We start from the raw sequence: 54,481 nt of genomic DNA, 5'->3' as shown, positions 1-54,481 counted from the left end.
CAAAGGTGGAAACGGCGACGATTCCCTGCTGGGCCAGGGCGGACAGGACACGCTGTTTGGTGGCTATGGCAACGACACCCTGTTGGGCGGCGCAGACCATGACCGGCTAGTCGGCTGGGAGGGAGAGGACTCCCTGTCCGGCGAGGCTGGCAATGATACGCTCGAAGGCGAAGGGGGCGATGATACCCTGATCGGCGGCGAAGGTGCGGATCGGGCCGAGGGTGGCGACGGCAGCGACCTTCTCAAAGGTGGAAACGGCGACGATTCCCTGCTGGGCCAGGGCGGACAGGACACGCTGTTTGGTGGCTATGGCAACGACACCCTGTTGGGCGGCGCAGACCATGACCGGCTAGTCGGCTGGGAGGGCGAGGACTCCCTGTCCGGCGAGGCCGGCAATGATACGCTCTGGGGTGAGGGGGGCGATGATACCCTGTCTGGCGGTGAGGGCAACGACATCCTACGAGGTGGCCAGGGCCATGACGAGATCAGTGGCTATATTGGCACGGACCTGCTTGAGGGCGGGAACGGGCGCGACAGGCTCTATGGCGGCAACGGTAGCGACACGCTGGAGGGCGGCGACGGCGATGACTATCTGAGCGGCGGCAACGGTAGCGACACGCTGGAAGGCGGCGACGGCGATGACTCTCTGAGCGGCGGCAGCGGTAGCGACACACTGGAAGGCGGCGAGGGCAATGACTATCTGAAGGGCGGCGCGGACGACGACCTGATGCAGGGCGGTGCCGGAGAGGATTCCCTGCGGGGCGAGGTCGGCAATGATACGCTCGAGGGTGGCGCGGGCGAAGACGAGCTCAAAGGCAATGTCGGCGACGACGCGCTGAGCGGCGGCAGCGGCAATGACAGGCTCTTCGGCGGCAACGGTACGGACACGCTGCGCGGTGGCGACGATGCGGACGCGCTCTGGGGCGATGCGGATGATGACACCATCTTCGGTGGCAACGGTGAGGATACGCTGGCCGGTGGCGACGGCGCAGACGCGCTCTGGGCCGGGGCGGGCAATGACACCATCTTCGGCGGTGATGGCGATGACACGCTGCGCGGCGGCGGCGAGGATGACGCTCTGTTCGGCGGCGCGGGCGCGGATGTGCTGGATGGAGGCGCGGGCAATGACACGCTGCGCGGCGGCGCGGATGCGGATGTGCTGGTCTTCTCGACCGGCACCGACCAGGTGATCGGTTTCGAGTCGGGCGACCGGATCGACCTGAGCGGCGTGGATGCGATCAGTGATTTCGCAGACCTGCAGACCAACCACCTGTCGGGCGGCGCCGAGGCGGTGATCGACGATGGGCTGGGCAACACGATGACACTCGTGGGTGTGGCCGAGGGTGCGCTTGATGAGGGTGATTTCATCTTCTGAGCCCCCACAGCACCGGCAAACGCCGCCCGCGCGATCTGGTCGCGGGCGGCGTTTCTATATGATCGGCTGCACTTGCACGTAGAAATTCGTCCGCATCGGGATCGGCAGCTTGTCCGGGTTGATGGCCTTCAACGCCGCAACCCCCGGTGATCCGAGATATTTGCGCACCTTCTCGGTGAAATATTCGTTGACCACCGGAATGTCATAAAACCGGATCGAGAAATCATTGTCCCGCATGCGGCGCTTGAGCTGACCATAGCTGTGCAGCGCGCAATGCTGCGGAGGCTTCAGGAAATCGAACATCCGCCGCACCCCATAGCTGGTTGACCAGCGCACCATCTCGAAGGGGATGTTCGTCCATTTGTTGGGGGTCTGCAAAAGGTAGTGCCCACCGGGTTTCAGCACCCGGCGCACCTCTTTCAGATGCGCGTCGGTATCGGGGATGTGCTCGACGACATCGAAACTCAGCACAAGATCGAAACTGTCATCGCCAAAAGGCAATTCGCTGCCTTCCGCCAAACGCACATCCAGCCCGTCAGGAGCGGCATCCACGACCTCCTGAAAGGCGTCGATCGCAACCACATCATGCCCGTCCGCCTTCAATTTAAGCATCAATTGGCAGCGGCCACATCCGATTTCGAGGATACGCCGGGGGCTATCCAAAAGTCCGGTTTGGTCCAGAAACTCTATATTCGAGGTCAGGTTCCCCCAATTTATTCGCTCATCCACGAAGCACACTCCTCCATAAAAAACTTGTACAAAATCACTCAAATCCGGCAAATGGCCTATCCGCATGATGGCTGATTTTGCGCAGGCTATCCACTCCCCCGACGCCACTGGGCTGCACGGCGTGGCAAAAGGCACATGATGGCGGCGCGCATTTCCTGTTCTGGGGAGAACCGCGAGGTGAGGCATGATGGGGGCATCTGTCAGGGCTGAGACCAACCGGTGTCAAAGTAATTGACGGGTCAGATTCGGTTTTGTTTAGTCAATTTGATTTCAGGCTGCTCAAAGACAGCCGAAGGCAAAAACCATTCAAGCCATATGTTTCGGCGGTCATACAAGCGCCGGAGGGTCAGATTTGTTCCAAGGGGGATCGTGATATGACAACCTATTCCGCAACCGGCTTCACGGTATTTACCAATGCTGCAACCGACACGGATGTCGGCACCCAGACCGGGGCCAGCCTTCAACTGGTACCTACCAGCGGCACCAATTCGCTGCGCTACACGGTCCTACCGCTGGAACCGGGCGGCACCGCGCCAGACGACCTGTTCGTGGATATCGATATCGACCTGAGCCAGTTGCGCCTCAACGGTCAGAACCTCGACCCGGATGCAGACGACGGACCAGACAGCCAGATCTATCAGATCAACTGGCTAGCGCCTGGCAATGTGGCGCGCAGCACCACGATCCTGATCCTCGAGGAAGAAGGCGTAAACCACCCGACACATGGCACCGTCGATGCCGCGCATTTCTTCCGCCTTGGCGGTGATCCCCTGCCGAACCTCAACAATTTGGGGGCTTGGAACAATTTCCTGGACAATGCGCTGCAGAGCTATGACATCCCTCCCCCTTCAAGCCCTATTCCCCCCAACCAGGATATCCTGCTGAGCACGCTGAGTTTCTCCTCCAGCGAAAATGATGTCATCATCGGATCGAACGGCGCCGACGATTTCGATGGCGGCGCCGGCAATGACAGCATCGTGGGGCTCGCGGGCGATGACACGCTGAGCGGTGGTAATGGCAGTGACACGCTGCGCGGCGGCAACGGGTCGGATGAGCTTTTTGGTGGGAACGGAAACGATTATCTGAACCCCGGCAACAACAGCAATTATGACTACCTGGAGCCGGGCGCGGGCAATGACACGGTGGATTTCTCGGCCATCACGAATGCAAACAGTTTTGCCGATATCAGCATGAATGACCTCAATGCCGGGGTGGTCGCAACCATCAACGGCAACACCAATAGAGGCTTCGTCAACAAGGGCGCCAACGGCACCACCACGATCCTCAACCTGAACAATCCGCTGACCGCCAGCGAGGGCGGGCTTAACCTCATTGGCTCAGAGCACAACGACACCTTCAACATCGTGGCCGGAACCACCGGATGGATCGCGCTCTCCGGGCGCGGTGGCAATGATACATACAACATCAACTCAACGGATATATCTGGCCGGCTGGATTATCGGTCGAACGCCACCACCGGTATCGTGGCCAATCTGCAAACCGGCATCGTCTCGCAGGACGGTCATGGCGGGTCGGATACAATCAACGGTTGGGAAAACCTGAACGAAATCCGCGCCACGATGATGAATGACAGCATCCTCGGCAGCGATGGCCGCGACCGGATCATCCTGATGGCGGGCAATGACACCGCCGATGGCGGTGGCGGCTTCGACGTTCTGCGCTATGACCGCAGCCAAGTCGAGGCGGTCAATGTGAATCTGCAAACCGGCACCGCAACCGGCATCTGGCGCGGCGAGGCCTTTACCCACACGATCAGCAATTTCGAGGAAATCCGCGGCTCGCGCCAAGGCAATGACACGATCATCGGACGCAATGACACCGACGAGTACTTCGAGGGCCGTGGCGGCAATGACAGGCTCAATGGCGGCGGGGGCGACGACACGCTGCGCGGCGATGAGGGCAATGACACGCTGATCGGCGCCGGCGGTGATGATGAGCTGCACGGCGATGACGGCAACGACGTGCTGTTCGGCGGTGCCGGGTCGGACCAGTTGCGCGGCGGCGCAGGCAATGACTCCCTCCACCCCGGCAGCAATAGCGAAGGCTATGATGCGCTGCTTGCCGGGGCCGGCAATGACACCATCAACCTCTCGAGCCTGACAACTGATAGCGGCGTCGGGCTGGAGCATTGGGATATGGAGGCCGGGATCACCGTCTGGATCAACGGCGCCACAAATAACGGCTTCGTCAACAAAGGGGCAAACGGCACAACCCAGATCATCGATGTCGCCAGGGCGATCAACAACTGGGGCCTGGATGTCAGTGGCAGTTTTCACAATGACGTCTTCAACATCACACCGGGGTCGAACCCCAATGCCTTCATCGCCGTCGTCGGAGAGGGCGGCAATGATCGCTTCAACATCAATGCCGGGTCTGGACATGTCAGGCTCGATTTCCGCAGACCCGATCTCGATAATGGCATCACCGTCAATCTGGCGACCGGCATTGTCAGCGATGACGGGTATGGCGGGCAGGACACGATCAACGGGGTTGCAAATCTGGGCAGCCTGCGCGCCACGATGCTGGATGACAGCGTGCGAGGCAGCGGCGGGGATGACACGCTGATCCTGATGGCCGGCAATGACACGGTCAATGGCGCTGGCGGCTTTGATCTGCTGCGTTATGACCGGACCGGGGTCGAAGCGGTGACGCTGGATCTGAACACGGGCACCGCCACCGGCACATGGCGAGGCGAGGCGTTTACCCATACGATCAGCAATATCGAACATGTGCGCGGCTCGCGCGACGGGCATGACGACCTGACCGGCAGGGACGGCCAGAACAACCGGATCGAGGGCCGGGGTGGACGGGACACCATCGACGGTGGTGCCAATGGCAACGATACGCTGGAAGGTGGCGACGGCAATGACGACATCGCCGGGCTCAGCGGCAATGATCTGATCGATGGAGGCAATGGTCAGGACCTGCTGCAGGGCGAAGGCGGTCGTGACACGCTGGAAGGCGGTGCGGGGGCTGATACGCTGCAAGGCGGTGACGGTTGGGACCGGTTGGAAGGCGGCGACGGGATGGACCGGCTGTTTGCTGGCGACGGCGCCGATCTGCTGCGGGGCGAGGACGGCAATGACACGCTGCGCGGCGGCACCGGCAACGACACGCTCTATGGCGGCGAGGGCAACGACGTCGCCTATGGCGGCACTGGCAAGGACGTGCTCGGCGGCGGCAACGGCAATGACCGGCTGTTCGCGGGCCGGGACGATGACAAGATCACCGGCGGCGCGGGCAATGACAATCTGGGTGGCAATGACGGCAATGACTCGCTGAACGGCGGGATCGGCAACGACACCATCTTCGGTGGCAACGGCGAGGATACGCTGGGCGGCGGCGATGGCAATGATGTGCTCTCGGCCGGGGCAGATAACGACACCCTGTTCGGCGGCAATGGCGACGACACGCTAAACGGCAGCACCGGCGATGACAGTTTCTTTGCCGGCGCAGGCGCGGATGTGCTGAACGGCGGCGCGGGCAACGACACGCTGCGCGGCGGCGCGGATGCGGATGTTCTGGTCTTCTCGACCGGGGACGACCAGGTGATCGGCTTCGGGGCTGGCGACCGGATCGACCTGAGCGGCGTGGCGGCAATCACCGATTTCGCCGATCTGCAGGCCAATCACCTGTCAGGCGGCGCCGAAGCGGTGATCAGCGACGGGCTGGGCAACACGATGACGCTTGTGGGCGTGGCCGAAGGCACGCTGGATGCGGGTGACTTCATCTTCTCCTGAAGCGTCCGGAAAAATTCCGACACGAAAAGCCCGGGCCATGTGTCCGGGCTTTTCAGAGGAACAGGAAATCCCCGGACGAGAGCTGATCAGGCGCGACCCCCTCCAGCAGAATGGTGCCGAGATCGCTTGTGATCTCGGTCCCGCCATCGATCTGGCGGATGGTCAGGTCCGAAAAAGCGATCCCGCCGCCGAATTCGATCCGATCCTGCCCCGGGCTGAAATCAGTGATGTTATCCCGGCCATGGTCCCGGCCAAAAACAAAGACATCAGCTCCGGCCATACCGGTCAGCTGGTCGGCGTGACTGCCGCCGATGAGCGTATCCGCCCCGTCGCCACCGTTCAGAGTATCCCGTCCGGCCCCGCCGCCGATCCTGTCTCTGCCGTCGCCACCCCGGGCAAGATCGGCCCCGTTCATGCCCCATATCGCGTCGTCGCCTTCCCCTCCGCCCAGAGTGTCATTGCCATCGCCGCCAAGGATCACATCCTGGTTGTTGCCGCCGCCGATATTGTCATGGCCACTGCCGCCATCCAGCGTATCGTTGCCATCCCCGCCCCAGACGGCATCCGCCCCATCGGAGGCTCTGAGGTCGTCCGCCCCGCCGCCGCCGCTGATCGTATCGTCGCCCGCGCCCGCCCGGATCAGATCGCCACCGCCACCGCCGTCGACCCGGTCCGCGCCGTCCCCGGCCCCGACCAAATCCCGGCCCCAGTCGCCGAGTATGGTGTCGTCACCGCTACCGCCCCAGAGCGTGTCATCCCCCCAACCGCCATCCAGATAATCACCATCGCCGCCGCCATTCAGGACGTCAGCACCATTACCGGCCAACAATCGGTCCCGGCCCGCATCGCCGTCCAGCGTATCATTGCCTTCGCCGCCCCAGACAGTATCCGCACCCTCGCCGCCCCAGACTCTGTCCCATCCACCACCGGCGCCGATCAGGTCGTTCCCCCTCCCCCCCCGGATCACATCGCTACCGCCACCGGAAAAAACCGTATCCGCGCCATCGCCCGCTCCGATCGTATCCTGCCCCCAGTCGCCAAGGATGGTGTCGGCACCGCTACCGCCCCAGAGCGTATCATCCCCCCAACCGCCATCCAGATAGTCACCATCGCCGCCGCCATTCAGGACGTCAGCCCCTTCCCCGGCATACAACCGGTCCCGGCCAGCACCGCCATCCAGCGTATCGCTGCCATGCCCCCCCCAAACGGTATCGCTGCCTGCGGACGCGTGGATTCCGTCATTGCCACCGCCGCCCCTGATTAGGTCTGCGCCGATGCCTGCCCGAACCAGATCGCTGCCGCGTCCCGCGAATATGACATTCACGCCATCTCCGGCGTCGATTGTATCCTGTCCGTCGCCGCCAATGATGGTGTCGTTGCCGGTACCGCCCCAGATACGGTCCTGACCCAGCCCGCCATCCAGATGATCCGCCCCGGCCCTGCCCCAGACCACGTCGTCACCGGCAGCGGCGCGGATCGTATCATGACCAGTCCCACCTCCGAGCCGATCAGCTGCAGCGGACCCTAGAATCTCTCTCGGATATGGGATCGCCTCGGTCAATAGCCGGTCGGGGGTGGAAAACCGCCCCGTCGGCCAGAAATCCGACAGCTTCAGCGGCCCGCCGGTCGCGCTGGTGATGACGATCCGCGAGGTCTGGAATTCGAGCAGCGCCCCGTTCGGCAACGGGGTGACTTTCAATTGCGACGGCGACCGGAGCAGCGGGAAATGCGACAGGTCCAGCCGGTCCCGTCCCGACTGGAAATCAACGATGCGCTGGGTCACATCGCTGGGTCCGAGAACAAAGAGGTCCCCCCCTGCCCCGCCCCGCAGAACGCTTGTGCCGGACCCCGCCACCAGAATGTCATCGCCACCGCCACCGGTCACCGTGACCGACCCCGGACCGTCAGCCAGCAGCACGTCATCATCAGCGGTCCCCTGCAATTGGGGCGCTGTGCCTTCGCGAGCCAGGCCAAGCGACGCCACGCTCCAGGAAAACTGAGACAGGCCGGGCAGGCTTTCGGAGGCCACGAAGATCTGCACCTCGTCGCCAACCAGCCCGGCCCCGATGGCGGTGACGTCACCCAGACCCCGCCCCGGCGCATCAGCGATGCTTTGCAGATGCACAAGCCGTCCATTGGGCAGCAGCGAGAACACCGCCAGCCCGTCATCGCCGCCGCCGGCAAAGACCAGCACATGCTCGCCAACCGGCACCACGGACAGCGCCTGCACGCCGCCAAACCGTGTCTCGCCGGTATCGAGCAGATGATCGGCCGGGGTCAGCTGGCCATCGGCACTGACCCGAAATACGCTGAGCGTGTCACTGCCGGCTGCCGCAACAATGACCCAGTTTTCCCCATGTGCAGAGACGCTTTCCAGCGCTGTTGGTGTTGAGAACCCCACCCCGTGCACAGCTCCGGAGCGGCCTGCATCAACCATATTGCCCCCGGGGCCCGACATCCGGAAACTGACCATTTCCGAGGCGTTCCCCCCCGCTGCCGCCACCACGACCGCCCCCGCGCCAGCGGGCAAGGCGGTCACCAGCGTTCCGTCAGGCGGCTGCCAATCCGCACCGCCCCGCTGTGCAGCCCGGCCCGCTCCGGCCCCGCCGGTGTCATAAGCTTTCAGAACCCCGGCATCGCGATCGAGCGCAAAAAGATACGGCATGGAACCGCCCGCATCCCAGCTGTCGACCCCCGCGCCCGGGATCGCAACCGCGCCCTGCGCGCCGAAACCGGCATCCGGCTCCAGCGTGTAATACAGAAGATCCCCGCCTCTGCCGGTTCCAAACACCAGCACGTCCTGACCCTGCATCGTCAGCATGTCGAGCCGGGTGTCCGCCACCCCTCCGGGCAGGGTCCGGAAATCGACCGTATCCACCACCTGCGCTGCCGCATCCGGTGTCAGCGCATATGTGCTGAGCCCGCCATGTCGGCCGGTGCCTGCATAAAGCACATTGCCACCAGTTCCGGTTACCAGATGCAGGCTGCGCAGATCACCATCCAGCGCCTCCTGACCCGTGGACAACCGCCCGTCGAATTGCAGGACCATCTCCCCCGCCCCCGAAAATATCACCCGAATCCGGGATGGCAGGCCGGTCAGGCCGGCCCGGGGTCAAATTCTGTCGAAATCGGGGATATTACGTAGGAAACACTTAAAATCCGCCAGACCCCTGCGTCTGGATGCAGGCCAAATCGCCTTACCCCTCACCAAGAAAGGCGGTCAGATCTTTCTGGGTCTGCGGGTCCGACTGCCAGAGATCGTAATCGATCAGATGGCACCGGTCGGGATGCGCGTCGCGATGGCTCCGGTAAAATGTGTCGATGCTGTCCAAACGGTCCGGAGTGTTTCGGGAAGGGCCCGCCACATCCGAGTGGCGACGGGTCACGAACACGATCCGGGTATTTTCGAAATGTTCCGACAGGAAGGTCACATAGCGCTGCAACACGCCTGTATCCCGGGGTGTCAGCCCGGACCTGAACCCGGCGATCCGGGAATTTGGTTCGGGCTTGAGAACCTTCTGCGTAAAAGTTGCAGCCACGGCCCGGCCATATTCCCGCGGAAACATCTTTTCGGCACCATAGAAGCGGGCCGACGCGGCGGTCTTCTTGCCCGCCCGGCGCAGCGCGGTCATCTCGGGGTTATTTGCGATGGCATTTCTCGAACGCATCAGATGCAGAGCCGCGTCGCTGTTTTCACCGCGGATGCAAAATCCGGGCTGGTCGTTCAGGTGGGTCTGGATCGAACCGCCAGCCTCGGGGCAATAGCTGAAGACGAAGACATGCCCTTCGGGGACCGCCACCGCGGATCCGGGAGATGTTCCGGAGGCCTGCCGGACCGGGCGGAACACACGGCGGTCGGCACGCAACCGCGCCATGCCTTCGGCGTTGATCGCATCCAGCTCCGCATAAAGCTTGTAATCCTCCGCGTAGAAGGCTCGGACCTCCTCTTCCAGCCCGTCCGGCAGGCTCTGGGTTTCCCGAATCCGGCTGACATTCGCCCGCGGCAGGCCCGCAGGCATTTCGAGCTCGGCGCAGATGTCGCGGAACATGTCGTCCAGGCGATCATAGGGAATGATCACATCGGCCATGAGCTGGCTATCGCCGCCCAGAAACATGTCACGCTGCAGATGCTTGCTGCCGTTCCCGCGCAGAATGTTCCAGTCCTTGAGCGCCCAGAAATCGGCAAAGCTCATACCCTCGGGCAGCGGGCTTTCGACCTCGTTGCCAAGGCGGTAGCGATACCACGAGTTGATCCAGTCGAACGGGTCGCGCATCACGCCGAACTTGAAAAAGCTGTCGGGACCGTAGCCAGGCTGGGAAAACAGGAAATCATAGGTCGGAAATATCTCGGGCAGGCCGATATGCTTGCGCTGCGCCGAGCCGCTCCGAAAAATATCGGCATGCGGTTTGAGGACCTGTTCCAGCGAGGTTGACGCGGTCTTGGTGCTGGCCACGAACACAAACCGCTTGTCAATTCCGATCAACATTCCAAATCCGCTCCGCTCGATCCGTTTTCTGCTTCATAGCTCCCCGACCCGCGACTGAACAGCCGATAAAGACCGGGCGGGGGCAAACAGGCGAAACCAGCGACGGAGGTAAACGGAAGATGACCGTACCGTGCCCCCGGTTAGGCCCGACTTCACCGCGATCACGGCAGGCTGCGCCAGTCTATTCGGACCAAGGGGACCCTTTCATGACGCAAAATTCGTCGAATCTCGAGCTGCCATTCCTGCAACCGTCACAGGCGCAAAAACATGTCACCCATAACGAGGCGCTGCGCCGCCTCGACATCGTGGTGCAGTTGCGGTTGCAGCAAACCGGCGCGAGCGTTCCGCCGGCCCAGGCGCAGGAGGGGGATATCCATGGTCTGGGAACCGGCGCCACTGGCGCCTGGGCCGGGCAGGACGGGATGCTGGCCGCCTGGCTCGACGCGGCCTGGCACTTTGTCGCACCACAGATCGGGTGGCGGGCCTGGGACGTGGCAGATGAACAGGTGGTGATCTGGGACGGCGTGGGCTGGACCGCCCTGCAACCCGCGCTCGACGATCTTGACCGGATCGGCATCGGCACCAGTGCGGACGCCACAAACCGGCTGGCGGTCCAGTCGCCGGCGACGCTGCTCAGCCATGCGGGCCAGGGTCATCAGGTGAAGGTCAACAAGGCCTCTGATGCCGACACGGCCAGCCTGCTGTTCCAGTCCGGCTGGACCGGGCATGTGGAACTGGGGCTGGCCGGGCAGAACGCGTTTTCGGTCAAGGTCTCGGATGACGGGTCCGACTGGACCGAGGCGCTGCGCCTGGACAGCGCCACCGGCCATGCCACCGGCAGCGCCGTGCAGACGGATGTGGCCGATGCCACGCCCGGGCGGCTGCTGGCGACCGGCGCGTTTGGATTGGGCGAAACCGGAGCTGCCACACAGATCCCGGATATCGACGCAACCGACACCCCCGCAGGCGCCTACCGATATACAGGCTCTACCCCAGGGGCGGAGAACTTCCCTGCGGCGCTGCAGAGCAGCTTTGGCGTCATCCGGATCGAGCGCAGCAATACCGCGCTGCTCCGGCAGACCGCCTGGCGCAACAGTTTCGATAACGGCATCTGGACCCGGACCTTTTCCGGCGGCTCCTGGGGCAGTTGGCGGCAGATCTATGACCAGACATCAATCCTGGGCGCGGTCTCGGAAAGTGGTGGCCAGCCCACCGGGGCCGTGATCGAGCGCGGCACCTCAGCCCAGGGCGACTATGTCCGCTTTGCCGACGGCACCCAGATCTGCACCCGCTTTTTCAGCGCTGCAGCCTCAAGCCATGCCTGGAGCTTTCCTGCGACATTCATCTCGGCGGCCTCTGTCAGCCTTCAGGCCCTGGCCCGGCACGCCACGGCACCGCGCCTGGTGACCGAAGGCGGCGATCTGAGCGCGACCGGCGTGACCCTCAAGGTCTGGAACGCCGCCGGTGCCGCCGCATCGGCGCCGGTGCATGCCACGGCCACCGGGCGCTGGTTCTGAACGGCAGCCTGCCTGCGGCCTGCGAGAAAAATCCTGCACCCGCAAGGCGGGTGTCCGCCCCGGATCGGGCGACGTATTGAATTCCCCGAACCGGTCTGCGAGAACCCCCGCGACATCACTTTTCAACCATCGCGGTGCTTTTCATGAATCTACTTCTCGTCGGAGCCGGCCTGTCCGGAGCCGTGATCGGACGCAACCTGGCCGAGCAGGGCCATCGCATCACCATCCTTGACGGACGCTCCCATATCGGTGGCAATTGCCACACGGAACGGGATGCGGAAACCGGTGTGATGGTGCATGTCTACGGCCCGCACATCTTTCACACCGACGATGAAGAGGTCTGGAATTACGTCAACGCCTTCACCCGTTTCCTGCCCTACAAGAACCGGGTGAAAACCACCTCGCAGGGGGCGGTCTATTCGCTGCCGATCAACCTGCATACGATCAATCAGTTCTATGGCAAGACGCTGCGGCCGGACGAGGCGCGGGCGTTTCTGGAAACCCAGGCCGACACCTCGATCACCGACCCTCAGAGTTTCGAGGAACAGGCGCTGCGCTTTGTCGGCCCCGACCTCTACGAGGCCTTCTTCAAGGGCTATACCGAAAAGCAATGGGGCTGTTCGCCCAAAGATCTGCCCGCCGCGATCCTCAAGCGCCTGCCGGTGCGGTTCAACTATGACGACAACTATTTCTTTCACCGCTTCCAGGGCATGCCGGAAAACGGTTATACGCCCATGATAGAGGCTATTCTGGACCATCCCGGCATCACCGTACACCTGGACACGATGTTCGACCCCGATACTGCCTCCGATTATGACCACGTGTTCTATTCCGGCCCGCTGGATGGCTATTTCGACTACCGGCTGGGGCGGCTGGGCTACCGGACGCTGGATTTCGAACGCTTCAGCGGTCAGGGCGATTATCAGGGCTGCGCGGTGATGAATTACGGTGACCGCGACACGCCCTGGACCCGGATCACCGAGCACAAGCATTTCAGCCCCTGGGAAAGCCATGAGGGCACCGTCTGCTACCGCGAATATGCGCGCGAATGCAGCGCGGATGACATCCCCTATTATCCGATCCGGCTGGTTGAGGAAAAAGCGCTGCTGACCGATTACGTGGCGCTCGCCGAAGCGACGCCCGGTGTCACCTTCGTGGGCCGACTGGGCACCTATCGCTATCTCGACATGGATGTGACCATCCGCGAGGCGCTGGATACCGCGCGGGCATTTCTGGACCACACGACAGAGGGCAGCGCGATGCCAGCCTTTGTCAAATCCCCGCTCTGAAAACGCAGTGGTGTCGCGTTCAACCCGGTGAGGTCACATGAATTACAAAGACTATAGCTATCTCTTCATCGTGACCTATGGCCGGTCCGGGTCGACCTTGATGCAAAGCCTGCTGAACTCGCTGAACGGCGTGCAGATCCGCGGTGAAAACTACAACGCGCTGTTTCACCTGCACCAGACCATCCGCACCGTCAGCAAGACCAAGAGATTGTCGCGCAACAGACGGATATCGAACCCGGATGAACCCTGGTACGGGGCTGGCGATTTGCAACCGCTCATGTACCGCAACACCCTTCTCAATGCTTTCGTGAGCCATGTCCTGCGCCCGGATGACGGAAAAACGGTGCTGGGGTTCAAGGAAATCCGGCACGCGCCAACCAGCATGACCGACTTCCAGTTCACCACCTACATGGATTTCCTGCTGGAAAGTTTTCCAGACGCCAAAATCGTCTTCAACACACGCAACGTCGAGGATGTGGCCAAATCGGGGTGGTTCGCCCGGCAGGACCCGAAAAAGACCAAAGCCAAAATCCGGGCCTGCGACGACCGTTTCGCGCGGTATGACGCGTCATCGGACCGGACCATCCTGATGCATTACGACGATTACGTGGCCGACCATTCCAAGATTGCCAAGTTGTTCGCCTTTCTCGGCTATGACTATGATGCAGAGGCGGTAGCCTCGATCTTTTCCAAGCCGCTGGAACACGCCAAAGGGCCGCGCGGCCCGGCAAATCCCAGCCCATCCTAGCCCGTTGCAAGCCTCTCTCCGAGGCGGTAGGGCATGTATGCAATGGCAAAGACCGGGCTTTCGGCGCGCGATCCTGCCGCAACACAGGATGATCTGAATGACCAAAAAGGCATTGATTACCGGCGTCACCGGGCAGGATGGGTCTTATCTGGCCGAGTTCCTGCTGGAAAAGGGCTATGAGGTCCATGGCATCAAACGCCGCGCCTCGTCTTTCAACACCCAGCGGGTCGATCACATCTATGAGGACCCGCAGACCGATCACGCCAGGTTCCGCCTGCATTACGGCGATCTGAGCGACAGTTCGAACCTCACCCGCATCATGCGTGAGGTAGAACCCGACGAGGTCTATAACCTGGGCGCGCAATCCCATGTGGCGGTCAGTTTCGAGGCCCCGGAATACACCGCCGATGTGGACGCGATGGGCACGCTGCGCCTGCTGGAGGCGATCCGCTTTCTGGGGCTGGAGAATAAAACCCGCTTCTATCAGGCCTCGACTTCCGAACTGTACGGGCTGGTGCAGGAAACGCCCCAGCGCGAGACCACGCCGTTCCATCCGCGCAGCCCTTACGCGGTGGCCAAGCTTTATTCCTACTGGATCGCGGTCAATTACCGCGAGGCTTACGGCATGTATGCCTGCAACGGCATCCTGTTTAACCATGAAAGCCCGCGGCGCGGCGAAACCTTCGTGACCCGCAAGATCACCCGCGGCCTGGCCAATATCGCGCAAGGCCTCGAAGAGTGTCTCTATATGGGCAATATCGACTCTCTGCGCGACTGGGGGCATGCCAAGGATTACGTGCGTATGCAGTGGATGATGCTGCAGCAGGACAGCCCCGAAGATTTCGTCATCGCCACCGGCAAGCAATATTCCGTCCGCCAGTTCATCGCCTGGTCGGCGGCGGAACTGGGGGTGACACTGGAATTCACCGGCGAGGGCACCGACGAGATCGCCACCGTTACCGCGATCGAGGGGGACGACGCCCCTGCCCTGAACGTGGGCGACGTGATCATGCGCATCGATCCGCGCTATTTCCGCCCCGCCGAGGTGGAAACACTGCTGGGCGATCCCTCCAAGGCCAAGCAGAAGCTGGGTTGGGAGCCCGAGATCACCGTGCAGGAGATGTGCGCCGAGATGGTGCGCGAGGATCTCAAGACCGCCCGCCGCCACGCGTTGCTGAAGGAACACGGCATGGACGTGCCGGTCTCGGTCGAGGGGTAGCGCCATGAAGATCTATGTGGCCGGCCATCGCGGCATGGTGGGCGGCGCCATCTTGCGCCAGCTGCAGGCGCGTCGGGATACGGGCGAGGACCTGACCCTGATCACCCGCACCCATGCCGAACTGGACCTGACCGACAGCGCGCAGGTGCGCGAATTCTTCCGCTCAGAGCGCCCCGACCAAGTGGTGCTGGCCGCCGCAAAGGTCGGCGGGATCGTGGCCAATAACAGTTATCCGGCCGAATTCATCCATGACAATCTGATGATCCAGTGCAACGTGATCCATGCCGCTCATGAGGCGGGGGTGCAGACTTTGCTGCAACTGGGATCAAGCTGCATCTACCCCAAGCTGGCGCCGCAACCGATGAGTGAGGACGCGCTGCTGACCGGCACGCTGGAGCCCACCAACGAGCCCTATGCCATCGCCAAGATCGCCGGCATCAAGCTGTGCGAAAGCTACAACCGGCAATATGGCCGCGATTACCGCTCGGTGATGCCCACCAACCTTTACGGGCCGGGCGATAATTTCCACCCCGAGAACTCTCATGTGTTGCCCGCGCTGATCCGCCGCTTCCATGAGGCCGCCCAGAATGGCGCACAAGAGGTCGGCATCTGGGGCAGCGGCACGCCCCGCCGCGAATTTCTGCATGTGGACGACATGGCCGAGGCGTCCCTGTTCGTGCTCGACCTGCCAAAAGACGTCTATGACGCCAATACAGAGCCTATGTTGAGCCATATCAACGTGGGCACCGGCAGCGATGTCAGTATTCTGGACCTTGCAGGCATGGTGGCCCAGGTGACCGGGTTTCAGGGCCGCATCGCCACCGATCCATCGAAACCGGACGGCACCCCGCGCAAGCTGATGGATGTCTCACGCCTGAGCGATATGGGCTGGCGCGCGCGGGTCACGCTAGAGCAGGGATTGGCCGAGACCTATCGCTGGTTCCTTGCAAATCAGGACACATTCCGGCGGTAATACCCGCGACGCTTTTGGGATTTTGAGCATATGACCGACGATCTGACCCCGGATATTCATCCCCTGCTGCTTTGTGGTGGGTCGGGCACGCGGCTCTGGCCGCTGTCGCGCAAGAGCTATCCCAAGCAATTCGCCCGATTGACCGGTGCCGAAAGCTTGTTCCAGGCCTCAGCACGCAGGCTGTCGGGGCCGGGTTTTGCCGCGCCGATGGCGATCACCGGGTCCGATTTCCGCTTCATCGTCACCGAACAACTGGCCGCGGTGGAAATCGCCCCCGCCGCCATCCTGATCGAGCCTGAGGGCCGCAACACCGCCCCCGCGATCTTGGCGGCGGCATTGGCGCTTGAGGCGCGCGCGCCCGGCGCGCTGATGCTGGTGGCGCCCGCCGATCACGTGATCCCCGATGCCGCGCGGTTCCGCGACGTGGTGCAGGCAGCGGCACCGGCCGCGCAGGCAGGCCGCATCGTCACCTTCGGCATTCGCCCCGACCGGGCCGAGATCGGCTATGGCTGGCTGGAACTGTCTGATGCGCCGGATGTGGAGTTCTCTCCGGTCCCGCAAGTGCTGAAGGGGTTTGTCGAGAAGCCCGACGCCGCCACCGCGCAGGCCATGCTGGAGGGCGGGCAGCACCTGTGGAATGCCGGCATCTTCCTGTTCTCGACCACCACGCTGATCGCTGCCTTTGAAACCCACGCGCCCGAGATGCTGGCGGGCACACGCGCCGCCGTTGACGGGGCCGAGCGTGATCTGGGTTTCACCCGGCTGGCCCCCGATCCTTGGGCGGCGCTCGACGATATCTCGATCGATTATGCGGTAATGGAGAAGTCCGACAATCTGACCGTGATGCCCTATGGCGGGGCCTGGTCCGATCTGGGCGGCTGGGACGCGGTCTGGCGCGACAGCGGTCCGGATGCGGCAGGTGTTGTCACCTCGGGGCCCTCCACCGCGCTTGAATGCGAAAACACCCTGCTCAGAGCCGAATCCGAGGCGCAGGAACTGGTCGGCATCGGGCTGAGCGATGTGATCGCCGTGGCCATGCCAGACGCGGTGCTGGTGGCACACAAGGATCGCGCGCAGGAGGTCAAGCAGGCGGTCGCCGCGCTGAAGGCCAAGGGCGTGCCCCAGGCCGAAACCCTGCCGCGCGATTACCGCCCCTGGGGCTGGTATGAAAGCCTGGTGGTGGGCGAGCGGTTCCAGGTCAAGCGCATCCATGTGACCCCTGGCGCGGCGCTGAGCTTGCAGAGCCACCATCACCGCTCCGAACACTGGATCGTGGTGGAAGGCACCGCCAAGGTCACCGTGGATGACGAGGTGCGGTTGGTGACCGAGAACCAGTCGGTCTATATCCCGCTGGGCGCGGTGCACCGGATGGAAAACCCCGGCAAGGTGCCGATGGTGCTGATCGAGGTGCAGACCGGCACCTATCTGGGCGAGGATGACATCATCCGCTACGAGGATGTCTATGCGCGCACCTGACCTGCCCACCCCGTTTCCGCCCCCGCAGGATCATGGCGGAAACCACAAAACCAAATCGGAGTACGGCCCCCAATGACACTCCCCAGAATACAGGCCCCCTTTGTCATCTGGACCCTGCAGCGAACCGGCGGGACAAACTTCAACCATTGCCTCAACCACCTGTCCGACTGCCCCAGACTGCAGGACGAGGCGTTCAATCCCGGCCGGGAACAGGGCCACCTGACCGAAGCCTGGAAACGCAGCAAGGACACCGACGCGCTGCGGCGGGATATCGGAGCGGTCTGTGCCCAGCCCCATAATTTCAAACATTGCGTCGAACTGGTGCCATGGCCGGTCAATGAGGTTCTGACCGAGGTCACGCTCAGCTACGGCTACAGCCATATCTTCCTCTATCGCCGCAACCCGCTGGAACGCATCCTGTCCCGGGAATATGCCCGCAGAACCTCCACCTGGGGCCCCAGGCAGGCGCAGGCGGCCGCGGGCAAGGACATCTCGGACGCCATGGAAACGCCGCTGGACGCCGACGCCGCAATCCGCCACGAGACGATGGCGAACACCCGTCTGAACCGGGTCTGGACCGCGCTGGAAGCCGCCGGTGCCGCCCCGATCCCGATCTCGTTCGAAGAGCTTTACGCCAACGATGAAATGGTGACGCGGCAGAGCCTTGAACGGGTTTTTGCCGGACTCGGACAGGTGCTGAGCGCGGATCAGACCACCGAGATCATGGACATGGTTCGAACGCGCGGCGATCAGAAAACCCGCGACAGGTACAACCAGTTCAAGGGGGTCGGCCAGGTGAAAGAGCGGCTCGTCGAGCTCCCGTCGCTCCTGTGCAGCACCTGATCCGGCGCCGGCACTGACCTTTCATGACACCGCCGCAGATCTCTGTCATCGTACCGGTCCACAATGTGCAGGACCATATCGGTGCCTGCCTGACCAGCCTGCGCGACCAGAGCTTCACCGATTTCGAGGCGATCGTCATCGATGACGGCTCGAGTGATGACAGCCCCGACCGGCTGCGCGCCGCCATCGATGGGGATACACGGTTCCAGGTGATCCGGCAGGAAAACAGGGGGCTGTCCGGGGCCCGCAATGTGGGTCTGAACAAGGCGAAAGGCGCATTTATTGCCTTTCTCGACGGCGATGACCGCTATGCGCCCGAGTTTCTGGACCACATGCACGCCGCCCTTGTCCAAAGCGGCGCCGACTGGGTCGCCTGCGGGCTGCGCAACATGTATGCTGATGGCGGCAGCGACACCCATTCCACCATCCATGACGCGCCGGTTCTGGCCCCGGATGCCGGGCCACGCCTCTGGCCGCTGGGCACCTGGGACGAGGTGATCGCGCATTTCCCCTCGGCCTGGAACAAGCTCTATCGCCGCTCGCTGATCGAGGGGCTGCGCTATGACGAGGGCACCTGGTACGAGGATCACGCCTTTTTCCTGCGCGCGGCGGCGCGGACGCAGACGCTGCTGCATCTGCCCGAGCCGCTCTATCTGCAGACCCGCGGCCGCGCCGGACAGATCACCACCAGCGATAGCGACCAAGTCTTTGACCAGATCACGGTGCTCGACACGCTGGCCGGTCTGATGGCGGGGGCGGAAAAACCCAGCGGCACACAGGCGCTGGCCCGGCTGGCGCATCGGCTGTTTTACGAACGCGGCACCATTCTGCACGACCCCGGTCGTCGCACCCGTTTCTTGACCGCTGCCCGGGACTGGCTGGCCGCCCAGGGCCTGCCGCCCCGGCCCGGCCCCGATCTGCCCCCCGGTTGGGCGCTGGAACTGACCGGCACCTGCCCGCTCAGCGTGATCATCCCCTGGGATGGACAGGACGATCCGTTACGCGTCACCGCCGCCACACTGGCGCAGCAAAGCCAGGCCGGGTTCGAGACCCTGATCGTGGCCGATGACGCGGCCACGGCAGCACGGGGGGCGGATCTTGCCTGCGAGGCAGGGCTGCACGGCGTGCGCGGGCTGTGCAGCGACAGGCCCGGACCGGGCCCTGCCCGCAACACCGGGCTGACGCAGGCGCGCGGCGAGCTGGTGGTCTTTGCCGATGCCGGTGACAGGCTGTTACCCGACGCGCTGGCCCGCTGGACCGACAGCATGTTGCGCGAAAAGGCCGATCTTGGCCTGTCGCAATTCCGTATGGGCCGGCGGGAGGACAGCCCGGTGCATCAGGGCTTTCACGACATGGCGCTGCTGGGAACCGCCGCCCCCGAGACCGGCCCCCTGCCCCTGAATGCCGACCGGGCGCTGGCGCTGCATTGCTACCCCACCGCCAAGATCTTCCGCCGCAGCTTTCTGAACGCCCATGGCCTGCGCTTTGGCTGCGGCACACGGTCGGACTGGCAGATCGGCATCGGCGCGGCGCTGAGCGCCCGCAAAACGCTCTATTTCGCCTGGCCCGGCGCGGAAGGCGCCGAAGCCGCGGAATGCCGCCAACTCTGGACCGCTCAGGTTCCCCCTGCCACCCTGGCCCGGATGTTGGACAACGCCTGGGAAAGCTGGCCGCAGGAAATTCGGGATGCCTTGCCCAAAAATTGGGCAAAACGGCTCTATACAAGGGCTTTGTGGGAAGTTTGGAGCTTTTCCGACCTCTCTGCGAAACAGCGGAGCCGGTTCCGGTTTGAAGCAATCAGAGAACTGCGCCAGCGCCGCTGGTTGTGGCAATCCGGTCCGTTCGACCCCTATCTCTCGACTGCAATCTACGACTTGGTGACACCGTCGGCACCCCGGCCCTGATCCGCGCTGGCATCGGGCCAGATCAGCGCGACAAACGCCATTGCATCTGCCCCACGCGCCGGGCAAACACGGGGGCATAATCTCCATCATTTGCCCCAGGATCCCCAGCGGAATGCTCATCTTTTCCACCAACCGGTTTTCCGCTCTGTCCTACCGCGCCGATTTCATCCGGCATCCTTATGCCAACATCTCGTTTTTCGACGCCGACCGTCAACGCATCCTGTTTCACCTGTCGTTGCGCCAAGAGGGCGGCCTTGCCGTCTGCAACCGCCGCGGTGACGGGCACGACACATGGGAAAAGGAAATCCACCAGCAGGTGACACTCAACCCCGATGGCAACAAGGTCGAGTTGCGCTTTGATCCGCCCCGCATAAGCGTGTTTCTCAACGGGCGGAAAATCTTTCGCTTCGGCGCCCGGATCGGACGGCCGCGCTTTCCGGATCTGGGGCAAATCGCACTCGTCGACTATCAGGGCGGAATCCAGGCCAGCACGATCGACATGGCGCATAAGGGCGTCGAAGGCCCTGGCCTGACCCTGACCCCGCGCCTGGACCTGCGCGGACGGCTGGATCGCCAATACCGGCCCGGAGACCTGCGGCTGGAAATCGACGGTCTCTCGCCCGCGCCGGCGCTGATCACCTCGACAGACCCCGCTGGCACGGCCCTGTGGTCGGTTCTGCCGGGCCGGGTCTGGCAGGGCTGTACGGACGAGGCCCCGTTGACGGTGCGGATCATGCAGGCGGATACGGTACGCGCGCAACAGGTCCTGCACCGGGCAGGGCTGCTCGCACAGGTGCAGGCCGCCCTGGAAACCGGCGATCTGGCGGGAGACCCGGTGCTGGCCACGCAGATCATCGAACATGCACGGTTTTCCGGCATCGCCGCGCTGCTGGAACCGCCACTGCACGACCGGCTGATGCGCCTGGCCGACCAATTGGGCCTCGACCGGTTCCTGGCCCCCGGCGACCAGCCCGACGACCCGCCCCTGCCGAGCACGCCAGCGCCCGAAGACACCACGCTGCAAGAGATGCTGGCCAGTGTTGCACAGGCTCTGAACAAGGCAGATACCCCCGACGCCCTGTCCCGGCTGCTGGAGGGGCTGACGCCGCCGCCAGAAGCCATGCGCCCGCTATTTTACGCCGCGCTGGCCGAGCCGTTCTGTCGGCGCGATGCCTTCGATCTGCTGTATGCCCACGCGCAGGCACATACCGACATGGCCGCGGTGCCACCCGGCGAGGATGCCTGGTTCAATTCCGGATTGCTGCCCTATCTGCTGCGAGATTTGCGGATCGACCAGCTCTGCCAGCTTCTGCAACAACTGGTCGATGAGACCGAGCGCTGGATCATGACACCGCCGCTGGCCTGGACCATCCGCGCCGCCCTCGCCGACCCGAAGGTAACCAACGCCGAGCGCGAGAAGATCATCAACGCCTTTATCGGCTTCCTGAACCGGCGCTCCGGGGATTATTGGCAAAGAACCCCCTGCGCCCAGTTGACCAAGGCCGCCATCTCTCTGATCGCCGATTGTCCGCGCCTCAACCCGCGTCTCCACCCCTGGATCGAAGCGACGGTTCTGCAGACTTATGGGATGTCCCGCTTGTTCTGGACCCGGATCGCAGAGCGCGATGTTGCAATCTCACCGCAGCTGACCGTGGCCCGGGACGCGTTTGCAGTGCTGACCAACCCCGGCAGCACGCCCGGGATGCAGGCCGACGCGCTGGCCCTGTTCGACCGCGTCGGGTGCCCCGACGCATCGCGGATCCGGCGTGACCTGTTCGGCCCGGCCGGGCTGCCCGGCCCCGAGGCCCCCACCGTGGCCGCCCTGCTGCGGGCCGGGCTTGATCCGACCGAGGCGGCGCTGCGTCACCTGGCGGCGCCGGATAGCCCTCCGGCGGAACCCGCACTGGAGGAAACTGTCCGCCTCAGCCGCGCGAGCCTGCCCAATCTTGTCGACAGGGCTCCACATTATGCGCTGCAATGCACCACCAGCCGCCGCGCCATGGAGCTACTGGCCGCCGCCCGTGCCGGGGATGACCCGCAGGAGGGCTGCGCCGCGCTGTTGCCAGACCTCGACCGGCTCACCGATGCCGCCGCCCATTGGATCGGCGCAGGCGCGGCCCTGGGGCTTCTGAACGGGCTGCTTGATGCCGGGGCCGACAGGTCGGCAGACTGTCTGAAAACCTGGCTGAAACAGGCTCTGCACAGGGCTGAAACAAAGAAATCCGATCCTGCTGACCCGGCCCGAACCCCGGCTCTGGCGATGCCCCTGCACGCCCTGCGCCGACGCGCAGCAGCAGGTCAGATCAACGCAACGGCCAGCCTCGCCGCATTGGGGATCTCTGCTGCCACCGCGGATGTGCCCCCTGCCCTCCCGCTCGGGCCGGTCAATCCGCTCTTTGACACATTGGTTCTTGTGATCTCATGCCGCGCCAATCTCGACCGCCGCATTCCGCAATTGCGGGCGGGCTGGCTCTCGCGGCTGGAGGCATTGGGCGTGCCCTATCTGATCGTTGCTGGTGACGGGGACGGCACCATCGAGGGTGACATCCTGCACCTGGATGCGCCGGATGATTACGAGGGGCTGCCGCAGAAAAGCCTGGCCGCCATCCGCTGGGTGCATGACAACACCACCTTTGCTCATATGCTGAAGATCGACGATGACTGCTTCCTCAACCCCGAGGAATATTTCCAGTCTCTGAGCTTCCGGAAATTCGACTATTACGGTCGCACCCTGACCCGAAGCGCGGGGCAGATGGACCGGGCCTGGCATTGCACCAAATCCACCTCGGACCGGGGACGGCTGGAATTCGACAAATCCCCCGAGCCATCCAGCTATTGCGATGGCGGATCGGGATATGCGCTCAGCCGGCACGCCATGGCAACCCTGCTGAAGACCGCCGCAAGCACGACCGGCCAGGCCCTGATCCAGGTGTCCTTCATGGAGGACAAGCTGGTGGGCGATCTGCTGGCCCTGGGCGGCATCGCACCCGCCAACGAGGATTACCATATCTCGATCCGCCGCCGTGCGCAGCCCGGCGGCATCGCGGTATCGCGCTGGCTCAACGGCTTTGACGCCAGCCGGACCGCTCCGGTCAAGCTGGTGCATCTGGATGACTCCGCCACGCAGGTAGAGGCAAACCGCCGCCTGGACCAGCCGGGCCTGTTTCCCAAAAAGATCTGGCCCAGCTATCAACGCGCCAGTCTCGGCGAACAGACCAACGCGCTGGAGATGGTGAGTGATGCCGCCCGGCTCGGCCCGGCCCGCGAGGCACCCGTGGCGGTGGTGGCGGCGATGCGCAACGAAATGTTCATGCTGCCGCATTTTCTCGCCCACTATCGCGCGTTAGGGGTCGAAAGCTTTCTGATCGCTGACAATTGCTCGACCGACGGCACGCTGGAATACCTGGCCGAGCAGCCTGATGTGGCGCTGTTCTCCGTTGATACGGACTATAATCGCTCTCATTACGGCGTGGCCTGGCAACAGGCGCTGATGGCGCATTTCCGCACCGGGAAATGGTCGCTTGTTGCCGATGCGGACGAGTTGCTGACCTGGCAGGTGCCACAACGCCAAAGCCTGCCCGATCTGCTGCGGGCGCCCGCGTTCGAACATGCAGAGGCGGCGCGCATCTTCATGCTGGACATGTATCCCCAAGGCGATCTGGACACCGCCACCTTCGCCAGCGGTGATCCCTTTGCTGAGGCCGGTTTCACCGATCGCGAGCCGTTCCTGCGCAACTCCTTTGGCCGTGGTCCCTATTCCAACGCGCCGACCTGGACATCCGCCGTGCGCCACCGGCTGATCCCGGGATCGCGCAATGAACTCTTCGTGGCCCAGAAGATCGCGCTGTTTAGATATTCACCCTTCCTACGGCTCTCGGCCGGGCTGCACTATGTGGCCGGGGCACGGCTTGCCGAACGGGAACTGCTGTTCGGACATTTTAAGTACAATTCCGATTTCCGTCGCAAGGCACAGGCCGAAGTCGCCCGCCGCCAGCATTTCAACAATGCCGAAGAATACCGGAAATATCTGGCTCTGAGCTCTGAGGGGCGCGCCCGGATCTATGATCCGGACCTGTCCGTTGCCTGGACCGACAGCGAATTCGTCAAAGCGCGGCTGCTTTGACGGCAGGCGCTTCTGCCTGCAAGCGCGGGGTATTTTCCCCTGAATAGAGCCGCTTAAGCTCGCCCAGATGCCCCGTCATGGTCTGCGGGGCATGGGCGTTCTGCCAATAGCGGTCCATATCCACCTCGCCCGCCAGAAGCGCACGGATGCGATCGGCGAAACTGTCAGTGTCACCGGCGACAAACACCATGTCAGGGCAGCCCGCCAACTCGCGCGCGCCGCCCATGTCGCTGGTCAGCAGCGGAATGTGGCGGGCATGCATCTCGATCGCGACCTGGGGCAGGTTATCCTCCCACAGAACCGGGATCAGCCCGACATCCACATCGCGCAGCAGATCGTCCAGCCCGTCATGGCTGTAACCATCCAGATGCGCCACGCCACCCAACCGCACCTTGAGCAGTTCCAGCCGTCGCATCGCCTCACCCTCGCCGCGCCGCGCCGCCACAACCAGACGCACCTGCCCGGCCAGTTCGGGCGGCAGCGCCTCCAGCGCGTCCAGCAGGAAAAAGAACCCCTTGTCCCGGCGCATATAGCCCAGGAACCCCAGCGTCAGGGCGGTCTTCGACTTGGGGAGCGACGCCGCAGGCTTGGTCTCGACAAACGCTTCGGCCTGCTTGGTGCCGATATAGCTGGTGTGCAGAATCTCGGGACGCACCCCGTAGCTCCGCGCGATCTCGCAGACCCTGTCCGAGACGCCCAGTACGAGATCGCAATGGGTGTTGATCTGATTGATAAACCCCTGGCGCCGCTCGGCGAAACCGGAGGCGCGCGCCGGTGTGAGAGCCGGCGTTTGGCGCAAGCTGCGCTGCAGACGGCCGACAAGACGGCCGGTGCGGTGCGCGACCCGGAACAATTGGTGGAACAGCAGGTCGAAACTGCGCATACCGGGGCGGATACCGGCGCGTTTCAACCGATAGGCCACTGCATTGGCCGCCCGGATCAACCGCTCGTCATGTTTGTGGATCAGGCAGCTGCCGCATTTGGCCCCCCCCTTGAAATCGCTGCAGGCGCGTTTTTCCTGATGCCACAGATTCACCTGCGGACAGACCGGGTAATAATTATGCAGCGACAGGATCACTTTCGTATCCGGAAAGCGGGCCTTGATCTCCAGCACATCCGCAGGAAGCCCTTCGAGATTGTGAAAATGGATCACGTCATAAGGGCCGGTCTTTTTGACAAAGTCGAAAAACGCATCCCGCGTCGGCGCATGCGTCAGCTGGGCCGGGTTGCCAAAGGAATGATGCGACGGTGACAGCACGCCGGAATTGACGATCTCGTAGCGGTTTTCGCTATTTTCCTTCGATCCGTGCCGCACCTGCTCCCAGCGGGGTTTTCTTGCTACAAGATCGTAAGAGATGCCCGAGGACAGAAAGACCGGCTGGACCTGCTTGCGAGACCCAAGCGCCGTCATCAGATTGCGCAGATAAACCGACACCCCGCCGCCGCGTTTTTCGTCATCAAGGTAATCGACCCAGTTGTAAAAAAGTATCTTCATTTTTTGAGATCTTGTTTCAATCTGTTTTCCAGCGCTTCTATTCGCTGTTCGACGGATATCTCCGTCTTGTTCAGACGCTGCCGCAATGCATGTATTTCCATCAGAAGAAATTTGGTCAGTTGCCGCGCCTCCTTCAGCGCCGGATCTTCGTCGAGGGTAAGCCCGTTCCAGAAACTGTCCACATCCACCGCATTCCCGGGCAAGCTGCGCAAAAGCTGCAGCCCCGCCTCGGCACGGGTCGTGATATCCTGCTGCGTCACAGGCGGGCGGATATGCAGGCTATCCTGAGTATCAAGCAGCTTTGAGACCCGTTTTTGCGTCCACTCGGCCACAGGTTTTGGCAGGTTTGCCCCCCCGATTATCTGCGCAAGCGCCATTTCTTCGGCTGACAATCTTGGATTGGGGTCTTGCTTGGGATAACGAACCCCTTTGTCAGGCAAACTGATCCCAAGAGTGGACAGAAAATCCGCATAAAGCGCCTTGGAATCCTTGCTGCCTTCCACATAGGGGCGCACGATGACGGCCTCGGGGCCGAACACATCGATCCATGGCTTCAGCGCAAGCCCGTAATCGAAATGCACCTCCTCCATGATCCCGTACACGGTTTCATCGAAATCGAGAACCGGCTCGCCCATTTTGACCAGTTGGTTATACCAGGACTGAAGATGCGCCTGCGGCTGGCGCAGATAGGCGATGATCCGGATGTCGATATCCTGCCCCAGCGCGGCGACCTCAGAGAGGATTTTCTGAGCATCCGGATAGGCCCCCACGCGCATCAACTCTTCCGTGCTGGCCAGCAACCGCGGATGTGGGCTGGCACGGACGGCATCAAAAAACGCGGACCATACATCCCTGGGACTGTCCTTGAAGGGGTACCCGTGCATCAACCGGGTCACACCGATCGCCTTATAGATCGAGAATGCAAGATAGGAATGCTTGCAAAACCACCGGCGATGCTCGACATATTCAATCCCGTGCTTGGCCAGCAAACGCGGATTTTCCTCCAGAAACACCTGCAGGGCAGAGGTTCCCGTCTTGAAATGCCCTATATGTAAGTAGAGCGTTTTTTTTTGCTTTTTCTTGCTTTTGAACACTGCCTTGCCAATCACTTGAAAACAGGAGGCTGTATGCCGTTAGATTGCCGGATAATCTCAGCGCGGTTTGACCGCTGATTGAGTCACCAACACAACTCGGGGTTCATTGCATCAATTCATGATGGAGTTCAATTGCCTCTTCCAGGTCATCAAAATAAGAAATCCGGCCATCGGCCAGCACAATCCCTGCATCACAGAACGCCCGCAGCTGTCCCATCTCGTGACTGACCAGAATCGCGCTGGAGGTGCGCATGCGTTCGGCAAACAAAGCACGGCTTTTACGGCGAAACGAAACGTCGCCCACCGCCGTCACCTCATCCACCAGATAAGTGTCGAACCGGATGCCCATTGAGGCACCGAAAGTCAGCCGCGACTTCATGCCGCTGGAATAGCTGCGCACCGGCATATGAAAATATCGCCCCAACTCGGCGAAATCATCAACAAAAGCCAGCAGGCTGTCAGTATCCACGCCGTAGATTCGGGCGATGAAGCGGACATTCTGCGCGCCGGTCAGATCGCCATGGAATGACCCGCCAAACCCCACCGGCCAGGAAATGCGGCCATCGCTGACGATGCGGCCGCTATCGGGGCGCATGGTGCCGGCCAACATCCGCAGCAGGGTGGATTTGCCCGCTCCGTTGCGCCCCAGCAGCGCCAGCGACTTGCCCGTGGGCAGGGTGGCGTTGAGATTGTCGATGACAACCCGGCGCTGCCCCTGGACCTGGAAGCTCTTGGTCAGGTTCTCGAAACGGATCATGGCGCCGCTCTTTCCGACATGACGCCCCTGCCCCTCAGCCCCGGTCCCGGATGCTGTAATAGATCAGCGCCAGGATCGACCAGAGCATCACCAGGAACACCACCGCCAGTCCCAGCAGGATGAAGCGGCGCGGAAACTCCGAGCTCTGCGCGAAGGTCGGCTTGATATAGGTGGCCAGATAGCGGCTCTGACGAGCGGCATTGTCGCGCGCCACGTCCAGCGCGGTCAGCGCCACCCGGTAGGTTTCCTCGGCAAACTGACGGTCGACGCTGAGGCTTTCATATTCGGCGATCAGCGAGGGGTAATCCTCGCCCACCGCGCCCAGTTCGGTGCTGTCGGAGGCGAAGGTCTGCCGCTCGGCGGCGATGCGTTCGCGGATCACATCGATCCGGCGCTGCGCATTGGTCAGGCGCGGGTCGTTCTCCAGCGTGGTGCCGCGCAGCAGATCATGGGCGATCAGCGCCTCGGCCAGCGCCTGTTGCAGATTGTGCATTACCCCCATGCGGCCCTGGATATCGGCCCCGGGATCGACGATGCGGGTGCGGGTGCGAAACTCGGTCAGCGCCTCGCGCGCAGCTTTGAGCTGGATGATGGTTTCGTCCAGATCCTCGCGCGCATAGCGCATCGCATCCTCTCGGGCCTGATCACTCAGCGCATTGATCATGTCCTGGCTTTCGCGCACGATTTCCTCTGCCACCCGCTGCGCGAAATCGGGATCAAAGGCCAGCACGCGCAATTCGATCAGCCCGGTCGACTGGTCGTAAGATATCCGCACGATCCGCTGCCAGAACCAGACGAGATCCTCAAGCGTGGCATCGGGCCAAATCGAGAACATCCAGTCCCGCGGCCAATAGGTCGCGTAATGGGCGCGCAGATCAAGCCGGGCATCGATCGCCTCGACGATTTCCTGGCTCTGGATGAATTCATAGAGGATATCGCTGTCCACGCCGGTACTGCTGCCAGTGGCAAACTGCGCGAACCCGCCCAGCAGGTCCGAGGCCGACCCGCCTTCTTCCGAGCGCACCGTGAACGCAGTGGTGGAGGAATACTGATCCTCGGCCTGTGTCCAGAGGTAATAGGTCAACCCGACCAGCGGCAGCAGCACGATCAGCGCAAAACTCAGCATCAGACCCCAGTGACGCTGCTTCATGGTGGCAGGCTGCGCCAGCGGTCGCACGGTGACCTGAGGTTGCGGCACCGGCTTTTTGGGCCCGGATTGCCCCCCCGGCTTAGGCTGCGGCCGCGCTGCGGCCGGACCGGCTGGTCCACCACCCTGTCCCGACTTTCCACCCGGGCCCGGATTGGGAACGGCGGTCAGTTTCGGCTGTCCTGCGGGTTTGCCGCCTTGTGCCGCGGGCTGTTTCCGCGTTTTTTTCCGGCCAGATGCTCCGGCTTTCTTTTCTGCGCCGTCCACGGATTTGACCCCTGCTTTGCTCGCATCTGCGTCTTGTGTCATGCGCGTCCTGTTCCGACCCGAAGGCATTTGAATTCCATATCTGTTTCTTACATAATCGGGCGGGCACGCACAGGCCAAAACGAGACGATGCGCATATGTCTGCCTCCTCCGACCCAGGAATGCACGCGATGGAACCGGGGCAGGGCACAGCCCACCGCTGGACCTCGCCGCGCACGATCACAGCCCTTATTCTGCGCGAGATGTCGACCCGTTACGGGCGCAATCCCGGCGGCTATATCTGGGCGATTCTGGAACCGCTTGGGATCATCGTGATCCTCAGCTTCGGGTTTTCCCTGCTGATGCGCAGCCCGTCGCTGGGCAACAGTTTCCTGTTGTTTTATGCCTCGGGCTATCTGGTGTTCAATCTGTACCAGAACCTGTCCCTGACCGTTTCGAAGGCGATCAGGTTTTCACGCCCGCTGCTGATGTATCCGGTGGTCACTTGGGTGGATGCGATCCTGGCCCGGTTCATTCTCAACCTGCTGACCAGCCTGCTGGTCACCTATATCCTGATCACCGGCATTCTTGCGACCGTTGACAGCCGAGCTGTGCTGGAGATGGGACCGATTGCCGAGGCGCTGGCGCTGGCCGCCCTGTTGGGGCTGGGGGTCGGCACGCTGAACTGCGCCATCGGTGGTCTCTATCCGACCTATGAGTTGATCTGGTCTATCGCGACGCGACCACTTTTTTTGGTCTCGGGCATTTTCTACATCTATGAAGACATGCCTCAGAACGTCCAGGATGTGTTGTGGTACAATCCGCTGATCCATATCACCGGCCTGATGCGCTCGGGGATCTACCCGACCTACCATCCGCTCTATATCAGCGAAATATTCATCCTGATCATCAGCCTGTCGACTCTGCTGATGGGTCTGATCCTGCTGGGCCGCTACCATCGGGACATTCTGAACCGCTGACCGAGCCTCCGGCCAGAGCCAGGACCTCGCCATGGCTGAGCTCTGTGTTCCGTGCTGCCGCATCCCGCAGCGCCCGGCGCAGCAGGCGCAGATAGAGGGGCTTGTCCGCCCCGTAACGCCCGCCCGCCAGATGCCATTTCAACCCAAGCAGCGGCAGCAGGAGCCAGAAAAGCACCGGTGCTGCCGCGCGATACATGAGCAGCCGGTTGCGGCAGAAATAATAGACCTTCCACAAGGGGCGGATGGTTTGTGGGCCTTGCGCCTCGAACGTGCTGAAATCATGTTCGAACCGCAGCGCCGGATCGAACAGGATATTCCAGCCCCGGCGGCGCAGAGTCAGCGTGTAGATCACGTCATCGCCATAAAGAAACAGCCCAGGATCGGGATATCCGCTGTCCTCAACGATCTGCCGGGACAAAAAGAGACCTACGAACGAGGTCAGATCGATGGGGCAGGGGACCTCCACATCATAAGCGCTGTGTGGGATGTGATAACCGTCGCGTCCCCGGGTCAGTGTGCGCAGGAAAAGGGCAGGCGACCAGAACGGGTTACACGAGGGCCGGTTCATCTCGCAGATGCGACCATCGGGAAAATAGACCGCTGCGGCATAGGCGGTATCGGGGCTGCGGGGGGAGTTGTGAAACCGGGCCAGCGTATCCGGCGCGGGACAGGCATCGTCATCCATCACCACCAGCCAGTCCGGGTCCAGATGCTGCATGGCGTGGCGCAACCCCCGCTCGAACCCGCCGGCGCCGCCGATATTTTCTGCGCTAGCAATCGCAGTCAGCCGAGGGTCCCGCTGGGTATCCAGCCATTTGTCCGTCCCATCCGAACAGGCATTGTCCACCACCACAACCGCCTGCAGATGTGCCGGGTCTACGGCCAGAAGCCGGGCCAGTGTCGGTTTGAGTTTGGCAAGTCGGTTATGGGTTACCACCACCGCCACCAAGCGGCCCACTCCAGGCTGAGAACCTGCGGTCATTCAGGGATTGCTCCATGTCATTTCACACCAGCAAGGGCCACAATTTCACCCCCCTGTCAAACCGGTCGCGCGGCCGCAATGTTTCGCGCGCGAAACATCTCCGTAACCATCAACGGGATCGCAGCCAGCTTTGTAACGCCTCTGCAAGCTCCTCCGAGACTTCGTCCCCCACCAGCTCAATACGGCTCTGATCCGGGATGAAACGCAGTTCCAGCCCCTCGGAAACCCGTGCCACGATGCGTTCTCCGCCAGCGACACGCACACGTGGACGGGCGGGCGGAACCGATGGTTCCGGCGCAGGGGGGAGAGCAGAGGAGGGTTGCCGTTCGGCCACCGCATCGGCCAATATCCGCATTTCCGAGGCGGCGCTGTCGCGCGGGGTGTTACGCAGCCGATCCTTCAGCGCATCGCCAAAGCCAGGGTCGCGCACCAGTTCCCGCGCCAGCGCAAGGCCCAGCTTCTCGCTGATGGCGGACGGGAAATAGAGCGTGTCGTCAAAGGCGTCGACCAGGGTGATGAAGGTGCCGATCTTGGAGCGTTTGGAGCGGGCCGCATTGGCATAAAGCCCCTGCAAAGCCAGGCGCTGGTTGGGATAGACGCCTTCCTTCATCGCGCGCACGGCAATGCGGGCGCGTTCGTAATGGCTGAGATTCACCCGGATCTCGTTTTCCTCGACCATCGCCACGTAAGAGTCCTGCGAGGTTTCAGGCTGGATCACCATCGCCCGCACGGTAGCGAACTTCGGATCGGAGGTTTCCTTGTACAGCCGCCGCAGCGCGGTCAGCCGCCGCCAGCCCGAGATCAGGCCATGGGTGCGCCCTCCAGCAGGATCGGGGAGCACCACCACTTCGATGGGCATCTGCTGGCCTCGGGCGCGCAGACTGTCGGTCAGCGCGGTCATCTCCTCTTCGTCCTGCACCAGACGGTCGCGCACCAGATGGCGCTCGTCGATCACGTCAAGCGGCAAGAGCTCGATCATACGGCCTTCAGCGCGGGCGTCTTGCAAGGCTTGGGTCACCTCTTCCAGCGCAGCGGTAGTCGAGGCCTCCCCCGCCACCTGCGCGATCGGTGCTGCCGACATCCCCAGTGGCATCGCTTTGGTCTCGGGTGCCGCCCCGATACCGAGATAGCCGGGTTGTGCCGGGGTCAGTCGCTTGCGTTTCGCCATTCTTCAGATCTCCTTATTAGAGCCTGTTATTCCGCTGCCTGCTGCGCTTCGAGTTCCCCACGCCGCCAAATGCCCAGCAAGAGGCGCTTGAAGGCGGCATAGGTGGCATCGAAGGTCTCGCGCCCGCGGGCATAAGTTTCGCGGTTGAAATCGCGGTAATCGGCCTCGTAGATGCCGTTCACCTGTTCCCCGGCCTGCCCGATCAGCGCGGTGAAATCCTGTTTATGCGGGCTCAGCACCTTGCCCAGATAGGCCTGCATCAGCCCCGACAACTCGCCCTGCTGCGCCCCGTCATAGCGGGTGATCACCGCGCGCACCGCATCCCATTCAAAACCGATCTCGGGGCGGCCAAGCGCACGGGCGGCAACATTCTCGCCCTCTTCAATGCTGGCGAAAGTGGAATGCAGCATGTCGAAGAAGCGCCCGGTGGAATCAAACTCCAGAAAAGACGCGCCCAGAGGCACCAGCAGGATATCCGCCGCCGCTAGACCGTTGATGGTCAGGTAACCGAGGGCAGGGGGGGTGTCGATGAAGACGAGATCATAGGCGTCCAGCACCCCGTCCGCCTCCAGCCGGTCGGTGAGCGCGTCCCAGAGCTTCCAGCCGCGCGCCTGCATACGCCAGACCGGCACCTGAAACTCGGCCCAATAGAGGTTCAGTTGTGCCCCGATCAGGTCGATATTGGGCCAGTGAGTGCTCTGGATCAGGTCCTGCGCGGTCATGCCCATCGCCGCACTCAGTGCGTCATCCAACGGCTGGGGCGGGTCGCCCCGGTCGAGACGGCGCTGGTTCTCGGTGCGCAGATATTCACCGTAATGGCGCGCCAGCAGCGGGAAGGCAGTCTGCCATTCATCCTCGACCTGACCGCCAAAGATCGAGGTCATCGAGCCCTGACTGTCCAGATCGATCACCAGCACCCGGTAGCCATCCAAAGCGGCTGACATGGCCAGATGCGCCGCGGTGCTGGTCTTGCCCACACCGCCCTTGAAATTGGCCACTGCTACCATCTTGGCGGGCTGTCCGGCGGGACGATAAGGCAGGTAGTTCTTGGCCTTTGACCCTTGAGCCCCGAAGAAGGCGCGCAGACGCAGCACCTCATCAAGGGTGAACCATTTGGCGCCGCCCTCGGTTTCTGATCGGCCCTGGGGCAGGTCGGGATTCTGTTTCAGCACGCGGCGGAAATGGGCTTGGGCCACCGGGATCAGATAGCGGGTGATCTCCCAAGTTGAAAACAGGCGCAGGTCTTTGCGCCCCTCTTCGTTGAGGCCCCGGCTGGCCAGATCGGCACGGCCCTGAGCACAGGCGCGGGCAATCTCGGCAAAGCCGCCTGTCTCTGTGGGTAAGTCGAGTTCTGCCAGTGCGGCATCGGGGTCGATGTTGAAATAGGGAGGAAGGAACGGGGTGTCCTTGGCCATGATTTTCTGCTCGATGTTATACGTTTTCCCCATGATACCGAAAAACACGTCACATGGAAGAAAAACCATCACAAGACGTGATTTTTCTCAGGAAAATAAGGGGATGCTGATGCCTTTATAGCGCAGATTCCGGCGATTTGCGTTTTTTTTAGAGTGTTAGAATCGTGTTATTTATAGTTACGGCATTGTGCTGCTTTATTTTTTCTCTTTTGTTTCAAGCGCTTTATGCCTTTCCGATGGCTCTGTGCGACTCTGAAACCCCGATAAAGTGACTCCGAACCCCCGATCGGGCGATTCCGAACCCCCGTTGCGAGGACCTGTGGATAACTCTAGGCTGGGTGTCACTAAAACCACGAAAGATTCCCGGACCGGAAAACCGGCCGGAGACAGGCCCCATCAAGAGGGCCGAAGCATTGAGGCGACGATGAGTAAGGCAGTGACAGGCGGGGCAGGGGGGTTACTCCCTGACCGGACACGGCAGGGCGATTTTTTCCTCTGCGATATTTTCGATGCGATCCCCAAGGATGACATCGCCAGCATGGAACATCCGCTGTTCTCGCTGGCGACCCGGCCCGACCGGCGCATCCTGAGCTATACCCATAACGGGGCCGAGATCACGGTGACCCCCAGCGTCAAGGGGCTGGCCACGATCCATGACAAGGACATCCTGATCTTCTGCATCAGCCAGTTGATGGCGGCGATCAATGCGGGGCGCGCGGTCAGCCGGACGGTGCATCTGAAGGCGCATGATCTGCTGATGGCGACCAATCGCGAAACCTCCGGCGATGCCTATCGGCGGCTGCGCGAGGCGTTCGAGCGGCTGGCCGGCACCCGCATCACCACCAATATCGTCACCGGCGAGCAGGAGACCACCACCGGCTTCGGCCTGATCGAGCGCTGGGAGATCGTGCGCAAGACACGCGGTGGACGGATGGTCAGCGTGGCGGTGACGCTCAGCGACTGGCTGTACCGCGCGGTGCTCAGCAAATCGGTGCTGACGCTCAGCCGCGATTACTTCCGGCTCAGGAAACCGCTGGAGCGGCGGATCTATGAACTGGCGCGCAAACATTGCGGGCGCCAGCCAGCCTGGACGGTGTCGGTGGACACGCTCTTGAAGAAATCCGGCTCCGCATCGCCGCGCCGGGTCTTCCGCAAGATGCTGCGCGACATGATCGCGGCCGACCACCTGCCCGATTACGAGATGCGCGAAGAGGCGGGCGACCTGATCCGGTTCGCACCGCGCGGCGGCCTGATCGAGAGCGAGGCCCGCCCGCCGGTTCTGTCGGAAGAGACCTATGCCCAGGCCCGCGCGCTGATCCCCGGCGCGGATGTCTATGGGCTGGAGGCAGAATGGCGCGGCGTCTGGATCCGCTCGGGCGCGCCACGGCTGCGCAAGCCGGATGCCGCTTTTCTGGGCTGGGTGAAGAAGCGGGCAGGGGGGTAGCGTTGTTGAAAACAGCCCGGCCTGCGGCTAGGGTGCGCGGCAACCCCAAGCGGTACGTCGCGGCCCGGTTGCAATTGGGCGCGGCGGCCAGGAACAGCGTCACATGAAGACGCGCAGGAAGGGAATGACAGGCAATGAGCACGCGCAGGGCATCAGCGCTCAAATTTCAGGTCACCACCAAGAATTCCGCGGAATTCCGAACCTGGTTCCGGGGCGAATACACCAATGGCAACCCGCATCTGGCGCATCTGCTGAGCGAGGATGCGATGGACAAATACGTGCTGCATGGCTGGACGCCCGAGGCCCCCATCATCACGCCCGAGACCCAGATCACCGCCTTTGGCAGCTGTTTCGCCGCCAATATCTCGAACTACCTGTCGCAGCGGAACTACAATGTCCTCAACAAGGACAAGAACGCCAAGCGCGCCTATGTGGTGGGCTGCGGCGAGGGGATGGTCAATTCCTTCGTGATCCGCCAGCAATTCGAATGGGCCTGGGAGAACAAGGTCTTCGACCAACCACTCTGGCATGGCTACAAGGCCGAGGAATACGGCTATGACGCTGAGGTACAGGCCACCACCAAAGAGATCTTCGACAACACGGATGTCTTCATCCTGACCTTCGGCCTGTCCGAGATCTGGTATGACGAACCCACCGGAAACGTGTTCTGGCGCACCATCCCCAAGGAAAGCTATGACCCCGAGCGCCACAAGTTCCGCGTCAGCACCGTCGAAGAGAACAAGGACAATCTGCGCGCCATCTACGATCTGATCCGCAAGCACCGCCCGGATGCCAAGATCATCTACACGCTGTCACCGATTCCCCTGCTGGCCACCTTCCGCAACAATTCCTGCATCACCTCGAACTCTGTTTCCAAAAGCGTGCTGCGGGTCGCGATCGACGAGGTAATCCGCGAAAAGCAGGAGGAGGGCGTGCTGCATTACTGGCCCTCTTACGAGATCATCACCGATGTGTTCCGTCAGCCCTACAAGCCGGACCGCCGCCACCCCTACGAAGAGGTGCTGGATTACATCATGATGCTGTTTGAAAAGACCTGGTGCATCCCGCATGACAATGAAGAGGCGGATCGTCCCGACATCAAGGTGGGCTTTGCCAAGGCGCTGGTGGCCGCAAGGCTGGTGCCCGGTGTGATCACGCGGGTCATCGCCAAGGACAAGGATCACGCCATCAACCGGCTGCTGGCCCGTGACCAGATCATGGACGAGCCGAAATCGGAACGCTCGATACGGCGGTTCCTGAAAAGCTTCCTGAAAGACGCCGACGCGGCCTGAACCCGGAGCTGAGCCATGTCCGATGCGGAACCTGTCCTGCCTCTGGCGCTGCGGGAATGTGCGGCGCGCGGCCTGTCCGCCGATGCGTTGTTTCCGTTCCAGTTCACCCTGGGGCCGGTGTCCTGCGCCGGGGTTTCCGGTCTGATCCCGAAACCCTTCGGCGACCGAACCCTGTCCCATTCCCGCCGCCTGGCCGTGGCTGCGTTGCGCGACGGTGCGGGTGTCGAGATCGGCTATTGCCTGGGGGTGGCCGTGGATGCGGCGGGCGCGCGGCTGCGCGACCGGGTGCTGAGCGATGTCACGGTCGGCACCGATGATTTCTGGCTGCGGATCGAGGAATTCGTAATCGGTCTGGCGGGCCGCTACCTGCTGTTGCTGCGCGACGGGCGCGAGGATCGCATCTATGGCGATGTGAGCAGCAGCTATCCTTGCGTGTTCGATCCGCAGAGCGGGCAGGTGGGTACAACCCTGCTGATGGCGCTGCCCCGGGACATCGTCGAGAGCGAGGCGGTGGATTATCAACTGGCGCTGGCCGGTACGCAGCGGATGCCCTTTGGCCATAGCCGCGACCGGTTTGCCCGGCGGCTGGCGGCCAATCACTATCTGCGCCTGTCGGACATGTCCGAACACCGGTTCTGGCCGCGCCCCGGGGATGTGGCTGACACCGATGATCCCGCCACCGAGATCGCGGCGATCCGCACCCGGCTGGCACAGATCATCACCGGCATCGTCACGTCGGACCGGGCGGCGCTGCCCTTGAGCGGCGGCAACGATTCCCGCAACCTGCTGGCCTGCGCCAAACCGGTGCGGCATCAGATCGCCCGTTATTTCACCCAGACCCATAACCGCAACAGCCGGGTTGATTTCAGATCGGCACAGGGTCTGGCGCAGGTGTTTGACATTGCGTTGGAACATCACAAGCTCGAGACTGCCTTCACCGGCGACGCGCTTGCAGAGCGGACCGGGGCCTTTGCCCTGACCACCGGGTACGGCGTGCCGCTGCCGCATACCTACAACACGAATTTCTGGGATGATCTGGGCCGCGACGAGATCGTGATGGTCGGCAATGTGATGGAAGTGCTCCGGGCGGCACATTGGAGGACGGATGATATTAATCACCGCAAGCTGAACCGGAAATTCGGCCTGAAACGGTGCCTGTTTGTTGGCGGTCGAGACTTTACCGGCGAATTCGTCTCCAGATGGTTGCCGGATTACAATAGCTGGTATGAGGAACTGCCGCGGGATGCGCAGCGGAAATACATAGATTTCGGTTTTCTGGAGCATTACCTGCCCAATTTCGGGCTGGCGGCCTGCGGGTATCGGGACAATTTCTATCTTGCGCCCTTCAATGACCGCGCGCTCTATGCACGCTCGGCCCGCTTGCCGCTCGATTACCGGTTTTCCAACCAGGCCAATACCGATCTGCTGGCGCTGGCCGCGCCCGAACTGGCCGAGGTGCCGTTTGCCTGGGAAATCCATTCGGGCAAGGCGGCCTGACGTCAGCCGCGCCATGGCGCGCGCGACCCCAGCGCCCCGTCGAGACAATACGCGTTGCATGCGCAAAAGAGGCAAACTAGTTCTGGGTCCGAATTGCAGGGAGTTCATTGATGCAACGCATTTTCGTGACCGGCACCGCCGGCTTCATCGGCTATCACCTGGCGCGGCTGCTGCTGGATGAAGGGTTCATCGTCGGCGGCTTTGACGGCATGACCGACTATTATGATGTGCGTCTCAAGCAACGCCGTCACGCGATGCTGCATCAAAGCCCCAATTTCCGCGCCACCGAGGCGATGCTGGAAGATAATGACGCGCTGGCCGGGGCGATCGAGGCGTTCGAGCCGGATGTGATCGTGCATCTCGCCGGTCAGGCGGGGGTGCGCTACAGCCTGGAGAACCCGCGGGCCTATGTGGATTCCAACGTGGTCGGCACGATGAACGTGATGGAGGCCGCGCGCGCCGTCGGCGTCCGGCATCTGCTGATGGCCTCCACCTCCTCGGTCTATGGCGCCAATGAAGAGATGCCGTTTCGCGAGACCGACAAGGCCGACACCCAGCTCACCATCTATGCCGCCACCAAGAAGGCCAATGAGAGCATGGGCCACGCCTGGGCGCATATTCACAACCTGCCGATCACCATGTTCCGCTTTTTCACGGTCTATGGCCCCTGGGGACGGCCGGATATGGCGCTGTTCAAGTTCACCCGCGGCATCCTCGAAGGCACGCCGATCGACATCTACAACCATGGCGACATGTATCGCGACTTCACCTATGTCGAGGACCTGGTGCGCGGCATCCGGTTGCTGATCGATGCGGTGCCGGGCGGGCCCGAGACCGCGGTCGAAGATGACACGCTGAGCCCGGCTGCCCCTTGGCGTGTGGTCAATCTGGGCAATTCCGACAAGGTCAAACTGCTGGATTTCGTTGATGCGATTGAGGCGGAACTGGGGCGCGAAGCGATCCGGAACTACATGCCGATGCAGACCGGCGACGTGCCCGCCACCTGGGCTGATGCCAGTTTGTTGCAGAACCTCACCGGCTACCGCCCGCAGACCGATTTCCGGGATGGCGTGGCGCGGTTTGTTGCCTGGTATCGCGATTATTACGAGATCTGACGCCCGGGGCGATTCTGCCGCCTGCGTCGAGCCCGGCGCAAATGCGACATGCCCCGGATATCGGGATAGCTGCAACTATCTGTTTTTAAGTATAATTTCGGCCTCTTCTATGAGGCCGCTCTCAAGAAACAGAGCTCATATATAAGTCAGGTTATGTTAAATAACGGGGGTTTTCAGAGATATTCCTGCCGTAGGTGCCTATGGAACGCCGGTAGGGCAAGCCAAGCGTATGGCGTCGCGCCGGGGGCTCGATTCGGTTCGGGATGTTGTCAAATTGCCTAAATTTGTGGGGATTGTTCCGAGAATCACACATCCTCTCATCAATTTGCGGCGCAAGGCAGGGAATTTTCGGGCAAACTTAAGGCAAATGAGTTTGGCGCTTGCGGTGACGTTAAGGAATGGTAAACTCTCACCACAATACCGCCCCGCATATTTTTGTCGGTGGGGTGTTGGGAGATTACTGTTTGGTAAAGTCTTTTTTGTGTGTGGCGAGTGGGGGTATCTGTGATGTCTTTGGATTCCGTGACATCTGTGTCGGGGGAAGATAGGGCTTTTGTCGGAGGAAGTGAGGCGGCGTGCCGTTTCTCACGTTCTGTTGGCGAAGTCAGTATTGCCGGTGGATACCGGTTATCCGAGAAGTTCGTGAAGCGGCTTTGCGATGTCGCGTTGTCGTCGATGATGATCGTGCTGTTTGCACCCATCATGGCGTTGCTGTCGCTGTACATTGTCGCGGTGTATCGGGTATCGCCGATCTTTCGCCATGACCGTGTTGGCCTGGATGGCAAGGTCTTCTCCTGCCTGAAATTCCGTACCATGGTGCCCAATGCCCGCGAGGTGCTCGACAGGCTCCTGGCCGAGGATCCGATCCGGCGCCGGGAATGGGAGCAGACGCAAAAGCTGAAGGACGATCCACGGGTCTTTCCCGGTCTGGGAAATCTGATGCGTCAGTCGAGCCTGGATGAGCTGCCGCAGATCTTCAACGTGTTCTTCGGAGATATGAGCATTGTGGGTCCGCGTCCGGTGACGCGCGAAGAGCTGGCTCATTATGGCTCGGACAAGGTCTATTACGAGGCCGTGAAACCGGGCATAACCGGTGCCTGGCAGATCGGTGGCCGTTCCGACACGTCATATGAAGAGCGCGTCTCGCTGGATGTGTGGTATGTCCGCAACCTGAGCTTGCGGCTTGATCTTCAGATTTTCTTGAAGACCGTGCTCTTGTTTGTCACCGGTCGACTGTCCGGCGCTGTCTGACCGGGCCTTCGGGCCCGGGGAAGTCCCCAGATTCTGAAGGACGTGTTATGTTCGATGACGAGCATGACTATGAGGAGCGGTGCCGATAAGAGCCAGCCAGCCACAAGCCATGCAACCCAGGATCCCCCCACCACCAGCCATACGGCAAGGCACGATCCGATTGAAACGGCTGAGGAAAAGAACAATCTGGATATGATCATTGCTTATCTGGATCCTGCCTGTTAGCAAACGCGGAGTCGCACCCGTTCTCATGCGGAGTCGAATGCCCTGATGTTGCGGGATTTCGACCATAAATGGAACTTCAAAATTGCTTTACAAGGTCGTAAGCAAAATATGGCCGCGCTGGTGACGGGACATGAATATTGATATTGGGATCTGCACGTTCCGGCGCGACAGCTTGTACGGGACCTTGGAAAGTCTGGCCGCCCAGCAAGGTCCGGACAGCCTGAAGCTCCGGATCATTGTCGCTGACAATGACGAACAGCCCCTCAAACAGGCCGAGATCGAAGCGCAGGCAAAAGAGCTGGGGCTGACTCTGTGGTACGTACATGCCCCGGCCCGCAACATCTCGATCGCGCGCAACGCCTGCCTTGAACATTCTGATGCGGACCACCTGCTGTTTATCGATGATGACGAGATTGCCGGGCCGGATTGGGTCGCCAGTCTTCTCGAAACCGCGTCACAGGAACAGGCCAAGGTTGTGTTCGGCCCGGTTCATGCGGTCTACCCGACGGGCGCGCCCGATTGGATGCTTGAAAACATGGCCCATTCAAGTGTGCCATCGGCCCTGAACGGCACTGTAGAGACGGGATTTTCCGGCAATGTCCTGCTGGACCGGCGCGACCCGACCCTGCGCGCGGCCCGGTTCCGTCTCGATTTCGGTCGCACCGGGGGGGAAGATATCGACTTCTTCTTCCGGCTGCATCGCAGCGGCGTTCCCATGGCAATCTGCACGAGCGCCATCGTCCGTGAACCGGTGGCCCCTGCGCGGCTGTCTTTCAAATGGCTTTGGACCAAGACCATGGCAACGGGTACGATCTACGGGTTCTGCGCCCTGCAGGGACAGCCGCGAAAGCGACCGCTGCTGCTGCTCAAAAGCCTGGCAAAGGCGTCATATTGCGGGATGCGTGCGGCGGCCTCGGTGGCGCGCAAAAACAGATGCGCCTTCTGGGCGCTCCGGGGCGGGTTCCACCTCGGGGTTCTGAAGGGCTGTTTTACCAGGCCAAATCACGAATTTTACGGCGGCTGAAGCCCCGTCCGCTTTCAGGCTGCGCGTGTTTTGACAGCCCGGATCATGTCACTATCCGCCGAATAGAGTGTTTCCAGACGCGTCCTGAGAGAGGCATCAATAAAATCTTCGTCCTGAGGCATTGTGCCCATGTCCGTAAAGCGGCGGGACAGCTCTGCGCTTGGAATGTCCATCGCTTTCGGAAGATAGGCTTTCTGGCTCTTGGTGGCATTCACGGGCTGTGAAAAATACTGATCCGCCAATGGCTGACCGATGATCGAACGCATCCTGTCATGCAGCGCGCCAATGGGGATCGCATCGGTGTAGCGGAAACGCTTGAGGTGCCAGACTTGCGGCAGCACATGCCGGTCGAGCGCTGTGAAATCTTCCCGCAGGTAATGCGTGGCGAACCGCCGGAATGTTGTCTGGTCGGGGTCTTCGCCGGCAAGGGCGGGATACTTTCGGAACAAGTCCTCATGCCCGCTGCGCATGATGAATTTGTTCTTGAACAGCGAGACGATCCGCGCGACCGGATCGCGATACACAAACACGATGCGGTCACACAGGGGCGCATCAACCGAGCGCATCATCTGGTGTTTGACCAGGAAATCGATCGGGCGTTCTCCGGATGCGGGGTCGTAATCCGCTTCGGCCAAATCCATAAACAAACGCTTGAAACTTGAGCAGGCATTTTTTCGGATGTAGCAATAGCCAAGCCGGACATCGCCCACCTGGCCGTGCAAATGCAGCTCACCCCGGCGCCCAAGGCGGTCCATTACTTTCTGACCGTATCCCAGACCCGTCCGGTCCAGAATGGTTCGATTGTCCAAGCCAGTTGTCTCTAGACCATCCATGAGATGCTCCTACTCCGCAGCATTGCCACGCTGCTTATATTCACCCAGGCACTTCAGCAACAGAGCCTTCGGCAATCAAGCCTCTTCATCGAATAGATAACTTGCCCTGCAACATCGGGTCCGTTAGGGGGTCATCGGGGCGAAAGGGTTGGTGCCTTGGCGAATAGATTTCCCGATTTCATCATTGGCGGTGCGCCGAAATGCGGCACGACCTCGCTGCATTTCATTCTGAATCAGCATCCTGCGATCGGTTTGCCCGACGAAGAGATACATTACTTTGACGCGGATGATCCTGTCACGCATCCGGATTTTTTCTTCCATAAAGATGGCGAATTGATCCATTATGACAATCGGGCCGAAAATGGCGAACTCCTGTCCCATTATGCCGCATGTTTTGCACCCTTTGCCGATCTGCCGCTGGTCGGAGAGGATTCGACCACCTATCTTTTTTCCGAAGTGGCGCCTGTACGTATCCGTGACCGTCTGCCGGAGGTGCGGCTGGTCTTTATGTTGCGCAATCCGGTTGCGCGGGCCTATTCGCAATACTGGCACATGGTCAAAAGCGGGAGGACCATCTGCACCTTCGAGCAGGCAATCCACACGCACTTGGCCATCATTCTCGGATCGACCTATCTGCCGCATCTGAAGCGCTATTACGACATTTTTGGTTCCGACCGGGTCAAGGTTGTCCTGTTTGAGGATTTCATCGCCAACAATCAGGCCGCGATTGATGGGGTCACCGATTTCCTCGGCACCTCGCGGATGGAGGTGCGCGACGAGGCCTCCTGGTTCAACAAGACCTATTACCCGACCAGTCTGACAGGCCAGCTTGCCCTTAATCGGGTCGGTCGGAAAGTGGTCGCCTGGCGATACGGCAATCATCTTGGCAGCCGCCGGGGGCCGGGAGTGGGCCTGCGCCAGAAGCTCCACCATCTCTGGTTCACCCGGGTCAACAAAATTCTGCTCAAGGCCGAGCGACCGCCGCCGATGCGAGAGAGCACCCGGGACTATCTGAGTGATCACCTGTCCCGCCGTAACGACGGGCTCTCCGAGTTGTTAGGTCGGGATCTTGCGGCGCTCTGGCCGGGTTTTGACGGCTGATCCGGGGGGGCGTTCAGCCACTAGCCTGGCCTGAAGACAGCGATGGCTTTGCGCAGGTCCTTGCGCTGTATTAAGACCATCAATCCCAGACCAACGGTCAGGATGCATCCGGCGATACCGATTTCCGCCACATGTCCGGGGGACAGGAACGACCGCAGCGTGGCGTGACAGCACACCATCACAAAGGACAGCAGCACCGGCACAAAAAGCGTGCGCAGGCAGTCTGGCACAGAGATCGGCACAACCTGCCGCGCCAACAGCCAGCCTCGGGGCACGATCAGCAAGCCCCAGATCGAAATGGCGGTTGCAACGGCGAGGACCCCGGACAGCGCGGCAGCGGTGACCACCAGAATGATATAGAGCGCTGCGGATTGCATGCTCAGCTTCACCTGCAGATCCGTGCGGTTGGTGGCGCGAAAGATGCAGGCGAGCAGGACCACGGCGATTGCCTCGAAGGTAAGGCCGGAGATCGACAAGGCAAAGATCGGTGCGACCTGTGCCCATTCTGCGGACAGCATCACGGTGAACACCGCCGTGCCGGCCACGGCTGTCATCGCAAGGGCCGGAAACAGAAGCGTTGCCATCAGCTTCATCGCGCTCAGATAGATTTCCACCAGACGCGCGGGATTGTCCTGTGCCTTGGCCATGCGCACATAGACAACGGTCGAGACCGGCCCGACCAGGCCGAATTGCGGCAGCCTGGAAAACCGTGCGCTCATCGAGAACAGGCCCAACGGCGCCTCGCCGTTGAGCTTGCCGATGGCAATGACGGCGGATTGGGTCCTCATTGCCGAAATGGCCGAAACGGTCAGGGCGTTGCGGGCAAACAGCAGATGCCCACGGACCAGATGGGGTTTGAATACCAGGTTGGGTCGGAAATTGGACAGAGAGATGATCCCTGCCAGCCTGACGACTGCCAGGGAAACCTGCTGGGCCACAAGTGCCCATACTCCTGCCCCCAGAATAGCGAGGCCAACAGCAAGGCCAAGGCTGACCACCGTCGTTATCGTCTGGACCTTGGCGATGCCGGTATAGTTCTCACGCCGCTCGATCTCGGCGTTTGGGGCGGCAGACACCGCCTGGCATAGCGGCACGATCGCCAGCGCGGCAAGGATCGGCACCAGATCCGGCTGCTCGAAGAAGGCCGCCCAGAGCGGACCGATTGCGAGTATGGCAACCGCCAGCCCGACCCCCACCGCCACCAGAAGCCAGAACACGCTGACCCATTCCTCGTGATCATAGGAGGGCGTTCGGATCAGCGACCGCCCAAGACCGGCATCGCTGAGCACGCTGCAAAACACCACCACCGACATGGCCATCGCCATCAGGGCGAACTCGTCAACCGTCAGGTGCCGTGCAACAATCGGCAGCACCAGAACCTGGGACAGGGCCAGGAACAGGCGCGCCGAGACAAGCGAGCTGACATTGACGAAAAACCCTCTGGCCGGACGCCCGTCAGGAGACTGATTCATCGTCATGTCACATCAGTCCAGGGATTTCACATCCGCCCAGTCAAAGGTCTTGATCGCCTCGCCGGGGGTCGTCTGTGCCAGCCAGTCCGGCTGTGCGAAGCCGGGCCAGCAATCGCCCCCCTGCACGAAGGCCACCGGCACATAGGCGCTGCGGAACTTGTCGTCTGAATAGAGCCCGTCAAAGGCATTGTCGGCATGCGACCAGAAGGCCAGCGAATTGCCTTCCGCGCAGGGCCGGTTGAAGGCGGCCAGCACGTCGGGTGCGTGTTTCCAGAAGGTATCCTTGTCAAAGCTGGCATGGTTGCGCATGCCGACCTTGACCGGGTTGGCATGGGCCATCTCGACCCAGTTCAGGCCCAGCAGGTCGAGGATTTCGCCGTTATAGGCCAGCGCGATGCCCCCGGCGGGGCCGACCCCGATCGTGGGAAGCGGTTCGATCTCGTTCAGGAAATGGCCAAAGCCAAGCCCCTGCTCGACCAGCGTATATTCCTTCCGGATGTTGAAGCGCGACTGGTAATATTGCATCCAACCGGCCATCAGCAGGCCGATGGCGGCGGCTCCGGCGGCCAGCACCGCCGGGCCTCTGAGCGCAGAGCTCCGGGCCTGGGTGACACCCGCAGCAACCAGCAGCGCCAGGCAGAGCGGCAGCAGCGGAGCCACCGGCTGATAGAACCGCCACAGCACGAAGTGATCGCCGCCAAGTGCTGCATAGACCAGCAGGATGCCGAACACCGCAGCCCCGGCCACCAGCAGCGCGCGGGCACCGGGCCGGGCCTGCGTGGCGCTGATCAGCGCCCAGAGCACGCCGCCCAGCCAGATGACCACGAAGATCTCGACAAACGGGCTGCTCAGCAGGAAATCCAGCAGATACTTCAATCCGTCTTTCAGGCCCTGGACCTTGTCCGAGGAGACTTTGGCATAAAACGTGTTGGGAAAGGGCTGGCCGAAATAAGACAGCCGGAACGCGGTGACCGCCACAAACGACGCCAGCGCTGCCAGCACGCCCACCCCCAGGGCACGCCAGAACCGGGGCGCGAGCAGCAGGCTCAGCACCAGCAGTCCGATCGCGGCGGCGATCCCTTCGGGGCGCACCAGCGGCATCAGCAGCGCCGCGACCAGCAGGCAGAGCGTATGGCCCTGCCCCCGGTCGTCCTCGACCAGCCGGGCCAGCAGCGACACCATCCAGATCAGCAGCATCGACCAGAGCGCCAGCTCCATCATCGTCCAGACCGACCACATGAAATAGCCGGGGCTGGCGAGCAGGCAGGCCGCCAGGACCCAGATGGCGGGGCGCGGGTCGATCTCCAGCCAGTCGGCCAGCGCCCGTGCCAGCCGAAGCGTGGTATAGACCGCCACTAGGGCAAAAACGGCGCAAAGCGCAATGATGAGGAGTTCCGGTGTCGGTGTCAGGCTATAGGCCAGGGTCAGGATGGCGACCCATAGAAACGCGGTCGAGCCTTCGACCCGCTCGCCGCCGACATTGTAGACATAGCCTGCGCCATTGGCGACGTTTTCCGCATATGACCGCGTGATGGCGGCGTCGTCGATGCCGATAGCGGGCAGCCCGCCCGACAGCAGCCAGGCCAGCGCCGCGCCAATGACGGTCAGGCCCAGTGCCAGAAGGAAATCCTCGAAATGTCGTTCCTGTGCCATTGTCGTGTCCGGCCTCTTCAGAATTTCGTTTTCATGAATATACGTTCGGGCAGATGTGTGATCACCGCCATCAGGGCGCGCCAGCGCAGGTCCGAATAGACCTGCCTGCCCTTTTCCATGGCGCTCACCACCCGCTCGGCGAATGGCTCGGCATCGCTGGTCAGCGGTCCGGGCAGGTCCATGCCCTCGGTCATTGCGGTTCTGACAAAGCCCGGCTTCACCGTCATCACATGCAGATCGCTCCCCGCGTATTTCTGGCGCAGCCCCGAGATATAGGTGGCGAACCCGGCCTTGGCAGAACCGTAGACATAGTTCTTTGCCCGCCCGCGATCGCCCGCGACAGAGCCGATTGCCACGATCGAGCCGCCGCCTGATTGTGCCATGCGGGACGCGGCCTGTTCCAGAAACAGGCAGGGCGCCAGATAGTTGCTGTCCACGACCAGCTTTGTGGCCTGGGCATCCCCGGCGTCACGTTCCTGATCGCCCAGCACGCCGATGGCGCAGATGATGATTGACGGGGTTGCGGGCAGGCTGTCGAGAAAGCCCGCATGCCCGTCCAGATCCAGCACGTCGAACTCATGGGCAGTGACCGTGCAATTGTAACGGATCGACAGGTCGGACACGTCGCTGTCCAGCTCCCCTGCTCTGCGCGCGGCCAGCATCAGCGGATGGCCGCGCTTGGCCAGGGCGGCAGCGATGCCACGGGCAATGCCCGAGCGGGCACCGAGGATCAGGGCGGGGCGGTCGGCAGGTGTCACAGATTTAACCTCTGGGATAACAGGGATTGGAACAAGGGGCGCGATCCGGTGGCGTCGCGCAGGGTGCGAAAGATGGGCACCCCGTCGGCATATCCGGCTTCCAGCGTGGCTTGGCTCATGCGGCTGTCCTTGGCCATGTAAAGGCGGCCGCCATGCTGGCAGGTAATCTCGTCCATCTCCGTCATCAGTGTCAAAGCCTCGGGGGACAGTTGAAAGTCGAGCGCCAGAGTATAGCCTTCCATCGGGAAGGAAAGCGGGCGTTCCGGGCTTCCGGGCCCGAACCGTTTGAGCACCGCAAGGAACGATCCCAGACCGGCATCCGAAATGGCACCCAGCAATTTCAGCAGCGCCTCGCGGGAACTGGACAGCGGGAAGGCGCATTGGTACTGGGCAAACCCGCCTCTTCCATACATGCGGTTCCATTCCAGAATGGCATCCAGCGGATAGAAATATGTGTCGTAATCGACCAGCTGGGTTTCGGGTTTTCCGGAATTCACCTTGTAATAGAGCCGGTTGAACGCGCGCAGCGTGTAGGAATTCAGGGCCCAGGAGGGCGCGTCCATCGGCATGCGCAAGTTGCGGCGGGCGGGGATGTCAAACGGGCGTTCCGCTTTGGCGCCGTCCAGCGCGTCGGGCGTTGCATGTTCGCCCAGAAACACCAGCGAGCGTCCGCGCGCGGCCCCTTTGGCCAGGCAGTCGATCCAGGCCACCGAATAGGTCGCGTCGTGATGCGCCTCGAAAATCTCGATCGCCTGATCCAGATCGCTGGCCTGAAGGGTCTTTTGGGTGATCCAGCCCGAGTGGACTTGCAGCAGCTGTGTACAGACCGTCAGGATATGCCCGGTCAGGCCGTTGCCGCCGATCGTGGCGTTGAACAGATCGCTGTTCTGCTCACGCGAACAGCGGCGCGTCTGACCATCCGCACAATAGAGGTCGAACCAGAGGACGTGATCTCCGAAACTGCCGACCTTGTGGTGGTTCTTGCCATGGGCATCCACCGCGATCAGCCCGGCCAGGGTCACGAATTTGGTCCCCGGCGTGACTGCCGGAAACCATCCGCGCGGCACAAAGACCTGCAGAATCTCGGCGATGCTCAGACCCGCCTCGGCGACCAGTTCGCCACTTGCCGCATCAAAGGACAGGATGCGGTTGCGCTGTGCCCCCATCAGCGTCAGGTCGGGATTCATCGCGATATCGCCATAAGAGCGGCCATGTCCGCGGGCGATCATCCCCTGCCCCGCCTGCGGGCTCAGATCCGCTAGGCGACCGGGATCGAGCGGCGCGGTGTTGCACGTTCTTCGGGGCCAGCGGGCCCAGCCGGACAGGGGTTGAAGCGTGCTCATGCCTTATGTCCGAACCCCGGATGCGCGACAAAGACGAAGCGTTTGTCCAATTGGTATTTGGTGCAATAGCCGATGCTCAGCCCCAGCACCGCGCCGGCCTCACGCATCAGGTCGCTTTGCCAGATCAGCCAGAACCCGTATTCGGTGCCCCAGAAGATCACGGTCGTCACCACACCCATCAGCGTATAGAGACCGAATTTCCGGGTCTGGGCATCTTTCGAAACGTCAAAGAAAATCCAGCGCTTGTCGAGATGGAACTTGACCACCAGACCGGTCACCGTGCCGGCGAAAATGGCCAGCGGAATGGCGAAACTGCCCTCATAGAGCGCCAGCGACAGGCGTTGCGTGAGCAGATTGACGATCGTGGCTACAACCGCAAACGCGCTGTAGCGAAACACAAGCTGGGTGAGTGTCATAACAGTGCGCTCGCCACGAAGACCGCGCCGCAGCAGGCAAACACAATCAGGCTGACCCGGTCGCGCAGGGCAAAGACGATCGGATCGTCATCCATCTCGCCGCGATACGAGATAATTGCTACGCGGTTGATCCAGTAGAGCAGCATCATGCAGACCAGCCAGAGCAGCTTGGGTTCGGAATAGAGGCTGACGACATTCGAGTTCGACACGTAAAGCGCCAGAATGACGATCGAGCAATAGCCCGAGGCCAGCATCGCGCCCAGCACCACCGGCAGATCGGAGACGCGATAGCCCCTTCCATCGGTGCTGGTCAGGTTGCGGGCTCGCAGATCGGTCAGTTCCGAAATCCGTTTGACGGCGGCCAGCGACAGGAACACGAACATGGAAAACGCCAGAAGCCATTCCGACAGCGGGATACCGGCGGCCGCCCCTCCGGCGATGATCCGGATGGTGTAGAGCGCGCCCAGGGTCCAGATGTCGATCATCAGCTTGCGCTTAAGAACCAGCGAATAGGCGAATGTCAGAGCCACATATCCCAGGAGAACAGCGGCAAAGGACGCGGAAAGGATCAGCGCGATCACCATCGCGGTCAGAAACAGCGCCCCGGAATGCACCACACCATGGGAGACCGGAATCGTCCCGGCAGCAAAGGGGCGGTTGCGTTTGCGCGGGTGCTGGCGATCCACATGCAGATCCAGCATGTCATTGATCAGATAGATGCTGGAAGCCGCCAGGCAGAAGGCGCAGAACGCAAAAAACGACGGCAGCAGCATCGCCATGTCATGCGCGGCCAGAGCGGGCACAAAAACAAGCAGGTTCTTGAGCCATTGATGCGGGCGCATGGCTTTCACGTAATGGCGCGCCCGCGCGAGGGCGCTGTCGGCGTCATCTCCGGTCAGATGGGTGGCGTCGAGGCCCATGTCATCGACATGCTGTCGTATGGATGCGTTCGACCCGACCGTGATCGCCTTGCGGGCCCGCGGCCACACGTCGAGATCCGCGCGCGAGTCCCCGACATAGTCGAAGCCTTTCTCGCCAAAGCGATCAACCAGCCAATCGGCCTTTTGCGTGCCGGACAGGTTGCGCGCGGCATCCGAGCCGACGGCCTCATCAAACAGGTTCAATTGCTCGGCGATCCGGCTGACCTGCCGCTGGTTCGAGGCCGAGACCAGCAGCACCTTGCGCCCGTCTGCCCTGGCCGTGCCAATGAGGTCGAGAACTTCGTCGCGCAGGGGAACAGAGGCCGCATCGACCACCATTTCGGAGGCCAGCCTGTCCTTGAACTCGGCCTTTCCCGACAGCAGCCAGGTCGCAATCTGCGGCAGCTTCACGGGATGCTTTGCAATGAACAGCAAAAGCGCCTCATGCATGGTGTCGGATTTTGTCAGCGTACCGTCCAGATCGACGATCAAAGGTACATCTGAGTGATCGGACGTGTCCATATCAGGGGTGTCAGCCATCTCGCGCCGCGCTGCAAAGGTCGACATCATATCTTTCCAAAACCAAATAATCGCAAAACTCAAGAAGCCCGGGGCCTCAAAGGAAATTCTAAATCATGCCGAACGCAGAGTTGGAAGGATAATCTCTCTGCGTGCTGCTGCGGTAAACCGCAAGGCGCAATATATATTCATCCTGGGCCAAGAAAACGAGAGTTCAAAACAAATTTGCAACAGGATCTTCGCCGCCGCCGGATCGTCCAGCAAAAGGAAACCGAAGCGCCGAAGATCTGCTCATTGTTTCCCGTACCCGGTTCGGGGATCGGGAAAGCGATCCGCAGGCCTGCCGGGGCATGGCCTGCGGTTGGAGGCATTCAGAAGATGAAGTCGCTTGCTTCAAGCTCTCCGGAGTTGATGCCGATCAGCGTCATCGTATTGCCGAGCCCGTCATCAATCACGGCGTTTGCCGAGCCCGACAGATGTGCCTGCAAATTGGCGAAATTGTCGATCGCGGCCACACCCGAGAGATCGATCCGGTCGCCCGGACCGAAGTCGATCACCTGATCCGCGCCGGTCGAGAACACCATCGTATCCGCGTCCGCACCGCCGCGCAGTGTGTCATTGCCAGCCCCACCATCCAGCAGGTCGATGCCGGCACCGCCCCAGAGCTCGTCATTTCCGGCTAGCCCCAGCACGGTGTCGTTGCCGTTGCCGCCAAAGACCGTGTCGTTGCCGTTGCCGGCCCGGACGGAATCATCGCCGTCCTTGGCGAAGATCCGGTCGTAGCCGGCACCGCCGCCGATCATGTCATTGCCATCGCCGGCCATGATTGTATCGCGCCCGTTGCCGCCCCAAACCGTGTCGTTGCCCGCGCCGCTGTCCAGTTTGTCATTCTGCGCGCCGCCACCGATCCGGTCATTGCCGCCACCGGCAGAAACCGTGTCATCGCCATCGCCACCCCACAGCGCGTCCTGGCCGCCCAAGGCCGAAACATAATCGTCACCTTCAAGGGCGGAAACCATATTGTCGCCGGAACCGGCAATGATCCTGTCATCGTCGGAACTGCCCTTGAGGATGTCGTCGCGATGGGTGCCGCGCAGTTCCTTATCGGTTGTATCTCCTCCGCCTGTGCCGAAGTCCTGGTCGATGGAGTCGATCCCGTCTGTGTAGTAATGCTGAACTTCGTTTGACGGGGGTGTGAAGCCGTTGATCTTGTATGGCTGCAGCTCCGAATCTTTGAACCCTTGAAGGCGCAGCGGGATGAACACGGCCTGGTTTTCACCGGTCATCCGATCCCCGACCCACCAGTAGAACGCCAGATCCCAGGTGCCGTTGCTGTTCTGGATCGCGCCGTATTTTTCGAGCGCATAATCCACATCGCGAGACTGCAATTCGGTCTGCAGCCCGTCAAATGTATGCACATCCTGACGATACCAGGTGTTTGCGTGGAAGTTGAACGTGCCGAGACTGTCGGTCAGCGTGCCGCGGATGTCGATCTCGCCTCCATCCGGGCGGATCACCATCTTGGTGCCGCCATCCGCCTTGAAGGTGATCTGCTCGACGGGGGTCACTTTCGAACCATCGATGATCCGGTTGTCAAAGCTGACCAGGTTCCCGCTCATGTCGCGCGCCGTAAGGCCGCGATCGACGTCATTCCATGTCACGTCGACATAGGTCCCGTCGGCATTGTAGCCACGCGCGTTGAACACCTCGAACGCGTCTTCCACATGGACATTGGACAGGTTGATGCCCTCGGCCTTGTCGCCCACCTTGAAGCCGCGACCGACGCCGACAAACAGTACATCCTTGAACACATATTCATTGGTGTAGTTGAAGATGTGCACCGCCTCGCCATCGACCTCATAGGCAGTCAGATCCGAAAAGGTCTGCTGGATGTCGGTGGCGTTGTCGATGTTGCGGTGACCGGTGAAGATGCCTTCTTCGACGGCGATGATCTGGTTGCCGGAGAAGCCCATGATCGACGTCTCCTCTTCGTCGAAACGCTCTTTCTCCTTGAACGGGTTGCCCGAGGGATCGAACTGCACGACATCGGTTGTCGGGCCCTGGGTGCTGGTTTCGGAGGTGTTGAACATCCAGGCGGTCTTGGAGTTCGCGGCGATATTGTCCTGCTGGATGATCTGCCGCGCCTGGCTTTCATAAGCGACGCCTTCGATACCGAAATCGCCGGATTTCTCCAGGGTCAGGACATTCGCGTCACCATCGCGGTTGGGATCGCGCCCGGTGCCGACGGTGGAGGTGACAAAATTGCCGATCCATTGGCCGGTTTCATTGGCGTCTTCTGACACAATCCCGGCGCCGGCGACGCCATAGACGAAATTATAATCGACGGCCGCGTGGCTGTCGTGATGCACGATGCCCCAGCCGGGGCTGCCGGTGACCGAATTGCCCTCGAGTATCGCGAGCTTGGCGTCCTCTTCGGCGCCGGTGCGGTGGATGTGCAGCGCATAGCGGCCCTCCACATTCTCGGTGCCGGGATTGCGCGCGGTCCCGATCACATCACCGGGGCCGTTCTTGATGTCGGGGCCGCGGTTCGACCAGTCGTCCTCGTCCCAAAGCTCGTTGGTGTTGATCGGCTTGGATTTGTCCGTCCGGCCCAGCTCGTCGAACTCGGCATAGCGCACTTCCACATCCGCGTTGTGCATGAACATCACATGGCCGCGCACCCCTTCGGGGTTCTCCGACGAGATCGTCACATTGCGCGAGGAGTTGCCCACATAGACGGATAGTTCGTTGTCGATCCCGTCGCGGCCCTCGTAGTCCGGCGTCGTGTGATCGTATTTGAGGGGCCGGTTGAGGGTGACGGTGCCGGTTTTTGCGTCAATCGCGACGATTGTCACCTCTTCGTCCTGTGTCTGCAGGACGCCGTTCGAGTCATTGCCGATATGTTTGGTGCCCATGACCACCAGGCTGTCGCCGACCTGCCAGCTGTCGACATCGCCTTCCAGCTTGAGCGTCCGGTCACCCGCCTCGGGCTCTTCGGCCAGCCTGAGATAGGGGGCTTTGGTGGCGCCGTGAATCTCCACCGCGCCATGGGTGACGACCCCGTGGCCCAGCTGGCTGGGGTCCTCGGACAGGTTGATTTTGCTATCGGTGATCACGATCTCGGCGTTGACATCGGCCTGCACCGGATTGCCCTCGACCCCGATCGTCAGCGTGGAGGACGACCCGGTCAGCAGCGATTCAACTTCCATCCGGGTGTCGGTATCGACGGCGAAATGCAGCCCGCCATCAACGCCCACCGTCCCCAGCTCGGCCGTACTCACACCGTCATAGACAACGGAGATGCCGTGCGGAATATAAGCATCCGACCCGGCGCCAGGCACTTTGCCGCCTGCCCAGGTTGCGCTGTCGAACCAGGACCCGCCCTTGATGGCGACGGAGGTGCTCCAATCACTGGCATCCGGCATCAGGTTCATCAGGTTGAGATGCTCGCCCTGCTTGACGGAATCGTCCATATGCGCAGAATGATGCGCCCCCGACAGCGCCTCCTGCTGCATCATGACGGCTTCGGCGCGTGTGGTGCTGCCGGACCCGGTCAGATCCTGTTCCCCGCCACCAGTTCCATGCCCGGAGTGATGCATCTCCGTTGAGTGGTTCATGTCGTCCATTACTGCTCCAGTCGCCCCGCATACCGAAGCCCCGGCCAAAAGGCCGACGCAAAAGATCAGAACGGAACAAGCCGCCCTGAATTCGGTGTTGTCATGATTCCGAGACGACTGAGTGTATCGTCCCGAATTTGCAACGCTGGCGTACCGTGCCAAAATGGCAAGAACCATAGTCCTAAAAAAGCAGTCTAAAGATCGGCAAATTCCTGCGTGAAACAATGCAGGACCGCTCCATATTCCGCCTATCAGAACCTCGCGAAAAATCGT

At 61.8% G+C, this 54,481-nt stretch carries 37 protein-coding genes; 19 read left to right on the top strand and 18 right to left on the bottom strand.

Annotated elements, in window-relative coordinates; genetic code table 11:
• Positions 1-1,375, top strand: a 1,375-nt coding sequence (locus tag AB1E34_RS19730; RefSeq protein WP_372574031.1) for a calcium-binding protein, incomplete at its 5' end; no start/stop codon positions are given.
• A gap of 54 nt (positions 1,376-1,429) precedes the next feature.
• On the opposite strand, the gene AB1E34_RS19725 is transcribed toward AB1E34_RS19730, so the two are convergent.
• The gene (locus tag AB1E34_RS19725) at positions 1,430-2,170 is read right to left on the bottom strand and encodes a class I SAM-dependent methyltransferase (RefSeq protein WP_372574030.1); all 741 of its coding nucleotides are present in this window, start codon (positions 2,168-2,170) and stop codon (positions 1,430-1,432) included.
• Positions 2,171-2,478: 308 nt separating this feature from the next.
• On the opposite strand from AB1E34_RS19725, the gene AB1E34_RS19720 reads away from it, so the two are divergent.
• Positions 2,479-5,865: a calcium-binding protein gene (locus AB1E34_RS19720; protein ID WP_372574029.1), complete on the top strand. Its 3,387-nt coding sequence runs from the start codon at positions 2,479-2,481 to the stop codon at positions 5,863-5,865.
• 52 nt (positions 5,866-5,917) lie between these two features.
• Here AB1E34_RS19720 and AB1E34_RS19715 read toward each other — a convergent pair whose 3' ends face one another.
• Positions 5,918-8,914, bottom strand: a complete 2,997-nt coding sequence (locus tag AB1E34_RS19715; RefSeq protein WP_372574028.1) for a calcium-binding protein — start codon at positions 8,912-8,914, stop codon at positions 5,918-5,920.
• A gap of 148 nt (positions 8,915-9,062) precedes the next feature.
• The gene (locus AB1E34_RS19710) at positions 9,063-10,352 is read right to left on the bottom strand and encodes a hypothetical protein (RefSeq protein ID WP_372574027.1); all 1,290 of its coding nucleotides are present in this window, start codon (positions 10,350-10,352) and stop codon (positions 9,063-9,065) included.
• Positions 10,353-10,558: 206 nt separating this feature from the next.
• Here AB1E34_RS19710 and AB1E34_RS19705 point away from each other — a divergent pair, with 206 nt between their 5' ends.
• The 9 genes from AB1E34_RS19705 to AB1E34_RS19665 all read left to right on the top strand — a co-directional run bounded on the left by AB1E34_RS19705 (position 10,559) and on the right by AB1E34_RS19665 (position 24,444).
• On the top strand, positions 10,559-11,869 hold the full coding sequence (locus AB1E34_RS19705) for a DUF2793 domain-containing protein (RefSeq protein WP_372574026.1): 1,311 nt from the start codon (positions 10,559-10,561) through the stop codon (positions 11,867-11,869).
• Positions 11,870-12,012: 143 nt separating this feature from the next.
• Positions 12,013-13,158, top strand: a complete 1,146-nt coding sequence (gene glf, locus AB1E34_RS19700; RefSeq protein ID WP_372574025.1) for a UDP-galactopyranose mutase — start codon at positions 12,013-12,015, stop codon at positions 13,156-13,158.
• Between the two features lie 37 nt (positions 13,159-13,195).
• Positions 13,196-13,906 (top strand): sulfotransferase, encoded by a 711-nt coding sequence (locus AB1E34_RS19695; RefSeq protein ID WP_372574024.1) that lies wholly within the window; start codon positions 13,196-13,198, stop codon positions 13,904-13,906.
• A gap of 97 nt (positions 13,907-14,003) precedes the next feature.
• Positions 14,004-15,125, top strand: a complete 1,122-nt coding sequence (gene gmd / locus AB1E34_RS19690) for a GDP-mannose 4,6-dehydratase (RefSeq protein ID WP_372574023.1) — start codon at positions 14,004-14,006, stop codon at positions 15,123-15,125.
• Between the two features lie 4 nt (positions 15,126-15,129).
• Positions 15,130-16,098, top strand: a complete 969-nt coding sequence (fcl, locus tag AB1E34_RS19685) for a GDP-L-fucose synthase (RefSeq protein ID WP_372574022.1) — start codon at positions 15,130-15,132, stop codon at positions 16,096-16,098.
• Positions 16,099-16,128: 30 nt separating this feature from the next.
• Positions 16,129-17,574, top strand: a complete 1,446-nt coding sequence (locus AB1E34_RS19680) for a mannose-1-phosphate guanylyltransferase/mannose-6-phosphate isomerase (protein ID WP_372574021.1) — start codon at positions 16,129-16,131, stop codon at positions 17,572-17,574.
• Positions 17,575-17,646: 72 nt separating this feature from the next.
• Positions 17,647-18,417 carry a hypothetical protein gene (locus tag AB1E34_RS19675; protein ID WP_372574020.1) on the top strand — a complete coding sequence of 257 codons (771 nt, stop codon included), beginning with the start codon at positions 17,647-17,649 and terminating at the stop codon, positions 18,415-18,417.
• A 23-nt stretch (positions 18,418-18,440) separates the two neighbouring features.
• On the top strand, positions 18,441-20,321 hold the full coding sequence (locus AB1E34_RS19670; RefSeq protein WP_372574019.1) for a glycosyltransferase family 2 protein: 1,881 nt from the start codon (positions 18,441-18,443) through the stop codon (positions 20,319-20,321).
• Between the two features lie 112 nt (positions 20,322-20,433).
• Positions 20,434-24,444, top strand: a complete 4,011-nt coding sequence (locus AB1E34_RS19665; protein ID WP_372574018.1) for a glycosyltransferase family 2 protein — start codon at positions 20,434-20,436, stop codon at positions 24,442-24,444.
• Here the strand turns inward: AB1E34_RS19665 and AB1E34_RS19660 are convergent.
• The 4 genes from AB1E34_RS19660 to AB1E34_RS19645 all read right to left on the bottom strand — a co-directional run bounded on the left by AB1E34_RS19660 (position 24,425) and on the right by AB1E34_RS19645 (position 29,246).
• The gene (locus tag AB1E34_RS19660) at positions 24,425-25,939 is read right to left on the bottom strand and encodes a glycosyltransferase (RefSeq protein WP_372574017.1); all 1,515 of its coding nucleotides are present in this window, start codon (positions 25,937-25,939) and stop codon (positions 24,425-24,427) included. The two genes, AB1E34_RS19665 and AB1E34_RS19660, sit on opposite strands and share 20 nt — an antisense overlap.
• A complete protein-coding gene (locus AB1E34_RS19655) occupies positions 25,936-26,952 on the bottom strand; it encodes a hypothetical protein (RefSeq protein ID WP_372574016.1) in 1,017 nt (338 codons plus the stop codon). The genes AB1E34_RS19660 and AB1E34_RS19655 overlap by 4 nt, the downstream gene beginning before the upstream one ends.
• Positions 26,953-27,136: 184 nt before the next feature.
• Positions 27,137-27,790: an ABC transporter ATP-binding protein gene (locus AB1E34_RS19650; RefSeq protein WP_372574015.1), complete on the bottom strand. Its 654-nt coding sequence runs from the start codon at positions 27,788-27,790 to the stop codon at positions 27,137-27,139.
• A 34-nt stretch (positions 27,791-27,824) separates the two neighbouring features.
• Positions 27,825-29,246, bottom strand: coding sequence for a KpsE/RkpR family capsule polysaccharide export protein (locus AB1E34_RS19645; protein ID WP_372574014.1), 1,422 nt, complete (start codon positions 29,244-29,246; stop codon positions 27,825-27,827).
• A 95-nt stretch (positions 29,247-29,341) separates the two neighbouring features.
• On the opposite strand from AB1E34_RS19645, the gene AB1E34_RS19640 reads away from it, so the two are divergent.
• Positions 29,342-30,163, top strand: a complete 822-nt coding sequence (locus tag AB1E34_RS19640; protein ID WP_372574013.1) for an ABC transporter permease — start codon at positions 29,342-29,344, stop codon at positions 30,161-30,163.
• Here AB1E34_RS19640 and AB1E34_RS19635 read toward each other — a convergent pair.
• The 3 genes from AB1E34_RS19635 to AB1E34_RS19625 form a co-directional block, all read right to left on the bottom strand.
• Positions 30,093-31,145: a glycosyltransferase gene (locus AB1E34_RS19635; protein ID WP_372574012.1), complete on the bottom strand. Its 1,053-nt coding sequence runs from the start codon at positions 31,143-31,145 to the stop codon at positions 30,093-30,095. The genes AB1E34_RS19640 and AB1E34_RS19635 overlap by 71 nt on opposite strands.
• 109 nt (positions 31,146-31,254) lie before the next feature.
• Positions 31,255-32,313 carry a ParB/RepB/Spo0J family partition protein gene (locus AB1E34_RS19630; protein WP_372574011.1) on the bottom strand — a complete coding sequence of 353 codons (1,059 nt, stop codon included), beginning with the start codon at positions 32,311-32,313 and terminating at the stop codon, positions 31,255-31,257.
• Between the two features lie 26 nt (positions 32,314-32,339).
• Positions 32,340-33,761, bottom strand: coding sequence for an AAA family ATPase (locus AB1E34_RS19625; RefSeq protein WP_372574010.1), 1,422 nt, complete (start codon positions 33,759-33,761; stop codon positions 32,340-32,342).
• Between the two features lie 391 nt (positions 33,762-34,152).
• Between AB1E34_RS19625 and AB1E34_RS19620 the strand changes: the two genes are divergently transcribed.
• From AB1E34_RS19620 to AB1E34_RS19595, 6 genes are all read left to right on the top strand, one after another.
• On the top strand, positions 34,153-35,172 hold the full coding sequence (locus AB1E34_RS19620) for a replication initiator protein A (protein ID WP_372574009.1): 1,020 nt from the start codon (positions 34,153-34,155) through the stop codon (positions 35,170-35,172).
• A gap of 134 nt (positions 35,173-35,306) precedes the next feature.
• Entirely contained in the window at positions 35,307-36,464 is a 1,158-nt protein-coding gene (locus AB1E34_RS19615) for a GSCFA domain-containing protein (RefSeq protein ID WP_372574008.1), read from the top strand.
• Between the two features lie 15 nt (positions 36,465-36,479).
• On the top strand, positions 36,480-37,961 hold the full coding sequence (locus AB1E34_RS19610) for a hypothetical protein (protein WP_372574007.1): 1,482 nt from the start codon (positions 36,480-36,482) through the stop codon (positions 37,959-37,961).
• A gap of 110 nt (positions 37,962-38,071) precedes the next feature.
• Positions 38,072-39,076 (top strand): NAD-dependent epimerase/dehydratase family protein, encoded by a 1,005-nt coding sequence (locus AB1E34_RS19605; RefSeq protein WP_372574006.1) that lies wholly within the window; start codon positions 38,072-38,074, stop codon positions 39,074-39,076.
• Positions 39,077-39,718: 642 nt separating this feature from the next.
• Positions 39,719-40,327, top strand: coding sequence for a sugar transferase (locus tag AB1E34_RS19600; protein ID WP_372574005.1), 609 nt, complete (start codon positions 39,719-39,721; stop codon positions 40,325-40,327).
• A gap of 355 nt (positions 40,328-40,682) precedes the next feature.
• Positions 40,683-41,576, top strand: a complete 894-nt coding sequence (locus tag AB1E34_RS19595) for a glycosyltransferase family 2 protein (protein ID WP_372574004.1) — start codon at positions 40,683-40,685, stop codon at positions 41,574-41,576.
• Between the two features lie 14 nt (positions 41,577-41,590).
• Here the strand turns inward: AB1E34_RS19595 and AB1E34_RS19590 are convergent, their stop codons facing one another.
• A complete protein-coding gene (locus AB1E34_RS19590) occupies positions 41,591-42,409 on the bottom strand; it encodes a sulfotransferase family 2 domain-containing protein (RefSeq protein ID WP_372574003.1) in 819 nt (272 codons plus the stop codon).
• A gap of 156 nt (positions 42,410-42,565) precedes the next feature.
• Between AB1E34_RS19590 and AB1E34_RS19585 the strand changes: the two genes are divergently transcribed.
• Complete coding sequence (locus AB1E34_RS19585; protein WP_372574002.1) at positions 42,566-43,510, top strand: sulfotransferase family protein; 945 nt, start codon at positions 42,566-42,568, stop codon at positions 43,508-43,510.
• A 20-nt stretch (positions 43,511-43,530) separates the two neighbouring features.
• On the opposite strand, the gene AB1E34_RS19580 is transcribed toward AB1E34_RS19585, so the two are convergent.
• From AB1E34_RS19580 to AB1E34_RS19550, 7 genes are all read right to left on the bottom strand, one after another.
• Positions 43,531-44,982 (bottom strand): oligosaccharide flippase family protein, encoded by a 1,452-nt coding sequence (locus AB1E34_RS19580; RefSeq protein WP_372574001.1) that lies wholly within the window; start codon positions 44,980-44,982, stop codon positions 43,531-43,533.
• Positions 44,983-44,994: 12 nt separating this feature from the next.
• Positions 44,995-46,635, bottom strand: coding sequence for a hypothetical protein (locus AB1E34_RS19575; protein ID WP_372574000.1), 1,641 nt, complete (start codon positions 46,633-46,635; stop codon positions 44,995-44,997).
• 17 nt (positions 46,636-46,652) lie between these two features.
• Entirely contained in the window at positions 46,653-47,393 is a 741-nt protein-coding gene (locus AB1E34_RS19570) for an SDR family NAD(P)-dependent oxidoreductase (RefSeq protein ID WP_372573999.1), read from the bottom strand.
• Positions 47,390-48,736, bottom strand: coding sequence for an FAD-binding oxidoreductase (locus AB1E34_RS19565; RefSeq protein ID WP_372573998.1), 1,347 nt, complete (start codon positions 48,734-48,736; stop codon positions 47,390-47,392). Before AB1E34_RS19565 ends, AB1E34_RS19570 begins: the two co-directional genes overlap by 4 nt.
• On the bottom strand, positions 48,733-49,152 hold the full coding sequence (locus AB1E34_RS19560; protein ID WP_306203589.1) for a GtrA family protein: 420 nt from the start codon (positions 49,150-49,152) through the stop codon (positions 48,733-48,735). The genes AB1E34_RS19565 and AB1E34_RS19560 overlap by 4 nt, the downstream gene beginning before the upstream one ends.
• The gene (locus AB1E34_RS19555; RefSeq protein WP_372573997.1) at positions 49,149-50,639 is read right to left on the bottom strand and encodes a UbiA family prenyltransferase; all 1,491 of its coding nucleotides are present in this window, start codon (positions 50,637-50,639) and stop codon (positions 49,149-49,151) included. Before AB1E34_RS19555 ends, AB1E34_RS19560 begins: the two co-directional genes overlap by 4 nt.
• Positions 50,640-50,962: 323 nt before the next feature.
• Entirely contained in the window at positions 50,963-54,217 is a 3,255-nt protein-coding gene (locus AB1E34_RS19550) for a G8 domain-containing protein (protein ID WP_372573996.1), read from the bottom strand.
• Between the last annotated feature and the right edge of the window lie 264 nt (positions 54,218-54,481).

This window comes from Ruegeria jejuensis (assembly GCF_041537905.1).
Classification (GTDB): Bacteria; Pseudomonadota; Alphaproteobacteria; order Rhodobacterales; family Rhodobacteraceae; genus Ruegeria_C.
This window is presented reverse-complemented; position numbering and strand designations above follow the sequence as displayed.

What these genes read in the sequence shown, in the direction of transcription:
- AB1E34_RS19615 (WP_372574008.1), top strand. Translation starts at nt 35,307, where the DNA reads ATGAGCACGCGCAGGGCATCAGCGCTCAAATTTCAGGTCACCACCAAG.
- AB1E34_RS19625 (WP_372574010.1), bottom strand. Translation starts at nt 33,761, where the DNA reads ATGGGGAAAACGTATAACATCGAGCAGAAAATCATGGCCAAGGACACC.
- AB1E34_RS19555 (WP_372573997.1), bottom strand. Translation starts at nt 50,639, where the DNA reads ATGTCGACCTTTGCAGCGCGGCGCGAGATGGCTGACACCCCTGATATG.
- AB1E34_RS19550 (WP_372573996.1), bottom strand. Translation starts at nt 54,217, where the DNA reads ATGGACGACATGAACCACTCAACGGAGATGCATCACTCCGGGCATGGA.
- AB1E34_RS19610 (WP_372574007.1), top strand. Translation starts at nt 36,480, where the DNA reads ATGTCCGATGCGGAACCTGTCCTGCCTCTGGCGCTGCGGGAATGTGCG.
- AB1E34_RS19565 (WP_372573998.1), bottom strand. Translation starts at nt 48,736, where the DNA reads ATGAGCACGCTTCAACCCCTGTCCGGCTGGGCCCGCTGGCCCCGAAGA.
- AB1E34_RS19560 (WP_306203589.1), bottom strand. Translation starts at nt 49,152, where the DNA reads ATGACACTCACCCAGCTTGTGTTTCGCTACAGCGCGTTTGCGGTTGTA.
- AB1E34_RS19595 (WP_372574004.1), top strand. Translation starts at nt 40,683, where the DNA reads ATGAATATTGATATTGGGATCTGCACGTTCCGGCGCGACAGCTTGTAC.
- AB1E34_RS19645 (WP_372574014.1), bottom strand. Translation starts at nt 29,246, where the DNA reads ATGACACAAGACGCAGATGCGAGCAAAGCAGGGGTCAAATCCGTGGAC.
- AB1E34_RS19650 (WP_372574015.1), bottom strand. Translation starts at nt 27,790, where the DNA reads ATGATCCGTTTCGAGAACCTGACCAAGAGCTTCCAGGTCCAGGGGCAG.
- glf (WP_372574025.1), top strand. Translation starts at nt 12,013, where the DNA reads ATGAATCTACTTCTCGTCGGAGCCGGCCTGTCCGGAGCCGTGATCGGA.
- AB1E34_RS19680 (WP_372574021.1), top strand. Translation starts at nt 16,129, where the DNA reads ATGACCGACGATCTGACCCCGGATATTCATCCCCTGCTGCTTTGTGGT.
- AB1E34_RS19605 (WP_372574006.1), top strand. Translation starts at nt 38,072, where the DNA reads ATGCAACGCATTTTCGTGACCGGCACCGCCGGCTTCATCGGCTATCAC.
- AB1E34_RS19705 (WP_372574026.1), top strand. Translation starts at nt 10,559, where the DNA reads ATGACGCAAAATTCGTCGAATCTCGAGCTGCCATTCCTGCAACCGTCA.
- AB1E34_RS19710 (WP_372574027.1), bottom strand. Translation starts at nt 10,352, where the DNA reads ATGTTGATCGGAATTGACAAGCGGTTTGTGTTCGTGGCCAGCACCAAG.
- AB1E34_RS19675 (WP_372574020.1), top strand. Translation starts at nt 17,647, where the DNA reads ATGACACTCCCCAGAATACAGGCCCCCTTTGTCATCTGGACCCTGCAG.
- AB1E34_RS19695 (WP_372574024.1), top strand. Translation starts at nt 13,196, where the DNA reads ATGAATTACAAAGACTATAGCTATCTCTTCATCGTGACCTATGGCCGG.
- AB1E34_RS19720 (WP_372574029.1), top strand. Translation starts at nt 2,479, where the DNA reads ATGACAACCTATTCCGCAACCGGCTTCACGGTATTTACCAATGCTGCA.
- AB1E34_RS19665 (WP_372574018.1), top strand. Translation starts at nt 20,434, where the DNA reads ATGCTCATCTTTTCCACCAACCGGTTTTCCGCTCTGTCCTACCGCGCC.
- AB1E34_RS19575 (WP_372574000.1), bottom strand. Translation starts at nt 46,635, where the DNA reads ATGGCACAGGAACGACATTTCGAGGATTTCCTTCTGGCACTGGGCCTG.
- AB1E34_RS19635 (WP_372574012.1), bottom strand. Translation starts at nt 31,145, where the DNA reads ATGACCGCAGGTTCTCAGCCTGGAGTGGGCCGCTTGGTGGCGGTGGTG.
- AB1E34_RS19670 (WP_372574019.1), top strand. Translation starts at nt 18,441, where the DNA reads ATGACACCGCCGCAGATCTCTGTCATCGTACCGGTCCACAATGTGCAG.
- AB1E34_RS19640 (WP_372574013.1), top strand. Translation starts at nt 29,342, where the DNA reads ATGTCTGCCTCCTCCGACCCAGGAATGCACGCGATGGAACCGGGGCAG.
- AB1E34_RS19715 (WP_372574028.1), bottom strand. Translation starts at nt 8,914, where the DNA reads ATGGTCCTGCAATTCGACGGGCGGTTGTCCACGGGTCAGGAGGCGCTG.
- gmd (WP_372574023.1), top strand. Translation starts at nt 14,004, where the DNA reads ATGACCAAAAAGGCATTGATTACCGGCGTCACCGGGCAGGATGGGTCT.
- AB1E34_RS19725 (WP_372574030.1), bottom strand. Translation starts at nt 2,170, where the DNA reads ATGCGGATAGGCCATTTGCCGGATTTGAGTGATTTTGTACAAGTTTTT.
- fcl (WP_372574022.1), top strand. Translation starts at nt 15,130, where the DNA reads ATGAAGATCTATGTGGCCGGCCATCGCGGCATGGTGGGCGGCGCCATC.
- AB1E34_RS19580 (WP_372574001.1), bottom strand. Translation starts at nt 44,982, where the DNA reads ATGAATCAGTCTCCTGACGGGCGTCCGGCCAGAGGGTTTTTCGTCAAT.
- AB1E34_RS19660 (WP_372574017.1), bottom strand. Translation starts at nt 25,939, where the DNA reads ATGAAGATACTTTTTTACAACTGGGTCGATTACCTTGATGACGAAAAA.
- AB1E34_RS19630 (WP_372574011.1), bottom strand. Translation starts at nt 32,313, where the DNA reads ATGGCGAAACGCAAGCGACTGACCCCGGCACAACCCGGCTATCTCGGT.
- AB1E34_RS19590 (WP_372574003.1), bottom strand. Translation starts at nt 42,409, where the DNA reads ATGGATGGTCTAGAGACAACTGGCTTGGACAATCGAACCATTCTGGAC.
- AB1E34_RS19620 (WP_372574009.1), top strand. Translation starts at nt 34,153, where the DNA reads ATGAGTAAGGCAGTGACAGGCGGGGCAGGGGGGTTACTCCCTGACCGG.